The organism is Bifidobacterium sp. UBA4282 (assembly GCF_002394995.1).
Lineage (GTDB): Bacteria > Actinomycetota > Actinomycetes > Actinomycetales > Bifidobacteriaceae > Bifidobacterium > Bifidobacterium pullorum_B.
Map to the genome: position 1 here is coordinate 9,670 of NZ_DGVO01000011.1, position 47,394 is coordinate 57,063.

39 protein-coding genes and 1 tRNA gene are annotated in these 47,394 nt (G+C 65.8%); 13 read left to right on the forward strand and 27 right to left on the reverse strand.

Annotated elements, in window-relative coordinates; genetic code table 11:
• Together B4C31_RS01180 and purD are read left to right on the forward strand one after the other, a co-directional pair.
• Nucleotides 1-471: AIR synthase-related protein (locus B4C31_RS01180; RefSeq protein ID WP_291530999.1), on the forward strand; the 471-nt coding region annotated here is incomplete at its 5' end.
• Between the two features lie 15 nt (nt 472-486).
• The gene (gene purD / locus B4C31_RS01185; protein ID WP_291531000.1) at nt 487-1,758 is read left to right on the forward strand and encodes a phosphoribosylamine--glycine ligase; all 1,272 of its coding nucleotides are present in this window, start codon (nt 487-489) and stop codon (nt 1,756-1,758) included.
• A 101-nt stretch (nt 1,759-1,859) separates the two neighbouring features.
• Here purD and B4C31_RS01190 read toward each other — a convergent pair whose 3' ends face one another.
• The 8 genes from B4C31_RS01190 to B4C31_RS01225 form a co-directional block, all read right to left on the reverse strand.
• On the reverse strand, nt 1,860-3,260 hold the full coding sequence (locus tag B4C31_RS01190) for an aldehyde dehydrogenase family protein (protein WP_291531001.1): 1,401 nt from the start codon (nt 3,258-3,260) through the stop codon (nt 1,860-1,862).
• A 13-nt stretch (nt 3,261-3,273) separates the two neighbouring features.
• Entirely contained in the window at nt 3,274-4,113 is an 840-nt protein-coding gene (locus B4C31_RS01195; protein WP_291531002.1) for an SDR family oxidoreductase, read from the reverse strand.
• Between the two features lie 110 nt (nt 4,114-4,223).
• A complete protein-coding gene (locus tag B4C31_RS01200) occupies nt 4,224-6,290 on the reverse strand; it encodes an LTA synthase family protein (protein ID WP_414631820.1) in 2,067 nt (688 codons plus the stop codon).
• 231 nt (nt 6,291-6,521) lie between these two features.
• Complete coding sequence (locus tag B4C31_RS01205) at nt 6,522-7,439, reverse strand: metal ABC transporter solute-binding protein, Zn/Mn family (protein ID WP_291531003.1); 918 nt, start codon at nt 7,437-7,439, stop codon at nt 6,522-6,524.
• A gap of 328 nt (nt 7,440-7,767) precedes the next feature.
• Entirely contained in the window at nt 7,768-8,145 is a 378-nt protein-coding gene (locus tag B4C31_RS01210) for a Fur family transcriptional regulator (RefSeq protein ID WP_033506421.1), read from the reverse strand.
• Nucleotides 8,146-8,151: 6 nt separating this feature from the next.
• Nucleotides 8,152-9,321 (reverse strand): 5-(carboxyamino)imidazole ribonucleotide synthase, encoded by a 1,170-nt coding sequence (gene purK, locus B4C31_RS01215; RefSeq protein WP_291531004.1) that lies wholly within the window; start codon nt 9,319-9,321, stop codon nt 8,152-8,154.
• Nucleotides 9,305-9,802, reverse strand: coding sequence for a 5-(carboxyamino)imidazole ribonucleotide mutase (purE, locus tag B4C31_RS01220; RefSeq protein WP_033506417.1), 498 nt, complete (start codon nt 9,800-9,802; stop codon nt 9,305-9,307). The genes purK and purE overlap by 17 nt, the downstream gene beginning before the upstream one ends.
• An 82-nt stretch (nt 9,803-9,884) precedes the next feature.
• A complete protein-coding gene (locus B4C31_RS01225; RefSeq protein ID WP_291531005.1) occupies nt 9,885-10,874 on the reverse strand; it encodes a zinc-binding dehydrogenase in 990 nt (329 codons plus the stop codon).
• Between the two features lie 296 nt (nt 10,875-11,170).
• On the opposite strand from B4C31_RS01225, the gene B4C31_RS01230 reads away from it, so the two are divergent.
• Nucleotides 11,171-13,102, forward strand: coding sequence for a 1-deoxy-D-xylulose-5-phosphate synthase (locus B4C31_RS01230; RefSeq protein WP_291531006.1), 1,932 nt, complete (start codon nt 11,171-11,173; stop codon nt 13,100-13,102).
• A 6-nt stretch (nt 13,103-13,108) separates the two neighbouring features.
• On the opposite strand, the gene B4C31_RS01235 is transcribed toward B4C31_RS01230, so the two are convergent.
• Genes B4C31_RS01235 through B4C31_RS01245 form a run of 3 tightly spaced genes read right to left on the reverse strand, consistent with a single transcriptional unit; the run spans nt 13,109 to nt 16,427 of the window.
• On the reverse strand, nt 13,109-14,545 hold the full coding sequence (locus tag B4C31_RS01235) for an ABC transporter permease (protein WP_291531007.1): 1,437 nt from the start codon (nt 14,543-14,545) through the stop codon (nt 13,109-13,111).
• Entirely contained in the window at nt 14,542-15,717 is a 1,176-nt protein-coding gene (locus B4C31_RS01240) for an ABC transporter permease (protein ID WP_291531008.1), read from the reverse strand. Before B4C31_RS01240 ends, B4C31_RS01235 begins: the two co-directional genes overlap by 4 nt.
• Before the next feature lie 26 nt (nt 15,718-15,743).
• Nucleotides 15,744-16,427, reverse strand: a complete 684-nt coding sequence (locus B4C31_RS01245) for an ABC transporter ATP-binding protein (protein WP_291531009.1) — start codon at nt 16,425-16,427, stop codon at nt 15,744-15,746.
• A 308-nt stretch (nt 16,428-16,735) separates the two neighbouring features.
• Between B4C31_RS01245 and B4C31_RS01250 the strand changes: the two genes are divergently transcribed.
• Nucleotides 16,736-16,808, forward strand: a tRNA-Arg gene (locus B4C31_RS01250).
• Nucleotides 16,809-16,854: 46 nt separating this feature from the next.
• Nucleotides 16,855-17,937 carry an ATP-binding protein gene (locus B4C31_RS01255; protein WP_291531010.1) on the forward strand — a complete coding sequence of 361 codons (1,083 nt, stop codon included), beginning with the start codon at nt 16,855-16,857 and terminating at the stop codon, nt 17,935-17,937.
• Nucleotides 17,938-18,059: 122 nt separating this feature from the next.
• Here the strand turns inward: B4C31_RS01255 and B4C31_RS01260 are convergent, their stop codons facing one another.
• A complete protein-coding gene (locus tag B4C31_RS01260; RefSeq protein WP_291531011.1) occupies nt 18,060-20,339 on the reverse strand; it encodes an alpha-L-arabinofuranosidase C-terminal domain-containing protein in 2,280 nt (759 codons plus the stop codon).
• A gap of 238 nt (nt 20,340-20,577) precedes the next feature.
• Here B4C31_RS01260 and B4C31_RS01265 point away from each other — a divergent pair, with 238 nt between their 5' ends.
• The 3 genes from B4C31_RS01265 (at nt 20,578) to B4C31_RS01275 (ending at nt 22,517) form a co-directional block, all read left to right on the forward strand.
• Nucleotides 20,578-21,447, forward strand: coding sequence for a MurR/RpiR family transcriptional regulator (locus B4C31_RS01265; RefSeq protein ID WP_291531012.1), 870 nt, complete (start codon nt 20,578-20,580; stop codon nt 21,445-21,447).
• A gap of 95 nt (nt 21,448-21,542) precedes the next feature.
• On the forward strand, nt 21,543-22,196 hold the full coding sequence (locus tag B4C31_RS01270; protein WP_291531013.1) for an ABC transporter substrate-binding protein: 654 nt from the start codon (nt 21,543-21,545) through the stop codon (nt 22,194-22,196).
• Nucleotides 22,197-22,229: 33 nt separating this feature from the next.
• Nucleotides 22,230-22,517 (forward strand): hypothetical protein, encoded by a 288-nt coding sequence (locus tag B4C31_RS01275; protein WP_291531014.1) that lies wholly within the window; start codon nt 22,230-22,232, stop codon nt 22,515-22,517.
• 17 nt (nt 22,518-22,534) lie between these two features.
• On the opposite strand, the gene B4C31_RS01280 is transcribed toward B4C31_RS01275, so the two are convergent.
• Nucleotides 22,535-23,536, reverse strand: coding sequence for an alpha/beta hydrolase (locus B4C31_RS01280; RefSeq protein WP_291531015.1), 1,002 nt, complete (start codon nt 23,534-23,536; stop codon nt 22,535-22,537).
• Nucleotides 23,537-23,712: 176 nt separating this feature from the next.
• Here B4C31_RS01280 and B4C31_RS01285 point away from each other — a divergent pair, with 176 nt between their 5' ends.
• Nucleotides 23,713-24,144: a MerR family transcriptional regulator gene (locus B4C31_RS01285; RefSeq protein ID WP_291531016.1), complete on the forward strand. Its 432-nt coding sequence runs from the start codon at nt 23,713-23,715 to the stop codon at nt 24,142-24,144.
• Nucleotides 24,145-24,323: 179 nt separating this feature from the next.
• Here the strand turns inward: B4C31_RS01285 and B4C31_RS01290 are convergent, their stop codons facing one another.
• From B4C31_RS01290 to B4C31_RS01350, 13 genes are all read right to left on the reverse strand, one after another.
• Entirely contained in the window at nt 24,324-24,545 is a 222-nt protein-coding gene (locus B4C31_RS01290; protein ID WP_414631821.1) for a helix-turn-helix domain-containing protein, read from the reverse strand.
• A 38-nt stretch (nt 24,546-24,583) separates the two neighbouring features.
• The gene (locus B4C31_RS01295) at nt 24,584-25,198 is read right to left on the reverse strand and encodes a hypothetical protein (protein ID WP_291531017.1); all 615 of its coding nucleotides are present in this window, start codon (nt 25,196-25,198) and stop codon (nt 24,584-24,586) included.
• 419 nt (nt 25,199-25,617) lie between these two features.
• Entirely contained in the window at nt 25,618-27,717 is a 2,100-nt protein-coding gene (gene dnaG / locus B4C31_RS01300) for a DNA primase (protein ID WP_291531018.1), read from the reverse strand.
• Between the two features lie 71 nt (nt 27,718-27,788).
• A complete protein-coding gene (locus B4C31_RS01305) occupies nt 27,789-29,081 on the reverse strand; it encodes a deoxyguanosinetriphosphate triphosphohydrolase (protein WP_227411040.1) in 1,293 nt (430 codons plus the stop codon).
• A 16-nt stretch (nt 29,082-29,097) separates the two neighbouring features.
• Nucleotides 29,098-30,456 carry an alanine racemase gene (alr, locus tag B4C31_RS01310; protein WP_291531019.1) on the reverse strand — a complete coding sequence of 453 codons (1,359 nt, stop codon included), beginning with the start codon at nt 30,454-30,456 and terminating at the stop codon, nt 29,098-29,100.
• Between the two features lie 159 nt (nt 30,457-30,615).
• Nucleotides 30,616-31,131: an N-acetyltransferase gene (locus B4C31_RS01315; protein ID WP_291531032.1), complete on the reverse strand. Its 516-nt coding sequence runs from the start codon at nt 31,129-31,131 to the stop codon at nt 30,616-30,618.
• 219 nt (nt 31,132-31,350) lie between these two features.
• Nucleotides 31,351-31,839, reverse strand: a complete 489-nt coding sequence (locus B4C31_RS01320) for an S-ribosylhomocysteine lyase (RefSeq protein WP_291531020.1) — start codon at nt 31,837-31,839, stop codon at nt 31,351-31,353.
• Between the two features lie 57 nt (nt 31,840-31,896).
• Entirely contained in the window at nt 31,897-33,858 is a 1,962-nt protein-coding gene (gene recQ / locus B4C31_RS01325) for a DNA helicase RecQ (protein ID WP_291531033.1), read from the reverse strand.
• A gap of 126 nt (nt 33,859-33,984) precedes the next feature.
• Nucleotides 33,985-34,998 (reverse strand): pyridoxal-phosphate dependent enzyme, encoded by a 1,014-nt coding sequence (locus B4C31_RS01330; protein ID WP_291531021.1) that lies wholly within the window; start codon nt 34,996-34,998, stop codon nt 33,985-33,987.
• A 189-nt stretch (nt 34,999-35,187) separates the two neighbouring features.
• Nucleotides 35,188-35,970, reverse strand: a complete 783-nt coding sequence (locus B4C31_RS01335; RefSeq protein ID WP_291531022.1) for a hypothetical protein — start codon at nt 35,968-35,970, stop codon at nt 35,188-35,190.
• Nucleotides 35,971-36,073: 103 nt separating this feature from the next.
• Nucleotides 36,074-37,075, reverse strand: a complete 1,002-nt coding sequence (locus B4C31_RS01340) for an ABC transporter ATP-binding protein (RefSeq protein ID WP_291531023.1) — start codon at nt 37,073-37,075, stop codon at nt 36,074-36,076.
• A complete protein-coding gene (locus tag B4C31_RS01345) occupies nt 36,985-37,353 on the reverse strand; it encodes a GntR family transcriptional regulator (protein ID WP_033506383.1) in 369 nt (122 codons plus the stop codon). The genes B4C31_RS01340 and B4C31_RS01345 overlap by 91 nt, the downstream gene beginning before the upstream one ends.
• Nucleotides 37,354-37,671: 318 nt before the next feature.
• Entirely contained in the window at nt 37,672-40,458 is a 2,787-nt protein-coding gene (locus B4C31_RS01350; RefSeq protein WP_291531024.1) for an excinuclease ABC subunit UvrA, read from the reverse strand.
• 249 nt (nt 40,459-40,707) lie between these two features.
• Between B4C31_RS01350 and B4C31_RS01355 the strand changes: the two genes are divergently transcribed.
• Nucleotides 40,708-41,961: a putative ABC transporter permease gene (locus B4C31_RS01355; protein ID WP_291531025.1), complete on the forward strand. Its 1,254-nt coding sequence runs from the start codon at nt 40,708-40,710 to the stop codon at nt 41,959-41,961.
• A gap of 87 nt (nt 41,962-42,048) precedes the next feature.
• On the opposite strand, the gene B4C31_RS01360 is transcribed toward B4C31_RS01355, so the two are convergent.
• The gene (locus tag B4C31_RS01360) at nt 42,049-44,037 is read right to left on the reverse strand and encodes a right-handed parallel beta-helix repeat-containing protein (protein ID WP_291531026.1); all 1,989 of its coding nucleotides are present in this window, start codon (nt 44,035-44,037) and stop codon (nt 42,049-42,051) included.
• 424 nt (nt 44,038-44,461) lie between these two features.
• Between B4C31_RS01360 and B4C31_RS01365 the strand changes: the two genes are divergently transcribed.
• The 3 genes from B4C31_RS01365 to B4C31_RS01375 all read left to right on the forward strand — a co-directional run.
• Nucleotides 44,462-45,103: an MptD family putative ECF transporter S component gene (locus B4C31_RS01365; RefSeq protein ID WP_291531027.1), complete on the forward strand. Its 642-nt coding sequence runs from the start codon at nt 44,462-44,464 to the stop codon at nt 45,101-45,103.
• Nucleotides 45,104-45,198: 95 nt separating this feature from the next.
• On the forward strand, nt 45,199-45,882 hold the full coding sequence (locus B4C31_RS01370) for an energy-coupling factor transporter transmembrane component T (RefSeq protein WP_291531028.1): 684 nt from the start codon (nt 45,199-45,201) through the stop codon (nt 45,880-45,882).
• Nucleotides 45,879-47,394 (forward strand): ABC transporter ATP-binding protein (locus B4C31_RS01375; RefSeq protein WP_291531029.1); only part of this gene is annotated, 1,516 nt, incomplete at its 3' end. The genes B4C31_RS01370 and B4C31_RS01375, both read left to right, overlap by 4 nt.

Below are 47,394 nucleotides of genomic sequence, written 5' to 3' on the forward strand. Positions count from 1 at the left end.
AACGGTTTCTCGCTGGTGCGCAAGGCCCTGTTCGAGCAGGCCGGCTACACGGTGGACACCACGCTGGACGAGCTGGATGGCAAAACGCTCGGCGAGGTGCTGCTGGAGCCGACCCGCATCTACGTCAAGGCCTTGAAGCCGCTGTTCCAGGCCGGTGTGGTCAAGGGCGTGGCGCATATCACCGGCGGCGGGTTCATCGAGAACATCCCGCGCATGATCCCCGATGGCCTGGCCACCCGCATCGAGCTGGGCTCCTGGCCCGTGCCGCCGATCTTCGATGTGATCGAGCGTGCGGGGAACGTGGAGCACACGGAGATGTTCAATATCTTCAACATGGGCGTGGGCATGGTACTGGCCGTGGCCGCCGACCGCGCCGACGAGGCGATGGCGCTGCTCTCCGGCAACGACGAACCCGCCTACCGCATCGGCGCCGTGGTGCGCAAAACCGTGGACGACGTGGAACTGGCCTAGGTTTTTTGAGGAGGTATGACTATGAAGGTTCTGGTTATCGGCTCGGGTGCCCGTGAGCATGCCATCGCCCATGCGCTGCTGCGTGGCGGCAGCGTCGACGAGGTGACCGTGGCCCCCGGCAATCCGGGCATGGAGCTCGACGGCATCCGCACCCAGCGGATCAACCCGTCGAACCACGCGGCCATGATCGACTTCGTCAAGGACAACGGATACGACTGGGTGTTCGTCGGCCCCGAGGTGCCGCTGATCGAGGGCATCGTCGACGATTTCGAGGAAGCCGGCATCAAGGCGTTCGGCCCGACCAAGGCCGCCGCGCAGATCGAGGGCTCCAAGGACTTCGCCAAGCGTCTGATGGCGCGTCACAATATCCCCACCGCCCAGTACCGCACCTTCGACGAGCTCGAACCGGCGGAGGCGTACGTGCGCGAGCATGGCGCGCCGATTGTGATCAAGGCGGACGGCCTGGCGGCGGGCAAGGGCGTGACGGTGGCGATGGACGAGGCCACCGCGCTGCACGCGTTGGAGGACATCTTCGTCGATCACCGTTTCGGTTCGGCCGGCGCCAAGGTGGTGATCGAGGACTTCCTGGAGGGTCAGGAGTTCTCGCTGATGAGCTTCGTGCACGGCACCGACTTCTGGCCGATGCCGATCTCCCAGGACCACAAGCGCGCCTATGACAACGACGAGGGTCCGAACACCGGCGGCATGGGCGCCTACAGCCCGGTGCCGCAGATCGGCCAGGATGTGGTCGACGCCGCCATCGAGACGATCGTGCGCCCGACCGTGGAGGCCATGGCCGCCGAGGGCACGCCGTTCACCGGCATCCTGTACGCGGGCCTGATCGCCACCGCCGACGGCCCGAAGGTCATCGAGTTCAACGCCCGCTTCGGCGACCCGGAGACCGAGGTCGTGCTGCCGAAGCTGACCAGCGACCTGGCCGCCGGCGTCGACGCGATCCTCAACGGCGGCGTGCCCGAGTTCACGTGGGATGAGGACCATGCCACCCTGGGCGTGGTGCTGGCCGCCGACGGCTACCCGAACAACGTGATCAAGGGCGCCGCGATCCCGCAGATCCCGGTGGACGAGTCCAGCCATGTGTACTACGCCGGCGTATCCTCCACCGAGCATGGCGGCCTGATGGCCTCCTCCGGCCGCGTGCTGCTCGTCGAGACCACCGCCAACGACCTCAAGGCCGCGCAGGACAAGGTGTATGCCATCATCGACAAGCTCGACACCTCGGGCATGTTCTACCGTCACGACATCGGCGCCAAGGCGCTGAACGCCTAACCCGCCCTCGTGCCTATCTTTTGATTGAGCCCTTAGAAGACACGTCCCGAATCGGGAATATCTTCTAAGGGCTCAAATGTTACAGAAGAGCCGTACGCCGTCTACACCAGCTTGCCGATGATCGCGATCAGCTTCTGGCGCAGATCGTTGAACGGCGGGTAGATGAACTGGAGCGTGTCCGGGAACAGCGGCTTGGAGATCACGGTCTTCTTGTGGCTGAAGACGCGGAAACCCTCCTTGCCGTGATAGGCGCCCATGCCCGATTCGCCGGTGCCGCCGAACGGCAGTCGGCTGGAGATCAGATGCCCCAGCGGCAGCGAGTAGCCGATCGCGCCGGCGTTCACGTCGCGCTCGAACACGCCGCGCGTCTTCAGATTGCGCGAGAACACGTAGGCTGCCAGCGGACGGCTGCGCGCGTTGATGAACTCGATCGCCTCGCGGGCGTCCTGCACCACGATCACCGGCAGGATGGGGCCGAAGATCTCCTCCCCCATCACCGGGGCGTCCGGCGAGGTGCCGAACAGCACGGTCGGTGCGATGTACCGGTCGGCGCGGTCGGTCTGCCCGCCGCAGACGATCTGGCCGGCGGGATCGTCCGCGTCGCCCTCCTGCGGCAGCAGCCGGGACAGCCGGTCGAAATGACGCTCGTTGATGATGCGGGCGAAGCTGTGCGAGGCCTGCGGATCCTCGCCGTAGAACTCGGTGACAGCCAGGGCGATGCGCTCGGCCAGCACCTGGGCCACATCCGGCGTGGCCAGCACGTAGTCCGGAGCCACGCAGGTCTGGCCGGCGTTGGTGAACTTGCCCCAGGCGATGCGTCGGGCCGCGGCGGCCAGGCTCACGGTGCCGTCGACGAAGCACGGCGATTTGCCGCCCAGTTCCAGCGTAACCGGGGTCAGGTGCTCGGAGGCGGCCTTCATGACGATGCGGCCGACGCGTCCGCCGCCGGTATAGAAGATATGGTCGAACGGCTCGGCCAGCAGGTTCGTGGTCTCCTCCGGGCCGCCTTCGACGACGGCGATGGCGCTGGTGTCCATGTACCGTTCGATCAGTTCGGCGGTCAGATGGGAGATATGCGGCGAGAGTTCCGACGGTTTCAGGCAGACCGCGTTGCCGGCGGCGATGGCGTCGACCATCGGTTCCAGCGACAGCAGCAGCGGGTAGTTCCACGGCGAGATGACCAGGACCACGCCCTTGGGCTCGTTGATGGTCCAGCCGACGGCGGGCTGTAGTAGCCAGTGCATCGGCTTGGGGTGCCGTGCCGACCACCAGCGCATGCGGCGGCGGACGAAGTTCGCCTCGCTCAGTACCAGGTCGATCTCCATCAGCAGCGTCTCCGAGGCGGGCTTGCCCAGATCCGCGGCGACCGCGTCGATGATGGCCTGCTTGTTCTCGGCGATCATGCGGCGCAGCGCATTGAGCTGGCCGCGGCGCCACGCCAGCGGCTTGGTGACGCCGGTGGTGTAGGCGTCACGCAGTCGGTTGAATACCTCATGGGTCATGGTGAACGACTCCTTATTCCTTGCGGCCGGTGAAATGGTCCATGCCTTCGTTCAGCCCGAAGATGCCGTAGATCGGGTCGGCGATCTTGGGCGGCAGCGCGGCCACGAATCCGGCCACGGCGGCGAACGGCGGCATGATCAGGCGTTCACGCCCCTTGGCCACGGCCTCCACGATCCTGTCCGCCACGGCCTGCTCCTTGAGGATCGGCAGCAGCAGCGGGAACTTGGTGGTCACGCCCTCGAACATGCCGGTGTCGATGTAGTACGGGCAGACGGTGAGCGTGCGGATGTGCGAGCCGGCCTTCTTCAGTTCGCTGCGCAGCGAGTTCGTGAAGCCGACGGCCGCGAACTTGCTGGCCGCATAATCGGTCTGACGGGCCACGGCCACGATGCCGGCCGCCGAGGCCACGGTGACGATCGCCGCGCGCTGCTGTTTCTTGAGCGCCGGCATGAACGCCTTGGTGGTCCAGAACAGGCTCAGCACGTTCACGGCGAAAGTGCGGCGGATCTGCTGTTCGGTCAGGTCCTCGAACGGTGCACCGGAGACGACGCCGGCGTTGTTGATCAGCACGTTGACGCGGCCCAATGCCTCGATGGTTTCGGCCGCGGCCCGCTGCACGGCCGCGTTGTCGGTCACGTCCACGGTGAACGCGATGGCCTTCGGGTCGGCCGGATCGGCGCCCATCTGCGCGTTGGCCATGTCGGCCGTGGTCCGGGCGGCTTCGCCGTTGATGTCCCAGATCGCCACGCGCCCGCCTTCCTCGACGATGCGTAGCGCCATCAGCCGTCCGATGCCCGAGCCCGCGCCGGTGATCACCACGCAGGCGCCCGCATAATACTGGTTCGCTTTCATGACCGCTCCTCCTTTGCAACAGTGCCGAAACTATGCATGATGCCGACCGGAACGGCCGGTCGGCATCATCCTTACTATGTATCGTAACGCGTCACGTCACGGGACAGCGTCTAACGTTGGGGCGCGTCCATGAATCCGAGGTCCTTCAGGTAGCCATCACCGGCGGTGACGTCGTACTGGATGAGTTTGTAGTCCTCCAGCAGCTGCCGGGTCGCGACGTCCATCTCGTCCTCGACCATCGGGTTGCCGTCGGCGTCCAGGTAGATCAGCTGGCCTTCCGGGATGCGGGACCAGCCCTGGATGTTGTTCACCACCGGCGGTTCCATGGCACTGACATGCTCGTGCATCTGCGTCAGGAATGCCAGGAACGGCGAGACCTTGGCGTTCATATGTTCGGCGGCCTGCGCGATGAAGTAGTTCGGCGAGGTGTAGTCGCTGTTCTCGTTCTTCGTGCCCTGGCTGCTTGAGGCCTTGTTGGACCAGATGAAGTAGTCGGTCAGGTGCAGGGCCAGCGAGTTGTTCTGGTCCTCGCCGGCGGTCGAATAGATGCCGGGCAGGTGGTCGCCATAGAACACCACGGTGATCGGCTTGTCTATGGCGTCGAGTTCGTCCAGGAATTCCGCCGTAGCCTTGTCGGAAAGCGAGACGCCCTTGGCGTAGGTCTCGATCTCCCGGGTCTCGTCTTCGGTCAGCGGTTCGGTGCCGTCCGTGTTGGTCACCGTGAACTCGTTATCGGTGTACCAGTCGTTGTACGGCATGTGGTTCTGCATCGTGACGACGGAGATGAACTGGTTCGTGTCGGTCGAAGAGACCTCGTCCAGCACGCTTTGGTACGTCGCCTCGTCGGACACGTACGGCGAGGTGCCGATCTTGTCCTGATGCGCGATGACGTCGTCGCCCTCCAGCGTGTAGAAGTGCGAGAACCCGAACTTCCGGTAGTTGGTGGCGCGAGAGTACATCGACGGCTCGTACGGGTGGAACCCCAGCGAGTTCTCCGAATCGCCCCACATCTGGTTGACGCTGGTGGTCCACCGCTGGTTGGGCACCAACTGCTGGTACGGGCTGGTCAGCGACGAGTTGAAGTTCGCCATGCTCATGCCGGTCAGGCTCATGTATTCCAGGTTGGCGGTGCCGCCGCCGTAGCCGGAGGAGAGCATCAGGCCGCCGGTGGTTCCCTCGCGGATCGCGTCGACCTCCGGGATCGCCTCCTGGTTCAGTTCGATGCCGGGCACGCGCGAGGGGTCGGAGAACGATTCGTTGAGCACGAAGATCACGGTGCTCTCGTCCAGGTATTCGGTGCGGGTCTTGTTCATCGCGTCCGCCGCGTCGGCGTATCGGGCGGCGACCTCGCGCATCGTCTCCTCGCTGTAGCCTTCCGGCTCGTCCATGACCTTCGGATTGAGCTGGCGAACGAACGCCACGACCGGACCGTTGCGCTGCGCGTCATACACGGAATCCCACATCGAGGGGATGTCGCCCAGCGCCGAGGAGAACACGTTCGCCCAGGAGCCGACGGTACCCACGTGCATGGTGTACACGCCGAGGAACAGGGCCGGGCACAGGATCAGCAGCAGTCGGGCCGCCGCGGCCATACCCGGGTTGGCGGCGCGGATCATGCGTCCGTGACGGGCGTCGATGCGGTTGAGCCCCACGCACAGCGCCACGATCGCCGCGAACACCGCCACGGCGCCCAGCACCACCCATTGCCATCCGGCCGGCACGAAACTCATCAGGTTGCCGGTGTTCGACCCTAGGAATCCCAGGTCCGACGGCAGGATCGCCTCATACCGGATGCCGATCTTGAAATGCTCGATGACCGCGATGACGATCGCCACCGCCAACAGCACCGGCGTGGCGATCCAGAAGCGGTTGATCAGCATCAGCAGCACCATGTAGATGACGCCGACCAGGATCATGTTGAGCACCAGCACGAAGTTGGCCTTGGCGAACATCTTCACAATCAGGTCGCCCAGCCCCACCAGCGGGCTGGAAAGCTCCACGCGCGTGCTGGACATCGTCACGCCCCATTGCAGGATGGCGACCGCCGCGAAGTCGAACACCAAGAACAACACCGCGTACAGCCACCCGGGGAATGGCCTGTGCTGACGTTTCGTCCGCGGCTGCGCGCGTTTGATGTCCAGTTCCTCGATGTCGGCCATGTCTGTAGCCTCACTCATATCCTGCACCATGGGGTTCGTGCCCGCTCCTTCCTTGACGCATACAGCCACCATTGTGGACACGGCACGCGTGTCTTCCAAGTCGGCGGACGGTTTCTTTACGATTGTTTCCAAACCATACGATAGTAGACGCCGCCGCGGTCATCGCACCGGGTTCACCCTGAAGATTCCCTGATTCTTCCCCGATTGTTCGGGGGTCTCCGCAGCCGCCCCGCTCCGGGTTCCGCCGTGTCAGTCCAGCAGATCACGGATCCGATCGACCAGCGTTCCCATCCACGCCACCACATCGTCGCATCCGTCGGGCAGCTGCTCCCCCACCTCCAGCACGGGCACATCCGCGGCCCGGGCCGCGTCGGACAGCTGACCGCCAGCGGCGTCGCCATGCTGGCTGTTGACCACCAGCAACCGGGCGTCGCCTTCCGCCAGCAGGTCAGTGAACGCCTTGAGGTCGGCGGGTCCGGGCTCGCTCTCGTTCGACACCGCCTGCAGGTACCCCTGCGGCGTGACGTCCTCCATCCCCAGATCCTCGAACAGGTATGCGGCAACCGACTCGGTGGCCGCATACGGCGCGGACGCCGAAGACTCGCGGATGGCGGCGATGTCGTCGTCCAGCTGCCGCTCGCGCTCCTGCCACTGGGCATTCAGCCGCCGGTAGTCGTCCGCGTGTTCGGGGTCGGCGGCGACGTAGGCGTCGGTGATCGCATCGGCGGCGACCGTTCTGGCTTGCGCGGAGAACCACAGGTGCGGGTTGTCGCCTTCCTCGACCCCCGCCAACGCGCCGACGTCGATCGTTTCGACGTCGGCGCTCCGTGCCGCGGTGCACGCCCAGGTGTCGTATCCCGCGCCGTTGACGACGGCGATGTCCGCCGACGAGATGCCCGCGATGTCGGCGGTCGTCGGTTCGTAGTCGTGGGGATCGGCCGCGGCGTTGGCGATCGCCGACGTCACCACGACATGTTCGCCGCCGAGCGCCTGGGCCATCGTGCCCCATTGGCTGACCGACGCGGCGACGTCCAGCGTGCCGCCATCGGCGGATCGGGACGCCGGGGTGCAGGCGGTGAACGCGACGGCCGACAGTGCGGCGGCCAGCACCGCGCCGATGCGGCGGGCATGGCGGCGGAGGGTGCGGGAGTGGCGGAACGATGACATGCTGTGGTCCTTTCTGCGGTTCCTGTCTGGATTCATGCCCATACCCTATCACATATTGATAATCATTTTCAATAAGAGTGTCGCAAGACACCCCGCAACCATCGCTTCGACCCACACTTCATCGGAACTTCGCCGATTCGCGGCATTCCCCGCAGCCATCGGCCCATCGTCGAGCATGCGAGCCGTCATCGGCGCGGCCGCCCTCCCATGGCCGCATCAGGCCCCATCTCGACATATGCGAAACCGGCGGAACTGACGCGTAACGTCCATCCCGCCGGCGGAGACGATCAGTTATACAGACCGGCCACATTCGGCCAGCTATACACGGTCAGCGGCAATCGGGGCACAGGCCGAACACCTCAAGCGTGTGCGATTCGACCGTGAACCCGTGGGCGTCGGCGATGCCGCGCAACCACGATTCGCTGGGTGGCTCGATCTCCACGGTTCTGCCGCATCTGACGCACACCAGATGGTGATGATGCCCGTCGTCTCCGCACAGCCGGAACAGCTGCTGGCCGTCCAGCCGGATCGTATCGGCCAGGCCGGCGTCGGCGAGCGCGTTGAGCTGCCGGTACACCGTGGCCAGCCCGATATGCGTGCCGTGCTCCTCCAGCCAGCGGTGCAGGTCCTGCGCGGAGATGAATTCGTCGTTCTCGCGCAGGGCCTCGCGGATGGCGTCCTTCTGCCGGGTCTGCCGCTGCACCATGACCGGTTACCTCAGATCATCCCAGCAGCCGGTGGATTCCAGAGCGTCCACACAGGCGGCCGTGTCATCGGTCAGCACGGTGATGTGACCCATCTTGCGGTCCTGCTTGACCTGGGCCTTGCCGTAGTCGTGCACGTTCCATTCGGGATGCTCGCCGATCAGCGCGCGGGTCGGTGCCACATGCTGGCCGAGTACGTTGACCATCACCGCCGGGCTGAGCAGCTTGGGCTGCGGCAGCGGCCAGCCGGCGATGCCGCGGATGTGCGCGTCGAACTGGTCGATCGAGCAGGCCTCGATGGTGTAATGCCCGGAGTTGTGCGGACGCGGGGCCAGCTCGTTGACCAGCACCCGGCCGCCCCGGGTCACGAACAGTTCGATGGCCAGCGTGCCGGCGAGCTTGAAGCCGTCGGCCAGCGTCCGGGCGAGTTCATGTGCCCTGGCGGCCACCTCGTCGGGCACCTCGGCCGGCGCGATGGTCATGTGCAGGATGTTGTTCCGGTGCACGTTGCGTACGATCGGGAAGGTGACATACCGCTCGCCGTCGCCGGAGACGAGGATCGAGGCCTCGAACGCGAAGTCCACGAAGCCTTCCAGGATCGCCGGCGGGAAGCCGTCGTCAGCCCAGACGCGTTCCAGGTCGGCGGCGGAGCGCAGCACGATCTGGCCGTGGCCGTCATAGCCACCCTCGCAGGTCTTGAGGACCGCCGGGTATCCGATCTCGTCCAATGCCGCCTGCAGGTCGGCGCGGGAGTTCACCGCCCGCCACGGCGCGGTGGCGATGCCGTGGTCGTTGATGAAGCTCTTCTCGGCGATGCGGTTCTGCGTCACGCGCAGCAGGTCCGTGCCCTGCGGCACCGCGCACTGCCCCTCGCCGGAGCCGCGCACCTCGTCGAGCGCATCGGCGTCCACGTTCTCGAACTCGTAGGTGAGCACGTCGCTCTTGGCGGCGAGTTCGCGGATGGCGGTCTTGTCGTCATACGCGGCGACGATCTGGAAATCGCCGACCTGCGCGGTCGGGCAGTTCGGGGTTGGGTCGAGTACGCCGACGCGGAAGCCCATGTACTTGGCGGACAGGGCCATCATGCGGCCCAGCTGGCCGCCGCCGACGATGCCGATGGTGGCACCGGGCATCAGACGCGTGACCGCGCCGCGGGTTTCCTCAGACAAGCTGGGCATTGGATTCGGCCACCTTCTCCTTGAGTCCGTCACGGTACGACTGCAGCTTGCCGGCCAACTCCTCGTCGGTGGTCGACAGGATGCTCACGGCCAGCAGACCGGCGTTGGTGGCGCCGGACTTGCCGATGGCGGTGGTGGCCACCGGGATGCCGCCGGGCATCTGCACGATCGACAGCAGGGAATCCCAGCCGGACAGGGCGTGGGACTGCACCGGCACGCCGATGACCGGCAACGTGGTCTGCGCGGCGACCATGCCGGGCAGATGGGCGGCGCCGCCGGCACCGGCGATGATGACCTTCAGGCCGTTGGCGCGGGCGTTGTGCGCAAACTCGGCCATAAGCTCGGGCGTGCGATGCGCGGAGATCACCTGCTTCATGTACGGCACGCCAAACTGGTCGAGCATCGCGCACGCATGCTTCATGGTCTCCCAGTCGCTTGACGATCCCATAATGACCGCAACCTGCGGTGTCACATCTGCCATATCAGCCTCCCGAAATCAGTGGCAAAGAATACGACCCACTCTAGCGGCGGGCGGGGTCAAGCTTGAGCGGCCGCGGCCGACATCACATGCGCAGTACCAGTTTGCCGAAGACGTCGCCGGCGGTCATGCGGGCGAACGCCGCGGGCGCCTCGGCCATCGGGTAGGCCGCGTCAATCACCGGATGCAGGTCGGCGTGCTCGACGAAGCGCAGCAGTCGGGCGAAATCCTCACGGCTGCCCATCGTGTTGCCCTGCACGCGGATGTCCTGGAAGAACACGCGGGTCAGTTCGGCGCCGGGCTGATCACCAGTGGTCGCCCCGCAGATCGCGATTGTGCCGCCGGGCCGCACCGACTTGACCGAATGGCTCCAGGTGGCCGCCCCCACCGATTCGATGACGGCGTCGACCTTGCGCGGCAGGCGGGCTCCGGACTCGAATGCGGCGTCGGCGCCAAGCTCCAGTGCCTTGGCACGCTTGGCTTCGCAACGCGAGGTGACGAACACCTCCAGCCCCGCCGCGTGGGCCAGCTGGATCGCCGCGGTGGACACACCACCGCCCGCGCCCTGGACGAGGATCGTGTCGCCGGGCTTGACGTTCGCGGCCGTGAACACCAGCGAGTAGGCGGTCAGCCAGCTCGTACCGAGGGCGGCTGCCTCGTCCATCGTCAGGTTCGCGGGCTTGGCGAACACGTTCGCGCTGGGCACCGCGGTCTTCTCGGCCATCGTGCCCGGATAGTACTCGGACAGGATCGTGCGGCGCTCCCCCGGCATGACGCCGTAGCCATCATTGCCCACAAACGTGTACAGCACCACCTCGCTGCCGGCCTTGAGCCCGTGCCGGCCGGGGATGTCCTCGTCGAGGATGCCGGCGGCGTCGGTGCCGAGGATCATCGGGGTCTGGGATTCCGCCAGTCCCACGCCCTGGAGGCTCCACAGGTCGTGATGGTTGACGGTCGCCGCCTTCACGGACACCGTGGACCAGTACGGGCGCGGCTCCGGCTCCGGCATGTCGCGGACGTCCAGCACGGACAGCGGATTATCATAGTTGATTCCTGCGGCGATTACGGCCCTCATCGGCACTCCTTGCAACGGCGGACGGTTCCATCTGCCATTGTGCGCGGACGACGGGACTGCCAGGCCGCGGCGAACGACCGACGGACACGGCCGCAGCCCGCAGCTTGGATGGACGGCGGCAGATGTGAATCACGGCCGGGCGTCGGGCCATGCGGGCACGGGGCACGCCCATGCGGCACGACACGCCAGACACCCCCTGATACGGAGAACTCGGGGACATTTCCGGACGCGACGCGTGTGTTCCCTCACCGTCGTCTACAATTTCGCCGGTACTCATCGGGAGAAGGAGTGTGTGCATGAATGGCGAACTGTTGGGACGAATCGGATCCCCGGCCGATGTGAAAGCCCTGGATCCCGACGAACTCCCGCAGCTGTGCGCCGACATCCGCTCCACGCTCGTCGCCTACGGCAAGGCCCATGGGGGGCATATCGGATCCAACCTGGGGGTGGTCGAACTCACCGTGGCGCTCCACCGCGTCTTCGACTCGCCCCGCGACCGCATCGTCTTCGATGTCTCGCACCAGAGCTACGTGCACAAGATGCTCACCGGCCGTGCCCAGGCCTACCTGGATCCCGCGCGTTACGACGAGGTGACCGGTTTCACGAACCCCGAGGAGAGCGAGCACGACCAGTTCGTGCTCGGCCACACCGGTACCTCGATCTCGCTGGCCTGCGGCCTAGCCAAGACCCGCGACATGATGGGCGGCCTCAACGGCGGCAGCGGCATCAGCAACGTGATCGCCGTCATCGGCGACGGCTCGCTCAGCTCGGCCATCGCGTTCGAGGGACTGAACAACGCCGCCGAGCAGGGCGGCAACCTCATCATCATCGTCAACGACAACGAGATGTCGATCGCCGAGGACTTCGGCGGCATGTACGGGCCGCTGGCCCGGCTGCGCGAATCGGGCGGCACCGCCGAGCCCAATCTGTTCCACGCCTTCGGACTGGACTACCGCTACGTCGAGGACGGCAACGACGTGGCCGCGCTCGTGGAGGCACTCGAACAGGTCAGGGACATCGACCATCCGATCGTCCTGCATGTGCACACGCTCAAGGGGTTGGGGTTGGACGCCGAGGACGCGGCCGCCGGGCTCGTTGAGGGCCGCTGCGAGGCGAACCATTGGCAGGACCCCGTCTCCGCCGCCGACAAGTTGCCCGGGGCCCGTAAGTATTACGGCGAGATGGCGATGCGGGCGTTGGAGGAGCGGTTCGCCACGGAGCCGGGCTTGGTCGTCATCTCCCCCGCCACCCCTGGGTCGAACGGCATCACCCGGGCGTTCCGAGAGCGTGCCGGCGCGCACTACGTGGACACCGGCATCGCGGAGGAGCATGCGGTAGCCTTCGCCTCCGGCATCGCCAAGGCCGGTGGGCGTCCGGTGCTGGCCACGTCGGCCACGTTCTTCCAGCGCACCTACGACCAGCTGCAGCAGGAGCTGGCCTTGAACCATACGCCGGCCACGCTGCTCGTGTTCGGCGCCGGCATCTCCGACGCCGACAACACGCATTCGGGCGCGTTCGACATCGCGATGATGGCCAACATCCCGAACCTGGTATGTCTGGCACCCACCAGCGGCGAGGAGTTCCTGCGGATGCTTGCCTGGTCGACCAGCGCGGAGAACCACGATCCGGTCGTCATCCGCGTGCCGGGCGACATGATCCTGGACGGGGAGCGCGAAGGCCATTACCCGGCGTTCCGGGCCGACGAACGCCCCGAATCGTTCACCTTCATCGGGCAACGCAGCGACCTGTCCACGCCCCCGGCGCCGGATTGCCCGTGGAACCGGTACCGGATCAGCCATCTGGGATCAGAGGTCGCCCTGATCGGCCTCGGCGATGCCTATCGGATCGCCGAACAGGTCGCGGCCGAGCTGACCTGGGACCCGAAGAATCCGATCGACGCCACACTCATCGACCCGCGGCGGTATGACGCGTTGGACTACCGGACGTTGGACGCGATCGCCGCCGGGCACCGCATCGTCGCCACCATCGAGGACGGTCAGCTGGACGGCGGTTGGGGCGAGAAGATCACTGCATACTACGCCTCGCTGCCGTCGCTGTCCCGGGACCGGCAGACCCACTATCGTGCGACCGTCACGCCGCAGCATGTGCTCAACTTCGGCGCGGACAAGGAGTTCACCGACCGGGTCCCCGTGCTGCAGCTGCGCGGTCGGTACGATCTGACCTCCTGGCACATCGTGGACCGCATCCGCACCGCGCTGACGTCATGACGCTGATCACGTCGTGTTCCTAATCGCGTCCAGCGCGGGAATCCGCACGGCGCGGTTCGCGGGCTGGAAGCCCGACAGCAGGCCGATCGCGGTGGAGAATGCGAGCGCGAACAGATACAGCCACCACGGGATCACTGATACGCGCGCCGCCTCCCCGCCGCCGACCAGGGCCGTGACGATGCCCTGCACGTCTATGCCGCCGAACGCTATCAGGTTGATGGCCACCGACGCGACCGCGCTGATGACGCACCCAATCGCGCCGCCGATGCACCCGATCGCGCCGGCCTCGCCCAGAAACATGATGCGGATGTCGCGCACCGTGCAGCCCAGCGATTTCATGATGCCGATTTCGCGGGTGCGTTCGGTGACGGACATGACCATGGTGTTGGCGATGCCGATGGCTGCGACGAGCAGCGACACCGCGCCGATGCCGCCGAGGATCAGTTGGATGGCGCGCGACTGCTCCTCCAGGCTCTCGCGCATCTGGCGCACCGACGAGGTGCCGAACCCCAAAGCGCGAATCTGATCCTCCACCTCGCCCACCTGCGCCATGTCCGTGACCTTGACCAGTACCTGGTCGTAGGTGGAGGCGCGCGCGGACGAGGGGTCGGCGTCGCGGATGAGCTGTTTCAAGTCGTCGAGCGGCAGGATCAGGCCGCTGGACGTGGCGTCGCCCTTGTTGTAGTCCTCCTTAAGGATGCCCACCGGCGTCAGCGCGGTCTCCAGCGGAGACTCCGCCGCCGCGTCGCCCGCCATCATGCCCTCGGCCGACAGCAGGCCGTTGAACGAGGGGCCGGTGACCAAGGTGAGCGGCGTGGTCAGCGGGTCGAAGAACGGATCGGGGTCGTCGGCGACCTCACGGCACGTCCCGGTGGACTCGTCGGCCACGCACATGCCGCCGGAGCCGCGCGAATGATAGCGCATGCTGTCCTCGCCGGCACGGAACCGGTCCGTGAAATCGTAGGCGGTATATTCGCCGAGCAGCGCCTCGCCGGAGCGCAGCGGGGCGCGGCCCTCCAGAAGCATGTACCCCATGGCGTCGAGCTGGGTAGTATCGATGCCCATGACCTGCACATAGTCGACCACGTAACGATCTCCGCCTCCCGCCTTCAACGAGACGGTGTACGGCATTGAAGCCATCGGGGTGACGCCCGCCACCTGCGGGATCGAACGGAATTCCTCGATGGCCTGGTCATCAAGCGCAGTCGGCTTGTCGTCGGTTCCACCGCCGGCGCCCGAACCGCCCTTGTACACGGTGATGATGCTCAGATCACCCATCGATTCCAACATGCGCTCGTTCTGCTCGTTGATGCCGGCGCCCAGGGACACCATCAGCACGATGGAGCAGCAACCTACCACGACGCCAAGCACGGTCAGCACGGTACGCGACTTGCGGCGTAGCAGATTCTGCCGGCACAGCCGCAGGATGTCGGCGAATCTCATCGCCGCGCCCCATCGGAGTCGTCGATGATGACCTGCGTCCGATCGCCATCGGCAGACGTCCCGCCGCCGAGGCGGGTCCCGTCGCCGGATGCGACGCCATCCAGGGCGCCGGCCTCAGGCTCCTCGCCATCCCAGTCGGCCCAGTCTCCATCATCCGTCTGGCGGGCCGCATGCCGCGCGCGGCGCCGGCGCGCCAGCACCACGCCCAACACCACGACCAGCACGACCAACACCGCTCCCCCGGCGATCCACGCCCACAGCGGTGCCGCCGGCTCGGGCTCAGGTTCCAGGTCCATACCCTCGCCAGTGTCGGGGATGCTCTCGCCGACGTTGAGCGTGATCGGGAAGTCTCGGGTCTTCGCCTCGCCGTTGGGATCCTCATAGCTGATATGCAGCGTCGCGTTCACCTCGCCGGCGGCCAGCGGGGTGAACGCGAAGCCGACGGACCCGGTGCCGCCCGAGGACACATTGCCCAGGTACTGGCTGGGCACGGCGCTTTCGATGCCCTCGCCCTCGATGCTCGCCTCGACGTTGGCGACATCGCCCTTGCCCTTGTTCACGTAGGCCATCGTCACGGTGGCCTCCTCGCCGGCATACGCCGATTCGGGGAGTACGGGGTCGTTGATCTGGAAGCGGTCGGGCTGGACCACCGGCACCGCGATTCTGATGTCGCTTGAGCCGGTGCTGCGCACGCCGGCATCCACGTATTCGTACCGGAATCCGACCGTCACGCCGTGCGCGCCGCTGGTGGCGCTGCCCAACGCCTGCATCGGCACGCTCTGGGTGAGCGAATACCCGGCGTCGAGCCAATCGACGTAGAACGTGTTGGTGCCCCCGGCGATCGAGAAGCTGTCGCCGCCGTCGACCGTGACCACCATGTTCTGCACCGCAACGCGGCCCATGTTCTGGAACGTGTACCCCAGCGTGAAATCGCCGCCGACTGTGGCGGGGGCGTCGCCGTAGGTGAAGTTGGTGATGATGACGTTCGGGACAGGCCCCGCCGCCGACGCGACGGGGGCGGTCGTGGCGGTGTCCGCCGCCGGGTCGTCGTCCGCGTGGGCGAGCGGTACCGGCAGCAACGCCACGATCAGCGCGAGCACCGACGCGATCAGCGCGATCCATGCGGCGGCCGCGACCGGCGGGACCGCGCGGTGGGATGCGGATTGCTTCATGATAGTGGTCCTTCCTCGGGTCCTGTTCAATGGGTGTTCAGGGTGTCGTCGACGATGCGGCCGTCGAGCAGCGTCACGATACGATCCGCGTAGCGCGCCATGTGGTCGTCATGCGTGACCAGCACGATGGTCTGGCGGCGCGCATGCGCGAAGGTGCAGATCATCTCCATCACCTCGACCTTGGTTTTCGAATCGAGGTTGCCGGTAGGCTCGTCGGCGAACACGACCTGCGGGCCGGCGATGAAGGCACGTGCGATGCCCACGCGCTGCTGCTGTCCACCCGACATCTGCGCGGGGTAATGGGTCACGCGCCCCTTGAGGCCCACGCGCTCCAGCATGGCGCGTGCAGCCCGCTCACGCCGTTCCCGAGGCACGCCGCGAAACATCAGCGGCATCGCCACGTTCTCGATGGCGTTCAGTGTGGGCAGTAGGTTGTACGACTGGAATACGAAGCCCAGATGCCGTTGCCGGAACACCGCGAGCTCACGCTCGTCCAACGACGAGACGGGAACTCCGCCGATGCGCACCACGCCGCGCGTCGGCTTCTCCAGACCGGCCAACTGGTTCAGCAACGTCGATTTGCCCGACCCGGACTCGCCGAAAATGCAGCAGATCTGGCCGCGGGGCACGGCCAGGTCGACGCGGTCGAGCGCGACCACCGTCTCATCGCCCACCGGGTATACCTTCCGCAGACCGCGCACATCGATCATCGGCCCATGTCGTCGCGCCCGTACCGAGTCGGGAACCGAAGCGACCCGCGCGCGCTCATTGCCGGATGGTGAGGTCATCCGCTCCCCCTGTCTACGCCGCCGCTGGCGCGGCGCCGTGCGTTTGAACGGCCCGACTGGGCCCGCATCCGGAACATCACAACAATGTTTCCCCGGAGTATACCAATATCGCTCGGGTTACACCACCCCAAAGGGGGGTACTGCGATCCTGGAGGTCTCGGGAATCGCTCCACGAACGGGCCGGCGGCCCGCGGCGCAAATCCACGTGATATAGTGGTGCGTTGGTTTCAGCCTCCGTAGCTCAGTGGATAGAGCGACATCCTTCTAAGTTGGCGGTCGCCGGTTCGAATCCGGCCGGAGGCACCGGACGCCGTTGCGATGTGTCGCATCGCAACGGTAGACTGCAGTCATGGGGACCACGCAGGAATCCCGGCCACAGGAGACCGGAGACGCCAATCAGGCACAGCACGATCCGAATCATGCCGGTACCGCTTCCGATACGCAATCCAGCACCGAGCCAACGCTGTCGTTCAACGAGCTCCAATCCGCATGCGAACAATCAGGTCTCGCCCTGGATGACGTCCTGACGGAACGCCTCAGACGGTGCACATCCGAGGCAGACCCCGCGAACGCCGCGCTGCTGCTGTCCGACCAATGCCCGTTCTCCACGACCTGTGTCAGGTTCGCCAACGATTCCAAGGACACGATCATCGGCAAATCCGTGATTACAGGCTCCCTGCCCCGCCAGATCCGCGAGGCCGAAGCGTTCCTGGAAGCCGACGGCACCGATACCGCCTGGCCGCCGAACGCCGTGCACGAGGCGTTGGCCAACGCCATGCTCCATCGCGATTATCAGTATTCCGGGCCGACGATCGTCAACCGGTTCCCCTCGCGCATCGAGATCATCTCCCTAGGCGGCCTGGTTTCCGGATTGAGTAGCGACGACCTGCTCAACGGAATCTGCCAGTCGCGCAACCCGGAACTTGCAAACGCATTCGCTCTGCTGGGCTGGAGCCAGAACTGCGGCGCGGGCATCCAACGCATCATGGACGCCTATGCGGACGCGTCGGACTACCCCCAGCTGCGCGTCGGCCCGGGATCGGTCGCGGTCGTCCTGCCGATCACCTCACGTCTGCATCTGTCCACCGACGACGACGCCCAGACCGCGGCACAGCCGGCGCCGGCTCCCACCGCCAAACGCTACACATTTCCCGCTGTGTCCGGCGAGACGGCGGGCCCGACGAACACAGCCGGGCCGAATATCGTCTGGCTGGTGGCGCCGGCCCCTGCGTCCGCAAGCCCTGCGGCCTCATTGGAGGCCATGACGCTGCGGCTGCTGGCCACAGCGGGATTGCCGCTCTCCCGCACCGAGATCGAGACCACACTGCAACTGGACAAGAACCGCAGCACCCGCGTACTGCGCAACCTGGAACAGCAGGGCAAGGTCGTCCGGCAGGGGCGTTCCCGCGCCACGCGATATCGCCTCGCCTGATCCGGCACGGCAGCCCCGCCACGCTCCTGACGCCGACTTCACCCGCGCAGCGTCGGACCGGTCTTTCCTCGACCGGCGAGGTCTGGGTGACACGGGGCGCCGCCCGTCCGGCGTCGGACCGGTCATCCCACCGTGACAAGCGTGATGCTGTATGGTTTGACGGCTATGGCCACATGCACCTGGGCCGAGGACAGCCGGTATTCGCTCACCTCATGCCGGATATCGCCCCGGACGGTCCCCGTGTATTCCAGCGACCGCTTGTCCTGCGGCCGGCCGTGCAGGGTCTCGACGCGCAACGTCGGCATCCGCCGCGCCGAACCGCCCAACGCCCGCAGCCCCGATGACACGTCGAGCGTGACCTGCACCGGATCCTCGCCAACGTTCACCAGCTTGATATATCGCCGCGACCCCTGATCGCCCGTGGCCGACACGAACAGCCGTTTGGGCGCCTCCGGGCTGACCGAGCACGCGTAGGCCAACGACCCCACGTTGGCGGAGAACAGCCGCTGCACCTCATAGTTCACGGTCGGGTTGACGTGCGCGGGGTTGAATTCGATGAGGTTCTGCTCCCACCCCTTGCCGGGGATATGCGCCAGCAGCGGGGCGTATGAGGTCATGCGCACCACGTCGCTGTTGCGCTCGCAGCCGGTGAGGAACGCGGCCTCGGCGAGCGCCGACCGCCATTGGCAGGCCGTGGCGTAGCGTTGCGGCTGTCCGGCGAAGTAGCCGTTGGCCGAGTATTCGCCGAAGCAGACGCCCGCCCCGCAGCGCGGGTAGTCGTCGAAGCGATGGGCCTGTGCGATGAACCAGTCGGGTGAATGGTAGGAGTGTTCGTCCACGATGATGGCGTCGCCGGTGGCAGATCCGACGGCCGCGACGATGGTCTCCGGCTTGTCCTCGACGCCTGTGTCCCCATCCGTTTGCCCGGATGCGGTGTCCCCGGCACCGGCGGCGTCGCCGATGGCGGCGGCCACGCGGGCGACGCTGCGCGCGTGCTCCCAGCTGCGGCGCATCGGCAGCGCGAACGGGAACAGCCCCGCGCTCATCACGCACAGCATGGAGGGGTCCTTGGCGTGGATGGCGCGTGCGATGGCGTCGTATTTGGCCACGTAGTCGGCGCCGTAGTTCTCGTTGCCGATGCCGATCATATCCAATCCGAACGGTTCGGGATGCCCCATATCCGCCCGGATGCGGGCCCACTCGCTCGTCTCGGGGTCGCCGTTGGCGAAATCGATGAGGTCTAGGTAATCCTGCACGACCACATCGCGGAAGTATGGCGAATCGATATCGATATGCCGCGGATCGCGGTACGGCGACTGGCAGGTGATGCCGGCGAACAGCGTCGGCAACGGTTTGGCGTCAAGGTCCTCGCACAGGCAGAAGTACTCGTAGAATCCGATCTGGTAGCTCTGCGCGTAGCTGGACCCGTCCGGCGTGCGGAACCCCCACATGCTGTACTGCTGGCGGCGGGCCGGCAGCGCGCCCACCGTGTCCTTCCACCGGTATTCGTTGCCCGGGGTCACCCCCTCCACGATGCAGCCGCCGGGGAACCGGATGAAGGAGGGCTTCAACGCGGCGATCGCCTCCACCAGGTCGCGCCGCAGCCTGCCGAACCACCACTTGGGGTCGCCCTTGCCCCAGTACTCGGCATCCATCAGCGTCACGCAGTCCATATCGCAGACCACGGGCTCGACGTCGCGGCGGATCAGGTCGATACGCAGCTTGCCGTACTCGGTTCCCCGCCCTTGCAGGGAGGCGGTCAGCAGATGCCAGTCGTCCGCTTCCCGGCGGACCGAGGCCCGCGGATCACGTGCCGACACCGTGGCGGCCGATGCCGACGCATTGCACCGGAACGTCGCGGCATCCGTGAGCGGCAGCCCGTACCGGTCCACCACCGACACGCGGATATCGCAGTCGCCGGCGACGGGGCGCAGGACCATCGAGAACTCATACCCATGTCCCTTTACGATCGACATCGCGCAGGCATGGGCGTTCGCGCCGCCGCCGTTGTACCCCAGGTTCTCCGCCCGGGCGGACGCCGATTCGATGCCATGCCCGCCGTGCACGGACAGGCGCGCATACCGGCTGTGCGGATGCACCGGGGGCGCCGGACAATCGGTGGATACGGGACGTCCGTGTTCGTCGGGCCGTTGCGTGCCGCAGCTGACGGCCGACAGCCCCTCGAACTGCCAGAACCGCAGCGGATCGGATTGGGCGCGCCACCGCTGCGATCCCTGCACGCGAAGGCTGTGATGGTCGAGGTACACGCCGTCGAAACTGTAGTTGTTCACCATATTGGCGTTCAGGCCGCCGTCGGCCCCCAGATTGATGTCCTCGAAGAACACCCCGTACAGCCGATCGCTTACCGCATGCGTCGGCTCGCCCACCGTCACCGTCACCATATTCCTATTATCCCTCCGGACACTCCCGGCCCCCGCGGCACACCGCATCCGACACGATACGTCGTATCGGGGCCCATGCCCCTGCGGGGTACGTAGGCCCGGACGGCGGGCACCGCCGAACACCGCGAATTCACCCGATGTTCATCCGGGGTTCGGTTCACCGCCCCCGCATGCTCACCCGAGGGCGATACGCTGGCCCCGTCCGCCGAACCGCAGCGGCTTGACCTAGGAGAACGACGTGCAGACTTCCACGGGAATCAGGGAACGCATCGATCATGTGTATCCCTCGTTGCGTCCGGCGGAACGTGCCGTCGCGCAGTATGTACGCGATCATCTCGCCGAGGCGTCGGAGCTGACCGTGGGCCAGTTGGCCGAGGTCGCCCGCGTCAGCGAGCCGACGGTGATCAGGTTCTCCCGCAAGCTCGGGTTCGGCGGCTACCGTGAACTGCGGTACGTGCTGCGTCACCCGCAGGCGGAACGGCAAGCCACGTTCGACCCGCTGGAGGGATTCGACCTCAACCCGTGGGACAAGCTCGACGACGTGCCCGAGAAAACCGTGAACGCCGCCAAAACCCTGCTGGATGACATGCTCGCCTCGCTGGACCGCAAGGAGCTTCGCAAGGCCGTCTCACTGATCACCCGGACCAGGCTCATCGACATCATCGGCGTGGAGAATTCGATGGTCCCCGCCACCGACCTGTTCACCAAGCTCAACTATCTCGGGTTGACCTGCCGGCTCAACGCCGACGCCTACATGCAGCAGATCGGCGCCGGGCATCTCGAACCGGACGATGTGGTGGTGGCCTTCTCCCATTCGGGCCGATCAGCCGACACCATCAAGGCGCTGCGCCTGGCCAAGTCCTGCGACGCGCACACCATCGTCATCACCAACACCCCGGACGCGTACATCGGCAACTGGGCCGATGTACGGCTGCTGGCCGGCCGCGGGGACCGGAAGATCTACGGCAACGCCATCTTCTCCCGCACCGCGCACATCGCCATGGTCGACATCCTCTACATGGCCGTGATCCTGAGCGACTACGGCCGTTTCTCCACCGAGCTCGACCGCTCGGGGCGCTACATCCAGGACCGCGGATTCGGGGCCTGAACCTACAGAACTACGCGCGATCCGTGTAGTTTCACCCGGAGTTCACGTTCCTTTCCCCCACCTTTCTTCCGCGATGGCCGATCGGCCGCGGCGCCGTGATCGCCGTGTTCATGCTGATCCCCTCGATCCTGTCGGTCATCCTGATGACGGTCCTCGAACGCTACTCGATCCGCTACTCCAAGGTCTCGCAGGTCGAGCTGCCCAAGTCGCTGGCCGACCTGGCCGATCCGGTCTACGCAGGCCAGATCTCGGTGACCGACATGGAGGGCTCCTCCACCGGCTGGCTGATGGTCCAGGCCATCGCCGACGCCTACGGCACCGGCGAGGAAGGACGCGAGATCCTGACCGGCATCTACCGCAACGCCGGCCCGCACCTGCAGATGTCCGGCTCCGATCCGCTCAACTCGGTGCGCTCCGGCGAGGTGGCGATCGGCTTCGGCACGTTCCTCAAGGACCATCAGGGTCCGATCATCACCACCTTCACCTACCCGGAGGGCGTGAGCTTCGACTTCGCCGACATGTACGCGTTCATCAAGGAGCGCGGCTACGCCATCTACCCGGGCAAGCTGACCGACGAGGAGACGTTCCGCCTGGGCAACATCGGCGAGATCTACCCCGACGACATCCGTCGCGTGACCGAGCTGTTCGCCATGTACATGGCCGAGCGCGGACTGCTCGAACCCTGCGCCGGCACCACCGACATCGCCACCGCCATCGAGGCGATGGACGAGGCCGCGGCCACCCTGTGACAACCCGATAACCGCATAGCAAAGGATGTACTGATGACCAACCGTTTCGACGCCGTGATCTTCGACTGGGCCGGCACCACCGTGGACTATGGCTGCTTCGCCCCCGTGCAGGCGTTCGTGGAGGCGTTCCGCGAGTTCGGCGTGGAGCCGACGATGGATGAGACCCGCCTGCCGATGGGCATGCTCAAGCATGACCACATCGAGACGATGCTGGGGATGGACCGCATCGCCCGCGCATGGGAGGACGCGCATGGCGCCGCGCCAACCGATGCGGATGTGGACGCCGTCTACAGCCACTTCGAGCCCAAGCTGCTGGGCTGAACGCGCCCATCGTCCCGTCACTGGAGGTGTTCGTTGAAGAACGCCTCCAGTTTGTCGAAGGGGATCGCGTCCTTGCCGCCGCCGTCATACAGGTCGGTGTGCACGGCGTCGGGGATGATCAGCAGCTCCTTGTTGTCCGTGTACGGGTTGTCCTTGACCATGGCGGCGTAGGCGTCGCGACTGAAGTAGCAGGAATGGGCCTTCTCGCCGTGCATCACCAGCACCGCGCTACGGATCTCGTTGACATACTGCAGGATCGGCTGATTCAGGAAGGACATGCAGCCGATGACGTTCCAGCCGTTGTTGGAGTTCAGGGAACGGGGATGGTAGCCGCGCGGGGTCTTGTAGTAGTCGTAGTAGTCCTTGACGAAGAACGGCGCGTCGTCCGGAAGCGGGTCCACCACGCCGCCGGCCAGCGCATATGCGCCGCTGCGGTAGTCCGCGGTCCGCTGCGCGTTCAGCGCCCGCTTCTTCTCATACCGCGCGTCGGCGGAATCCTCCGCGTCGAAGTAGCCTTTGGCGTTGACGCGGGTCATATCGTACATCGTGGATGCCACGGTCGCCTTGATGCGGGTGTCCAGTGCGGCGGCGTTCAGCGCCATGCCGCCCCAACCGCAGATGCCGATGACGCCGATGCGTTCAGGATCCACGTTCTCCTGCACGGACAGGAAGTCGACGGCCGCCTGGAAGTCCTCGGTGTTGATGTCCGGTGAGGCCATGTAACGCGGTTCGCCGCCGCTCTCGCCGGTGAAGGACGGGTCGAAGGCGAGGGTCAGGAAACCGCGTTCCGCCATCGTCTGCGCGTACAGGCCCGCGGCCTGTTCCTTGACCGCGCCGAACGGGCCGCACACCGCGATTGCGGCCAGGCGTCCGGCGGCGTTCTTCGGCTCGTACAGGTCGGCTGCCAACGTGATGCCGTACCGGTTGCGGAAGGTGACCTTGCGATGGTTCACCTGCTCGCTTTTCGGGAACGTCTTGTCCCATTCCTCGGTGAGGGTCAGGGTTGTGGTATCCGCCATGATTCGCTGTCCTTTCCTTGCGATGGCCGCTGCGACCTGATCCGTCCGACCTCTTCCGGCTCTTCCGGACTGTGGGAGGCCGCTGTTCCGGCTCGCCGCGAACTGCAGTATGATCGTAGAAGTTGAAGTTAACTTAAGGTCAAGCATCGTGTCGTGTCGCCACAAAGGAGGACACCATGCACTATTCGATCGGTGAGGTATCGGACATCACCGGCATTGCGGCATCCACGCTCCGCTATTACGATCGTGAGGGCATGTTCCCCGCGATGGAACGCTCCTCCGGCGGCATCCGCGTGTTCTCCGACACGGAACTGGCCACGCTCAAGGTGATCGAATGCCTGAAATCCTCGGGCATGTCGATCAGGGACATCAAGGAGTTCCTGGGCTGGTGCCAGGAGGGCGACCCGTCAATCGGCAAGCGTCGCGAAATGTTCCAGCGCAGGCTCACCGAGGTCGAGTCACAGATCGCCGAACTCGAACGCACCCGCAACATGCTGCGCTACAAGTGCTGGTACTACGACACCGCCGCCGCAGCCGGCACCGAGGACGCCGTGCGGGACCTCCCCGACGATGCCATTCCGGCGGACCTGCGCGATTACCGCATCTGAACCGGGCCACACCGGTGGATTCGGCTCCCCGCCCACTTACAAGGCCCAATCGCATGCCCCATTCCGACACCCCGGCCTCTCCGGACTCTGATGCATCATAACCGTGATACATGTCGCAAACCGTTGGAATTCCAACGGTTTTGAAGTTAGTTCAGAGTCACGTTGCATCAGAGTCCGAATCATTCGGGAGTGTCGTCGTCCACGTAGTCGAGGATGTCGCCGGGCCGGCAATCCAAGGCCTCGCAAATCGCGGCGAGCGTGGAGAAACGGATCGCGGTGACGTGGTTGTTCTTGATCTTCGACAGGTTCACGTTGGTGATGCCGACGCGGTCGGCCAGCCAGTTCAGACTCCGACCGCGTTCGACCATCATCCGGTCCAATCGCAGGACAATCCGACCCACGCCGCATCACCTCCATTTATCGCTGCCATTCAAGACCGCTACACCAGTCCATCCATCTCATGCTGCATGGCCGCACCGTTCTCGAAGACGTGCGCCAACGACCAGCAGAGCAACCCGAGCATGACGAACACCGTCGAACCCAGCCCCGCGGAGACCGAAGCCCCCATCAGACCGCATATCGCCACCATCAGCCAAGACACGACCGGCAACGCGACCAGACACGTTCCCATGAAACGGAACGACCGCACTATGTGTTCGCTGAATGGCCCTTGCAACCTGTCGCGGGACTCCTCCCAATCTCTCAGCCGTCGGCACACGTCGGCAACCTCGTGAAAGATCAACGCGAGACATACCAGTATGGCAAGCTGAGCCGCCGACACCAACGCCACCAGCGGATAATACACCGTGTCACGCATACGTCCACGCCCCAGATACACGCTCATGTCCAAGAACGAGCCTGATACCGAGATCGAGTCCGCGTATACGCGATTCGCGTCGGAATCCACCACGATTGCCGAACGATTCACGTACAGCAATGCGATGCCCACGACTCCCCACGCCACGCCGAGCCAGAGTATGATCTCGATGATCCTGGCAATCACCGATGCGACGCCGCTGCCCCTGGCCCACTTTACGTCAACCTTCTGCTTCATGATGCAACCTCCTTGTCGCATCCTTTGCCTTTGCCTACATATCCATATTACACCCCAAATTAATGTTTGTCGATAAATTCATATCGTTTTACGATATACTCCGCCTTCCCTTTGGGATGTTTCATCCATCATCCCCATCCGCCTCCCCGATCCTCCGCCATCCCGGGTTTCGATCGTTCCGGACTGTGCTGCATCGTGACTGTGACGCAGGATGCAAACCGTTGGAATTCCAACGGTTGTGGAATGGTGCCAGAGCCACGATGCATCACAGTCACGATGCAGCGCAGTCACGATGGGTCAGGGTCCGGGAACGGGGCACCGAAGCGGCACATCGGGACATCGAAGCGGAACATCGAAGCCGGGAACAGGAAGCAAGGAAGCAAGGCAGGGGAGACGGGGACACTAGACGACAAAGGCGGTCAGCCGACGTTGTTGCCGTAGACCTGGGCCTGCAGGTCCTTGCGGGCGGTCTCCATCTGCGTAATCTGGCCCAGGAGAGCGATCTTCTCCTCGCCATCCGGCAGCATGGCCATCCTGCGCTTGGCCGCGCCGATACGCCGCATGAACCCCATATCCAGCAGACGCGCCAGCAGTTCGGAGGCGTACTGCCGCTCCGCCTGGGTCGCCGGACGCAACTGCACCGCGGCCGCCCCGCCACCGCCGACACCGCCTACCGGCGCGGGCCCTTCCGCCCCGTCGTCGCCGTGTTCCGGCGCGGGCAGCGGCAACGGCATCACCGCCAGCTCGTTGATTACCGGTTCCAGCAGCGGGCCGCCGGCCTTGGTCAGGTTGTGCATCCACAGCCCCTGCGGCGTGTCGTCGCTCGGCAGCCCGCCGGCGGCGGCGATGGCCTGGAACAGGGAGCGGAACACCGGCGTCATGAAGTTCGACAGCGTCAGCTGCCCGAACCAGCCGCGGTCGATCGCCCGCGGCACCTGGATCAGCGTGGCCATGAACTGCTGTTCGCAGATGAACACGGCGTCGTCGATCCGGTAATATGTCTGTTCGTTCGCGTCGCGACGTTCGAGCGCCTTGCGTGCCGCCGGATTCGCATACGGATTGCGCCCCGACTCCCCCCGCGGCTCGCGGGAGGCGGCACCGTACCTCCGTTTGGACGCGTAGGCGTCCTCGTCGCGCACGTTGAGGCGTCGGCGTTCGTTGGCGACCTCGCGCTGCAGGACGTCCAAGTCCACGCCGACGCGCCGTGCGGCCTTGCGGGTGTACAGGTCGTGCAGCGACCGGTCGCGGATCTGGGCGATCAGTGGGGCCACGGCCTTGACCGCGCCCATCTGCCCGGTGGTGAAGGTGGTGTCGAACCGCCCGATCGCCGCGTCGATGACGAAGTCGTACAGCGGTTTGGCCCGCTCGATCAGCGAGCGCACCGCCTCGTTGCCGCGTTCGATGCGCAGGTCGCAGGGGTCGAGGTTGTCGTCGGCCACGGCCACGAAGGTCTGGCTCAGGAACGCCGAGTCCAGGCCGAAGGCGTGCAGCGCGGCCTTCTGCCCGGCCGCGTCGCCGTCGAAGGTGAAGACGATGCGCGAGCTCAGCGCCTGCCCCTCGACCTTCAGCGGTCCGATGAGCTGGATGGCGCCGAGGGAGTCGTCGGCGATGAGACGGCGGACGATCTTGGCGTGCTCCGCGCCGAACGCCGTGCCGCAGGTGGCGATGGCCGTGTCCACGCCGGCCAGGTGGCAGGCCATCACGTCGGTGTACCCCTCCACGATGACCACCTGACGCTTCTTGACGATGGCGGCCTTGGCCAGGTCGATGCCGTACAGCACCTGGGTTTTGCGGTACAGCTGCGTATCCGGTGTGTTGATGTATTTGGCCGCGATCGCGTCATCCTCGTACAGTTTGCGCGCGCCGAACCCGAGCGTGCGTCCGGTCGAATCGCGGATCGGCCAGGTCACGCGGCCGCGGAAGTAGTCGTAGACGCCGCGTTGGCCGCGCCGCGCCAGCCCGGCGTCGAGCATCTCCTGCTGGGTGAATCCCTTGCTCGCCAGGTGGCGGACCAGGTTATCCCACCCCTGCGGAGCATAGCCGCAGCCGAAGCGTTCGCAGTCGGCCTGACTGAAGTTGCGCCCGCCCAGCAGCTTGCGCGCGGCCAGCGCCTCCTTGCTCATGATCTGGGAGACGAAGAAGCGTTGCGCCTCCTCGTTCGCCTCCAGCAGGCGCGCCCTCTTCGAGCCGGTGTGCTCGTTGCGTCCGGAACCGGATTCGTAGTGCAGTTCGATGTGGTAGCGGTCAGCCAGCACCTCGACCGCCTCGCGGAAGTCGATGTTCTCCTGCTGTTCGACGTATCCGAACACGTCGCCGCCCAGACCGCAGCCGAAGCAGTGCCAGACGCCGAGCGAGGGGCGGACCGAGAAGCTCGGGGTCTTCTCGTCGTGGAACGGGCAGAGGCCGACGTAGGTGCCGGTGCCGGAAGGCTTCAGGGTTACGGAGGCGGATACGATGTCGTACAGGTCCGCGGCGGCGCGCACCTTCTCCACGTCTTCCTTCTTGATCATTCCGGCCATGGTTTCCAGAGTACCGCGTGGGAGCGGATTACGCCGCGCTCCCTACGGACACGCGGGATACGCCGACCGGGTCAGCACAGGATGGAATGCAGGGCGAGCGCGGAGTTGTCGGTCAGGCTGGCCACCTGGTCGATGACCACGCGCAGCCGTTCGTCGTCGTTGGTGGCCTCGTTCCAGTCCTGCAGGAACACCGATTCGAGCGCGTCGCTCGGACGCGGCGAGTCGGCCATCAGCACGTCCACCAGATCCTCCACGATGCCGAGCTCCTCCTGATGGAACGGTTCGCGTTCGCGCGGCGCCATGACGAAGTACACGGCGATGCCCTTGAGCGCCAGGATCTCGTAGCTGGTCTGTTCGGGGATCGCCAGGTTGGCCGAGTATCGGGTCAGCGGGCCGCCGCCGTAGGTGGCGCGGGTCTCGCGCTCCACCGACCAGGCGAATCGGCCGATCAGCGTGCTGGTGATGTTCTTCAGCTGCGCCAGCGCCTGCCTGGAGCCGTTGAAATGCGCCGGGAACATGTGCTCTCGCCGCAGCCGCTCCAGGGCGGCGACCAGCAGGTCGGGGTCCCACCGCTCGCCGTACCACTCGCGCGTGATCTCCACGATGCGGTCCACGATGCGGGAGTCGGCCAGGACAATCGGATTGAACGCCCCGGTGGCGATAGCATCCTCCACGTCATGCACCGAGTAGGCGATGTCGTCAGACAGGTCCATCACCTGGCACTCCATCGGCTTGGCGCCGGCCGGAGCGCCCTGCTTGAGCCAGCGGAACACGTCCACGTCGTCCGGGTACACGCAGAATTTCACGCTGCGGCCATTGCCGCCACGCGCCACGGCCTCGGCGTAGGTCCACGGGTACTTGACCGCCGCATCGAGCGAGGCGCGGGTCAGGTTCACACCTGCCGAGCGGCCGTCGTCATGGAATATCTTGGGTTCCAGCCGGGTCAGCAGGCGCAGCGTCTGCGCGTTGCCCTCGAACCCGCCGATGCCGGCGGCGATGGTCGCCAACGCCTTCTCGCCGTTGTGTCCGAAGGGCGGATGGCCCAGGTCGTGCGCCAGGCAGGCGCAGTCGACCACGTCGGGATCGCAGCCGAGCATCGCGGCGATCTGCCGTCCGATCTGGGCGACCTCCAGCGTGTGCGTCAACCGCGTGCGCGCGAAATCGTCGGTGCCGGCGACCAGCACCTGACTCTTCGCACCGAGCCGACGCAGCGCCGAGGAATGGATGAGCCGGGCGCGGTCGCGTTCGAAGGCGGTGCGGTTGCGCGATTTCGGAGGTTCCGCCGCCCAACGCTCCTCGTCGAATGCGGTGTAGCCTTCGCTGTCGGGCAGTCGCTCCCCCGAACCGACCATCGGCTCCATCATCGTCTCCTCGCCGGTCCTACAGGATGCTGGCGGGGTCGAGCAGCCTGAGGTCGTCCTCGGAGAGCACCTCGCGCGCGTTGAGGTACAGGCGCGGGATGCGCCCGCGCAGGCAGGTGAACACCTCATAGCTGATCGTGCCGGCGGCCCGCGCCCAGTCGTCCGCGGTCGGCTCGCCGTAGGCCTCGCCGCGGCCCGGGCCGAACAGCATCACCGTATCCCCCTCGTGTACGCCGAGCTCGGCGGCGGAACCGCACAGGTCGAGCACGAACTGGTCCATGCACACGCGGCCGGACACATGCAGCATGCGCGGGCCGTCCACGGTCATCACGCGCACCGGGCCGCCGGGCTTGTCCACGTGCTGCGCGCCCTCCACATCGAAGCCGGAGGCGGAGCGGTGGATGCCGTCCGCGTAGCCGATCGGCACGATTGCGGTGCTGGTGCGCTCGCCTGTCAGGTAGGTGCGGCCGTAGGAGATGCCATGCCCGGCCTCGACGTCCTTGACCGTGCCAAGCTGCGCCTGCAGGGTCATGGCCGGCCTGAGCCGATACTTGGACGGCGTGCCCATGGCCGGGTCGGGCTCGTAGCCGTACAGGCCGATGCCGGGGCGGGTCAGCTCGAAGCGGATCTCCGGCCGGTCGAGCGTGGCGGCGGTGTTGGCCAGATGCCGGATCTCCGGCGCGATGTCAGCCTTTCTCATCAGCTCGGTGAACGCGTTGAAGTTCTCGATCTGCTGGTCGGTGGCGGCCACGAACTCCGGCACATCGGGGGCGTCGGCCACGGCCAGATGGCTCCACTGGCCCACCACGCGCACCAGTCCCTCCTTGGCCAACGGCACGAGCCGCGCCACCGCATCGGGGAAGTTCATCTCGGTGAAGCCGTTGCGCCCGAATCCGGAATCGACCTTGACGTGGATGAACGCGGTGCGCCCGGTGGCGCGCGCCGCGGCGGCGACCAGTTCGATGCCGTCGAGGGAGCCGACCGAGACGTCGATATCGTTGGCGATCAGCTCGTCGAGCGGCGCGGTGGGACCGCTGTACATCCAGGTCAGGATCCGGCAGCGGTCCAGTCCGATGCCGGCCTTGCGCAGCAGCAGCGCCTCGCGGGCCTGCGCGGTGCCCAGCCAGGTGGCGCCGCCGGCGAGCGCGGCGAGCGCGGACGGAATCAGGCCGTGGCCGTAGGCATCGGCCTTGACCACGCCCATGACGGCGGTGCCGGATCCCGGCCCACCGCACACCTCGACCAGATGCCGCATGTTGTCGCGCAATGCGGCGAGGTCCACGATCGCCTGCGCCGGGTATTCCCGAAGCGCGCGCTCATAGTTCGCCTTGCCCTGTTCGCCGGAAAACCGCCACTGCGGTGCTGCATTCAACGTCATGGTCTCCATTGTGTCCCCTTGCGGTGACGAATACGGTGCCGTTCCGTCACATATTCCGGGTTTTGTCACTTTTCGGCGCATGCCGTGCCGCCCGCCCGTGAGGCGTGTCCCATGCAGGCACGACCGGCGTCGGCGCGAAACGCGCCACGCGGACGCCGATCACCATTCGTGGCGCTGGTAGGCGATGCGCGTGGTGTCGGTGGGACGGTCGAGCAGCTGGATCAGGCCGCAGCGGGCGAATCCACAGGTCTCCAGCACATGCTGCATGGCCTTGTTGTTCGGATGGGTGTCAGCGCGCACGTTGCCGTAATGCTTGAGCGCCCAGACGATACAGTCGCGTGCGGCATGCCTGACCAGCCCCGCCGAGGCGATGCGGTGAATGGTCACATAGGCGTCGTTGTCGAGCCAGGCGCCGTCGATATGCTTGTAGGTCGGATCCTCCCCCGGGCAGAGCGCGAACTGGGCCAGGATGCGTTCCCTGCCGTCCACGCGGTCCACGAGCAACATCGTGCGATGGTTGGCGATGTCGTCGAGGACGACTTCTTCCTTGGGGAATGTGGTACCCCATTGTGTGGGGTTGCCGTTGCGCGCCATGAGTTCGCGGGCGTGCGCGTAGATCTTCTGCATCTGCGGGAAATCCCGCATTGTGGCGTGACGGAACCGCCGTGCGGGCATGGTGTCGGTCAATTGGTCCTCATCTTCCTCGTCGTCAACTGACCGATAAAGCTAGCACGGCGTATCGTCTTACGCGCACGCCTGTCCACGTGGTGACGTCCCGCATCATCATGACCATGGCCGGACGATGTCGTAGAGCCGTCCTCATGACGGTTTCCCGCTTGCGATGCGGGACGTTCCACGCGCGCAGGGCTCGCGCTGCCCTTGTGCGGCGGCCGCTCAGACCACCTTGCGTTCGAACGGGTCGGAGCTGATGCCCTGGGCCAGGATGTCGCGACACCACTGCTTGGCCGTGAACAGGCTGTGGTCGCGGTAGTTGCCGCAGCTTTCCACGGTGGTGGCGGGCACGTCCTCCCAGGTGGCCTCGTTCGCGATGAATTCCAGGGATTCCTTGAGCGCGCGGGCCACGTCCTCGGTGGAGTGCTCGCCCCAGGTCAGCAGGTGGAATCCGGTGCGGCATCCGAACGGCGAGCAGTCGATGTATCCGGGGATGCGTTCACGCAGCAGGACCGCGATCGTGTGTTCGATGGTGTGCAGGCCGCCGGTCGGGATGGCGTTCTCGTTGGGCTGGACCAGACGCAGGTCGTAGTTGGAGATTACGTCGCCGTTCGGCCCGGTCTGCGTGTCGATGTAGCGCACGTACGGTGCCTTGACCTTGGTGTGGTCCAGCTGGAAGCTCTCCACCACCGGCTTGGTGTTGTCGTTCATTCCTGTCTCCTTACGGTATTGGCTGTATTCGGATACCACCCATTATCCGCCTGCACCCTAGGCGAACTCGGCGATGGCCGCGAGGAACCGTTCGCCGTAGAGGTTCAGCTTGTTCTCGCCCACGCCGTTGACCTCCAGGAACTCCTCGGGGCTGGCCGGCCGTTTGGCGCACATATCACGCAGGGTCTTGTCGGAGAACACGATGTACGGCGGCTTGCCGATCTCCTGCGCGATATCGCGGCGCAGCGCCCGCAACCGCGCGAACAGCGCCTCGTCGTCCTCGGTGCATTCGGCGGCGTCCTGCGCGCCCACGGCCGCGGAGCCGCCGACGCCATACGCGACTCCCCCGCGTCGAGCCGTGACCTGCGGCCCGAGGGCGGCACCGTGCCGCCTTTCCACGCGTTTGATCTCATAGTGGAACCCGTCGGCGGCGGTTTCCGCAGCCCGAGGCCCGAAGCACACGATCGGCAGCCGTCCCTCCGAGATGGATAGGAACCCGTCGGTGGCCATCTGGCTCAGCACATCCCGCACCCGGGCCTCGGGCACGTCGCGCAACATGCCGTAGCTCGGGCATCGGTCCAAGCCCCGGGAGACCACGTCCTGCGCCCGAGAGCCGCGCAGCACGGCCACGATCTTGCCGGAGCCGAACCCCTGGTTCACGTCGTGCACGCAGCGGCTGATCGCCCGTGCGATGTCGGTCACGTCGATGGTCTCGAACGTGCTCTGGCAGTTCGAGCAGTTGCCGCAATGCGTGTCGCGCCTGTCATCCGGCTCGCCGAAATACCGGGTCATGTACCGGTGCAAGCAGTCGGTGGTCCGGCAGTAGCCGATCATGCCGTCCAGCAGCCGACGTCGGCTCATCCGAACGACCTCACGCTCCTCGGGATTCAGCCGTTCGTTCTCGTTGTCGGTGTCGAGCAGACGCCGACGGGTCACAATGTCGCCCTCGTTCCACAGCAGCGTGCACCGGCTGGGTTCGCCGTCGCGGCCGGCGCGTCCCGCCTCCTGATAGTAAGCCTCGATGCTTTCCGGCATGTTGTGGTGGATGACGAAGCGCACGTTCGATTTGTCGATGCCCATGCCGAAGGCGTTGGTGGCCACCACCACCGGCACCCGATCGGTGACGAAGTCGCGTTGCGCCCGCCCGCGTCGGTCGGCCAGCATGCCGCCGTGGTAGGCGACCGCGATCGGCCCGGGTTCCGCACCGTCTCCCCCGGCCGCCGCGCGCAGCTGCGGCACGGTGCGGTTGATCGCGTCGGCGAGCGCTTCGGTCTCCTTGCGTGTGGAGCAGTACACGATGCCGGAATCCTGCGGATGCGCGGCGATGTATTGCGCCACCCATGCGGCCTTGTGTTTGTTCTCCATGCGGATGACGTCGAAGTACAGGTTCGGCCGGTCGAATCCGGTGACGGTCACCAGCGGATTATGCAGACCCAGCAGCGTGACGATGTCCCGCCGCACGCGTTCGGTGGCGGTGGCGGTGAAGGCGGCGACGGCGGGCCGCTGCGGCAGTGAGGCGATAAACTCGCCGATGCCCAGGTACGCGGAACGGAAATCCTGCCCCCATTGTGAGACGCAGTGCGCCTCGTCAACGGCGACGAGCGCAATCGGCACATGTGCGGCGAACCGGCGGAATCGTTCGGTTTCCAAACGCTCGGGGGCCACATACAGCAGCCTGACCTGTCCGGCGGCGGCCTGGGCCAGCACCATGCCCTGTTCGTCCGGGTCCTGCGTGGTGTTGATGTAGGCGGCGCTCAGGCCCGCGTCGTTCAGAGCGTCCACCTGGTCGCGCATCAACGAGATCAGCGGCGAGATGACGATGGTGATGCCCGGCAGCAATGCGGCGGGAATCTGATAGCACACGGATTTGCCGGCGCCGGTCGGCATGACGCCGAGCACATCCCTGCCGGACATAATCGTTTCGACCAGCCCCTCCTGCCCGGGGCGGAACGAATCGTAGCCGAAGTACCGTTTGAGCGCGGCCAACGCCCGCGCCGCAGCACCGCCCGCGCCGTTCATGACATCCGCGTTACCCGAGATGTCCGTATTGCCTACGGTCTCCACGTGGCCCGTGGTGCCCGCCATATCCGCATCGCCAGTCATACCGCCCAAGTCTAGACGCGCACCGCCGACGACGGTAGATATCTACCGATATTGCGCGGCCAACGCCGGCGCGGACGTGCGTTCGACCACATCGCCGAATCCCTGGGCGCGCATCCAGTCGTCGTTGAAGATCTTGGACATGTAGCCGCGGCCGGAATCCGGCAGCAGCACCACCATCAGCTGGTTCTCGTCCAGATCGTGCTCGCGCGCGTACCGGATCGCTGCCGCCACGGCCATGCCGGAGGATCCGCCGACCAGCAGCCCCTCCTCGCGGGCGAGCCGCCGCGTCATCTCGAACGATGCGTCGTCCGGCACCGCCACGATCCCGTCCACCACGGACGGGTCGTAGACCTCGGGCACCTCCTCCTTGCCGGCGCCCTCCACCAGGAACGGATGGATGTGCCCTTGTCCGGACGAGAACACCGACCCCTCCGGATCGGCGCCGATGACGGTGACCGCGCCGCCGGAGACCTCCTTCAGGTATCGCCCGGTGCCGGTGATCGTGCCACCGGTGCCGATACCGGCGACGAAATGGGTGACGCGCCCCTCGGCATCCCGCCAGATCTCGGGGCCGGTGGTCCGGTAGTGGCTCTCCGGGCCGTTCGGGTTCGCGTACTGGTTCGGCATGTAGCCGCCGGGAATCGCGTCGGCGAGCCGGCGGGCGACCGAATAATACGATTCCGGATCCTCGGGATCCAGGCCGCTGGGTGTGACGACGACCTCGGCGCCGTACGCGCTGAGCACGTCGCGTTTATCCTGCGAGATCTTGTCCTGCATGACGGCGATCATCCGGTAGCCGCGCTGCTGGGCGATCAGGGCCAGGCCGACGCCGGTGTTGCCGCTGGTCGGTTCCACGATGACGCCGCCGGGTTTGAGCTCGCCGGAGCGTTCCGCGGCGTCGATGATGCGTTCGGCGATGCGGTCCTTGGACGAGCCGCCGGGGTTCAGGTATTCGACCTTGACCGCGATGGTGGCGCGGACGCCGGCGGTGACGCTGTTGAGACGGATGAGCGGGGTGTTGCCGATCAGATCGGTGATACGGGTGTGGATGGTCATGGTGATGCTGCCTTCTGCGAGTTGTTGACGGTTGCGGAATCGAAGTCGGGGGGGAATGGACGATACGACCGCGGGTGCGGCCCGATTCAGCGACAACAACAGCAGCGAATAATCATGCTGCGAGCATAGCAAAGCCGGACACGGAACCATCATCCCGCGTCCGGTATGCAGACACCTAGGTCGTGATGGTCACGCCATCGCCTCGATGCCGGGACGAACCTCCCGTCGGCGAATGAGCAGCCATGATGCCGTGCCACACAACAACGAGACCACCACCATGCTGCCCAGCAGCGGCCACAGGCTATAGGTGGACTCCCGCCCCATGCCCACGCCGCGCTGGTACACGCCCATCATGAACGCCAGCAATCGGTCGACTGTATCCCGGATTCCCGACGGCGCCAACCGCCCGTACAGCAGTGCGACGACGAACGCCACCGCCAACGCCGCAAGCACGCCGCGCACTTGCAGACGCGCCGCCAATTCGCCGAGCGTCTGACCGATCATCGCGGCCATCATCAGGAACGCGAACACCGCCAGAGTCAACACCAGCCAATTGATGCGCGGCATCGGCACGGCGGTTCTGCCAAATTCATCAGACAGATAGCGCGGATTCCATGACAGCGTATACGGATACCGGGCGATCATCTCCGCCCGCCCGACGAATATCTGCCAGGTCGGCACGCGAATCACTACAATGTCCACCACCGCCACAACGGTCAGCACCGCACCCACCGCAGCGGCGATGCAGGCGTTGCCCGCGAACTGCGTGGTAACAATGGTCCGTCGCGACACGCCTTGGCAGATCAGGAACCGGAACATCGACCAGGAGGCTACGGCTGAGGTCGCCAGGGTGAACGAGCACAACCAATAGAGCATGTCATGATCCGGGGCCACGATACCTCCAAGCAGGTGTCCGACACCGGCCAGCAGCATGTCCAACACCAGCGCAACCACCGCGACGACCACACCCATTGCGATCCACCGGCGCTCCCGCATCCAGGCAATGCGTCGGGTCCGCCGCGCAGGCCCGTCCCCACGGATACCAACCCCTCTCAACAATCCACGATCACCCACGTCAATGCCTCCTTTGCACCAATCGGGTCATATACGTCTGCAGATCAGGGGTTCGCGCACGCACGCCATCCGGCAGTCCGCCTGTGATGAAACCGGATGAAGCGGCCACGGACGCGGATGCACCACCCTCCGGCTCGGATGCCGAGACCATGCCGACCAGTGCGCTGACCGAATCGCCCCGATGCTCCACGTCCAGCACTCGCAATCCGCGACCAGCCGCATACGCGCGGACGACGTCGGACGGGCCGACCAGCAACGCCGCATGACTGCAAAGGTCCTGCACCTCGAACGAGTCGATACGTCGACCTTGATCGATGATAACGGCCCGTTCCAGGATGTCGGCGAATTCCGCGATCTCGTGAGTGGCGATCACAATCGTGCGCGACCGACGACGGTACGCCTCCAACACCGCCTCCACCATCAGCCGCCGGTTCACTGGGTCAAGCCCGGTCGTTGGCTCGTCCAGAAACAGATAATCGACCGGCATGCATAATCCGATGAGCATGCGCGCCATCGTGCGCTGTCCAAGCGAAAGGCGGCCATAGACCGCATCCGGAGACAAGCCGAATCTTGCCACCAGCTCCCGCGCCAGCCCGAGGTCAAACCGTCCGTCCATATGCGCACAATCCGCAAGCATGGCGGACAAGGTGACGCCGTCCCACCAAGGCAACCGCTCATTGGCCAAGTAGACGCGCGCCATCAGCCGCTCGCACTCCGCCAACGGTTCCCCATCCAACACGATCCGGCCGGTATCGGGAATCAGCCGATTGCCGATGCATCCTAGCAACGTCGATTTGCCGGCACCGTTGCGTCCGAACAGACCATAGATAACGTTCGGTTCAAAGGTGACGCTCAACCGATTCAACGCGGTCGAGCCGCCATACTGTTTCGTCAATGCCGTCACTGACAAACTCATTGTCGGTATCCCTTCTCGATCAGCCCGATAAGCTCCTGGCAACCGATTCCCAGTCGCCGCGCCTCCGCCACCAGGTCGGTGACGCAATCGCGCTCAAATCGCTCCCGTTCCTCGCGGCGCAGCCGCTCCATGGCCCCGGGAACCACGAACATGCCAAGTCCCCTGCGTTTCTCCAGCAGCCCCTCATCCACCAACATCGTCATGCCTTTGAGCACGGTGGCCGGATTGATGGTGTACGTACGGGAGATTTCCGTGGTGCTGGGCACCTGTTCGCCTTCGGGGAGAGCACCCGAAGCGATGCCCGCACGCAACTGGTCGGCCACCTGCACGAACAGCGGCTGCGGACCGGAGAAATCAAAGTCCACGCCTTCACCTCCAACGATCGCGATTCCAGCGCCCAACTTAACTGGTTAGTTACTTAACCAACTAACCATATAACCATGATAACGCCGCGTCATCGTTCCTGTCAACGTCATGCAATCAACAAATGCCGGCAATATGCTCCGATTCACCGCCGCATCCCCGCCCGCTCACTTCACAGGAACCACCGACATAATGGACGCCGACGTGCAGCGCCAACGGCCAACGATGGTCGCAGCCCGCAGTCAACGTGCCGCCAAACCGTCACCGTGTAACATCTCACCATCCGGCAACGCCCCCCGGCACGGCCCGCCGGCGCTCCCCTACAGCACGGACTTGAGGTACCGACCGGTGAGCGAATCGGGGTTGTCCGCGACGTCCTCGGGAGTGCCGACCGCCACGATGCGGCCGCCGTCCTCACCGCCGCCGGGACCCATGTCGATGACGAAGTCGGCGTTGGCGATCATGTCCAGGTCATGCTCGATGACGACGATCGTCGCACCGCCGTCGAGCAGCCGCTGCAGCACGCCGATCAGCGTGCGCACGTCCAGCGGATGCAGGCCGGTGGTCGGTTCGTCGAGCACGAACATCGACGTACTCTGCTTCTTGCCCAGCTCGTTCGACAGCTTCAGCCGCTGCGCCTCGCCGCCGGACAGCGACGGCGTATCCTCGCCGAGCGTCAGGTACCCCAGACCCAACGACGACAGGGTCTCCAACGCCGCATGGATGCGCCGGCACAGCGTCGACGCGATGAGATCGCCGCGACCGTCCGGCACGGCGCCGGCGCCCCGCGCGCTCGACCCATCCCGCGCAACGTCGTCCTGCGAGACCGGTTCATCCGACGTGGACGACCCGGCTTCCCGCTCCGCGTCCTTCTTCGGGTCGAACACCGCCAGTGCCTCGTCCACACTCAACGCCAGCATCTGCGGCATCGTCAACCCGCGCGGGCGGCCCGGCGTCGCCAGGCGCACCGCATCGGCCTCCGGACGGTAACGCCGCCCCTCGCAGCTCGGGCAGGGGATCGTCACATCGGGCAGGAACTGGATGTCCAGGTCCACGCGCCCGGTGCCGTCGCACTGCGGGCAGCGCAGCGAACCGGTGTTGTACGAGAAGTCGGCGAGCTTGAACCCCCGCGCCTTCGCCGCATCCGTGGCGGCGAACGCACGACGCAGCATATCCATCACCCCCGAATACGTGGCGAGCGTGGAACGCACGTTGATGCCGATCGGCGTCGAGTCGACGATGCGGACACGCTCGACGCCCGCGGGGTCGATCGAGGTCACATGCGCCGGCAGCGGCCGGCCCTCCGTACACGCCTCGATCGCCGGCACCAGCGATTCCAGGATCATCGTGGTCTTGCCGGAGCCGGAGACGCCGGTGACGGCGGTGAGCCGCCCGCGCGGGATCGCGACGTCCAGGGCGTGCACAGTGTGGATCGGCGCGGTGGCCATGCGCAGCCATGTGCGATCGGTTGCGGATTCGCCACCAATCGCATATTGGCCCGCATCACCATCGGATACCGCCTCAATCGCAAGGTTCCGCCCACCGACCAAGTCCGGGACACTTCCCGTCCCGTCAAACTCACCGACGACGCCGGGCACCGGCCCCGTCCAATCCGACGGCAGCGGCGGGATCACGGCACGCTCGCGCACCACGGACGCTTCGCGACCGGTCAGGAATCCGGCGATGCGTGAATCGGGGTTCGCGGCGATCTCGTCCGGCGTGCCCTGGGCCACGACGCGGCCACCCTCGCGGCCGGCGCCCGGACCCATCTCGATGAACCGGTCGGCGGCACGCAGCACACGCACGTCGTGGTCGACGAACACCACCGAATTGCCAGCGTCGAGCAGATCATGCATCACGCCGATCAGGCCTTCGATATTCGCCGGATGCAGGCCGGTGCTCGGCTCATCCAGAACATACAGCACGCCGGTGGTCTCGTTGCGCACCGCGCGCGCCAGCTGCGCACGCTGGCGCTCGCCGGTCGACAACGACGCCGACGAGCGGTCCAACGTCAGATACCCCAACCCCAACTGCATCAGACGACCGCCCATCTCAAGCAGCGTGGCCGTCAACGTCTCCGCCATCTCCCGCATATCGGCGGGCAGCGCGGCAGGCACCCCCTTGCCCCAGTCCAATATGTCGCGCAACGCCCACGAGGTCACCTCGGCCAGACCGTATGAGCCGATGCGCGGGGCACGCGCCGCGTCGCTGAGCCGCGTGCCGCCGCAATCCGGACAGGTGCGCTCCGCCAGGAACTTCGCCACCTTGGCGAACCGCTTCTCATCAACGGCGCGATCCAGCTCCTTCAAGACGGTCAGACGCGCGTTGCGGAACGTGAAATCCAGATCATGCACTCCCTTCATCGAGGTGACGACGATATGCTTCTTCTCCTCCGGCCCGTTGAACACGATCTCGCGTTCGGCCTCGGTCAGCTCACGGAACGGCACGTTCGTGCGCACGCCGAACTCCCGGACGATGTCGGGCTGCACATTGAACCCGAACGTGCGCCATGGGACCACCGCCCCCTCGTCGATGCTCAGCGACTCGTCGGGGACCAGCGTGGCGTCGTCCACGTCGCGCACGATGCCGGTGCCCTGGCAGCGCGGGCATGCACCGGTGGAGTTGAACGCCAGGTCCTCCGCGCCTGGTCCCATGAACGCGGCACCGCACTCGGGGCAGACCGTATCGGCTCCGGTGGCCACGGCCAGCGACGGCGGACAGTAATGGCCATTCGGACAGCGGTGGCTGGCCAGGCGGGAGAACATCAGCCGCAGCACGTTCAACAGTTCGGTCATCGTGCCGAAGGTCGAGCGCATGCCGCCCGCACCCGGACGCTGGTGCAGCGCCAACGCCGGCGGCAGGTAGCTGATCTCATCCACCTGCGGGCGACGTGCCTGGGTCATGCGGCGGCGCGTGTAGGTGGACAGCGCATCCAGATACCGGCGCGACCCTTCCGCATACAGCACGTCCAACGCCAGCGAGGACTTGCCCGAACCGGAGACGCCGGCGATGCCGACCAGGGAGTCCAGAGGGATGTCCACGTCCACATTCCTCAGATTGTTCACGCGAGCGCCGCGCACCTTCACCGCGCCCGGACGTCCACCCATCGCATGCTCCTTTCGCCGTTCCCCACTCCCATCGTAACGGCGCCCGGTGCGCACGGGCTCAGACGCACCAGCTCCCGAAGCTGGCCGCGACCCGCCATTGTCGCGCAATTTGGCAACATGCGTGGGCAGGCCCTGCCTTACGTCGGCGTGTCGGCGCCACCCGTAGGAGGGTGGCCCGCACCGCCCGCGGCTAGGATAGAGGCATACGACCCGGCACCGAGTCACATGCCCGGCCATGAAGGAGATCCCATGTCATCCACTGCATCCATACCATCCGTCAATCCGCCCGCCGCGAATCCGCCGGCGAGCGCGCCCGGCCGGATCCCGCTGCTGATGAGAATCTACGGCGTCATCTGCCTGGTCAGCGGCGCGACCGTGCTCGCCGGCGGCGCGCTGATCATCTGGGCGCTGGCCACCGGCGGCACCGATGCGGTCAGTCACTCGCACCATGTCACGCTCACGGTGACATTGACCGTCATCCAACTCGTGCTGGTCTTCCTGCACAGCGTGGCCGACGTGGTCTTCGGCGTCTCGCTGCTGCGTAACCGGAGACGGCACGCGGCGCTTTACGCCTATCTGCTGGTGCTGCTGAACATCGTGATCGGCATCATCACCATCATGCTGTTGGGCTTCAAGGGGCATGTGGCCGATCCGCTGATCCGCATCGCCATCCTGCTGGTCATCGCCTCCACGGTGGATCCCTCGCTGCGCCGCGAGCGCGAACTGGCCAGGCAGCAACGCAACAAGGAGCTGGAGCGCGAGGCGGCCGCCGGCACGCTCGGACGGGCCAAGGACGGCCGCGGATTCATTGCGCTGAACTTCTTCAACCTGTTCTGGGTGTTCACGGTCTGCTGCGTGATCGGACTGATCATCGAGACGGTGTACCACATGGTGATTGTGGATCCGGGGCACTACCAGGATCGCGCGGGCATGCTGTTCGGCCCGTTCTCGCCGATCTACGGCTTCGGTGCCACGCTGATGACCATTGCGCTCAACCGGTTCTACAAGGCCAATCCGGCCATCATCTTCCTGGTGTCGGCGGTGATCGGCGGCGCGTTCGAGGCGGCGACCAGCTGGTTCATGGAGACCTCGTTCGGCGCGGTGGCATGGAATTACTCCGGGTTCACGATTCTCGGCCTGTTCCCCGATCCGATCGCCACGCTGACCGGCGGGCGCACCAGCACGCTGTTCATGTGCATGTGGGGCGCGCTGGGATTCGTGTGGATCAGGTTCTGCCTGCCGTGGCTGCTGCGGCTGATCAACCATATCCCCTGGCGCTGGCGGTATGCGGTCACCACGGTGTGCGCCCTGCTGATGCTGGTCGACGGCGTGATGACGCTGCAATCATTGGAGTGCTGGTACGACCGGGAGTCCGGGCTGCAGCCGAACTCGCCGGTCGAGGTGTTCTATGCCAAGCATTTCGACAACGACTACATGCAGCACCGCTTCCAGAGCATGACGATCACGCCGGAGAAGACGGCCCGCGTAGAGACCGCGAACTGAGGTGCACCCTACTTCGAGATATACGTTCGCACTGGCGAAAAATGGCCGTTCGAGGACCGTATCTCGAAGTAGGGCGCACCCTGTCTCTCACCACAACGGTCGCGTAGCCTCCTCAACACCCGCCAGAGGTCCGGGCGCCACGGCCACGCCGCGGTACGCACCGAAGTAATCACGGTCGAAGACGATGCGTGTGCCATCGGGGTTCTCGAAGCGCTGCTCCGGTTCGAACGCCCGGCCCAACACGTCGCTGTCGACCATGCCGGCACGGAAATCGTCCAGCACGTCATACAGGTTCGTCTCCAGACGCGGCCGGCCGTCCTCGCCGACCGTCACCTCCACGCTCACCGGATGCTCGGCGTCCACTAGGCAGTCGGTCTCATGCTCCCATGCCTTCGCGCCGTTGAAGTACACGTTGCCGCGGCACCAGACCGGCAGCGCATGGTTGTGCGCCGGATCGAGCTTGGCCATGTCGGGGGTGTCAGTGTCCATGTCGAACATGGCGATCCACTCCTCGTAGGTCGGGTATCCGTTCCACACATGGGTGCCGACCTCGCGGTTCTCCTCGTCCTTGCCGTCATCGCTGTCATGCAGCGTGACGAACGGCTCCGCCGGCCACTTCTGCACGAAGATGTTGTTGTAGAAGCGGTCGTCGCCGTGCAGGATGGTCATGAATCCCATGACCTCGGTGCGGTGCGGGATATGGTACGGGGTGTAGCGCGGGCCGGTGCCGCCGCCCACGCAGGTGAACGCGCCGCAGATCAGGTTGTGGACCATGGCCACGCCCTGGGTGGCGAATCGCAGCGTGGCGTCGGACAGCAGGATGTTGTTGTCGATCAGGGTGGGTCCGTGTCCCACTTCCACGAACAGGTCCTGGCTCATCATGCCGCCCTTAAGCTGCTTGGCGAATGTCGGACGCTGGTTGTCATGCAGCAGGTTCTGGCTGATGCGCGTGCCCTGTGCCTCCCAGTCGCACCAGATGCCCATCGTGCAGTGGTGGATCCAGTTGCGCCGGATCGTCACATCGATGGCCGCGTGCATCTTGATGCCGGCAATCTCGGCACCGCCCAGCTCCATCATGTTGTTGATGTGGTGGATGTGGTTGTCCTCGATCAGCGAGAACACGCCGCCCATGCGTCCGATGATGCCGCCCTGCTGGCAGTCGTGGATGTTGCAGCGGCGGATGATGTGCCCGCCGACCTTCTCCTTGAGCCAGCCGTGATACTGGCCGCGGCAGACGGCATCGCGCTCCATCTGGGTCGGGCTCTTGACATGCCGGGTGGTGAAGTAGTGGTCGTTGTCCGGATCGCAGTACTTGCCCAGCGAGATGCCCGCGCACTTGCTGTTGCTGATCTCGCAGTCCTCGATGATCCAGCCCTTGGACCAGTGCGGGCCGATCATGCCGTCCTGGTAGGCGGCGGGCGGCGCCCATGTGGTCGCGGCCTTGGTGACGGCGAAACCGCTGACCGTGATGTAGCCGATCCCGGTTTCGGATGGCATGAAGCATTCGCGGCGCACGTTGATCTCCACGTTCTCCTCGTTGGGGTTCCGCCCCTGGAAGTTCGCGTAGATCACGGTGCGGCCGCCGTCCTGTTCCGCGTACCACTGGTAGACGGAGGCCTCCGGTTCCCAGGAGGTTTCCGACGGCTCGGCCTTGAGGCAGGCCTGAACGCTTGCGGCCTCATACATCATCCTGTCGTTGAGGTAGACGGCGCCCGTGTGCTTGCTGCGGCCGGCGAAGTACCAGTCGCCGTACACGTAGGTGGTGTACGGGTTGTAGTCGCCGAACACCGTGTTGTCGATGCGGGCGACCCATACGCTGCCCTGGTACGGCTCCCAGTCCCGCACCCGTTCGGCGCCGGTGATCACCGCGCCCAGCGGTTCGACGCTGCGGTAGGTGATGCGCGCGTCCTCGGTGCCCGCGTGGCGCGGATTCACGTATTCGCGGTAGATGCCGGGGGCGACCAGTACCTCGTCGCCGGGCATGGCGATGCGCGCCGCATCGTCGATGTGTCGGAATGGACGCGCCTGGCTGCCGTCGCCGTCACGTTCCGCGTTGATGTCCACATAGATCCGCATCTTGGTTCCCTTCGCGTCGTTGCAGGATCCGGAGCGGCGTCGGCACCGCCCCGTTTTAGTTTGCTCGTTTTACATATTAGCGGTGCTCGCCGAGACAACCCATAGGACACGCGCATCCCTCTGAAATCAACCGATGCAACGATTACGTCCACGCCTGGGATCCGGGACGCCGCGATGCCCGCAGGCATAAGTCGCCGTGCTCGCGGACCGGTTCGTGAGACTCGGGAACGCCACAGCGAGGTGCAGAAGGGTTCGATACCAGACATCTGCCGCAAAATCGCCGCATTATCGCATACTTCCACCCAAAAGAACAGTCTTGTTTTTCCTGTGTTCGTTCGTTAGCTTGACAACCAGATGACCATCCGTCACCAATCCGGCACACCCGCCCCTCCCGGAGTGCGGGGAAGCCTACGAAGGAGCCGCCATGACCGACGCGCCATACACCGCCCACGTTCCCGCCAAGCCGCCCCGCGGTTTGGTCGCGCTCTCCATCCCCGACCTGATCACGATCGGCGTGTTCACCGCCATCTACTTCGCGCTTGTGGCCGCCTGCACCTTCGTTTCGGCCATCGTCTTCGCCGGCTTCGGTTCGATCCTGCTGCCGGCACTGTGTGCGCTGGTCTCCGGCTGCGTGTACATGCTGCTGATCGCCCGACTCGGCAAGTTCGGCGGCATCACCGTCATGGGCCTGGTCATGGGGTTGTTCTTCCTGATCTCCGGCCATTTCGTGCTGGCGTTCCTGGCGAACATCATCTGCGCCGCGGCCGCCGACCTCATTGCATCTGTGGGTAAGTACCGCAGCAGAATCGGTATCCTGGTCAGCTACGTGGTGTTCTCCTACGGCCTGACGGGCCCGATCCTGCCCCTGTGGTTCATGAAGGACGCCTATGTGACCTCCCTGGAGGCCAAGGGCAAGGACGCCGCCTACATCGATGGCGTGTTCGCCCAGGTGAACACCAGCTCGTTCTGGCTGGCCATGGCGGCCATCCCGGTATGCGCGCTGATCGGCGGATGGTTCGGTCAGCGTATGATGCGCAAGCACTTCGCCAAGGCGGGCATCGTTTGACCGGCGCTGTACGGCGAACCGCGGAAGCCGCTGCGCAGCCGCCCGGCCCCATCGCCGCCGCGTCACGCCCGGCGCGGCGCGCGTCTCGACTGCGTTTGGATCCCCGCACCAAACTGTTCCTTCTCCTGGAGGCGAATCTGCTGCTGTTCTGCCACGTGACCACGCAGACCGAGGCGCTGCTGACAGGCTGCTTCCTGCTGTTGCTGTTCCTGTCCGGCAGAACCCGTTCGGGCATACGATTCGCGCTGATCTACGCCGCGCTGCTGGCGCTCAGTCTGATCGAGCCACCCGCCGGAGGAGGCGGTGCATGGCTGTCCATCATACCGATGCTGGCCGTCGGCATCCGCATGCTGCTGCCCTGCCTGATCACCGGCGCGTTGGCGTTCACCACCACCAGCCCCGGTGAGTTCACTGCGGCGCTGCGCCGCATGCACGTTCCGGAGACGATCGTCATCCCCTGCATCGTGGTCATCCGGTTCTTCCCCACCCTGCGCGAGGACTACCGGCATATCCGCAACGCTATGGCGCTGCGCGGCATCCCCTCGGGCGACGGCTCGTTGCTGCGGCATCCGGCGCAGTCGCTGGAGTACATCATCGTGCCGCTGCTGATGAACGCCACCGTGGTGGCGCAGGACCTGGCCGCGGCCGCCATGACCAAGGGACTGGACGCCCCGGGTCGCCACACCAGCATGACCGAGCTCCGCGTCGGCCTACTCGATTGGACGACCATGGCGCTATGCGCCCTGCCGCTGATGCTCTTCCTGGCGGGAGTGCTATGAACAACACCCCGGATTCGCGAATCGGCACAGGCCGCATCGTCATCGACGCGCAACGCATCGGTTTCCACTACCGCACCGGACCATCAGCCGACATGACAGCACCCGAACGCGATGCGGACGGCACGCCGCCCGCGCCGCCCAACAGCATGCCAGCCGACATGTCCCCCGCACTGGACGACGTCACGCTCACGATCCGCAACGGCGAATTCGTGGTGCTCTGCGGCCAGAGCGGCTGCGGCAAGACCACATTCACCCATCTGTTCAACGGACTGATCCCCACGTTCCACACCGGTGACCTGACCGGCGCCTGCACGGTGTACGGACTGGCGGCCGGCCGGTCCGCCATCGAAACCTACGCGGCCGTGGTCGGCAGCGTCTTCCAGAACCCCAAAACCCAATACCTCAACGCGTTTGTGGCCGACGAACTGGCTTTCCCCTGCGAGAACGCCGGATGGGAGCCGGCCGCCATCCGCGAGCGCGTGCGGCAGGTCGCCGAATCGTTCGATATCACGCATCTGCTGGATCGGAGCATCTTTCAGCTGTCCGGCGGGCAGAAGCAACGCATCGCCGTGGCCGCGGCCTGCATGCCCCGCCCGCGGCTGCTGGTGCTGGACGAACCGACCAGCAATCTGGACCGGCAGGCCATGGCGGACCTGAACGCCATGCTCGCGCGGATCAAGGCGACCGGCGTCACGGTTGTGGTGGCCGAGCACCGTCTGGCGTGGTGCGCCGATCTGGCCGACCGCTACGTGCTCTTCGAATCCGGACGTATCATGCTCGACTGCCCCGCCGACCGGTTCCGGAACATGCCGGACCGGCAACGCGAGCAATGGGGACTACGCGCCTTGGACATGACACCGTTCCGCACCACGGTACAGCGTATGACCACGTCCCGTGACCAGCCACGCACCGATACCACGGTTTCGACGCCAGATGACGAATCCCTATGTCAGGGCAGCGAGGGGGCACCAGTCATCGCCACCCGCGGGCTGACCGTCGGATATCACGACGCCCGCCCGTTCGCTCGGTTGCGCCGATCCCGCACCAAACATGCGCGATTCAGTCGCACGATTCCCGACCTGACGCTGCGCACCGGGCGGATCGTGGGGTTGATGGGCCCCAACGGGGCGGGCAAGACCACACTCGTGCGAACCCTGGTCGGACTGGCCAGGCCACTGGCCGGCGGCATACTCCGGCATGGACGGACGGCAGGCCCCCGCGATCTGACGCGCCACGGGTTCCTGGTCATGCAGGATGTGAACTATCAGCTGTTCGCCGACTCGGCGCGAGGCGAGCTGCTGCTGTCCACACCATATCGTGACGTGGCCCACGCGCCGGCGGATGTTCTGCGGGCCGCCGACCGCATCCTGTCGCAGCTGAATCTGACGGAGCTGGCCGACCGGCATCCGATGAGTCTGTCCGGCGGGCAGAAGCAGCGCACGGCCATCGCATCGGCGTTGATGTGCAATAAGGAGCTCATCGTATTGGATGAGCCGACCAGCGGTCTGGACC

What these genes read in the sequence shown, in the direction of transcription:
- B4C31_RS01350 (WP_291531024.1), bottom strand. Translation starts at nt 40,458, where the DNA reads ATGGGTGGACGTCCGGGCGCGGTGAAGGTGCGCGGCGCTCGCGTGAAC.
- B4C31_RS01335 (WP_291531022.1), bottom strand. Translation starts at nt 35,970, where the DNA reads ATGGGTGTGGTCGTCGCGGTGGTTGCGCTGGTGTTGGACATGCTGCTG.
- B4C31_RS01285 (WP_291531016.1), top strand. Translation starts at nt 23,713, where the DNA reads ATGCACTATTCGATCGGTGAGGTATCGGACATCACCGGCATTGCGGCA.
- B4C31_RS01275 (WP_291531014.1), top strand. Translation starts at nt 22,230, where the DNA reads ATGACCAACCGTTTCGACGCCGTGATCTTCGACTGGGCCGGCACCACC.
- B4C31_RS01190 (WP_291531001.1), bottom strand. Translation starts at nt 3,260, where the DNA reads ATGACCCATGAGGTATTCAACCGACTGCGTGACGCCTACACCACCGGC.
- B4C31_RS01225 (WP_291531005.1), bottom strand. Translation starts at nt 10,874, where the DNA reads ATGAGGGCCGTAATCGCCGCAGGAATCAACTATGATAATCCGCTGTCC.
- B4C31_RS01235 (WP_291531007.1), bottom strand. Translation starts at nt 14,545, where the DNA reads ATGAGATTCGCCGACATCCTGCGGCTGTGCCGGCAGAATCTGCTACGC.
- B4C31_RS01355 (WP_291531025.1), top strand. Translation starts at nt 40,708, where the DNA reads ATGTCATCCACTGCATCCATACCATCCGTCAATCCGCCCGCCGCGAAT.
- B4C31_RS01245 (WP_291531009.1), bottom strand. Translation starts at nt 16,427, where the DNA reads ATGATCGATGTGCGCGGTCTGCGGAAGGTATACCCGGTGGGCGATGAG.
- B4C31_RS01255 (WP_291531010.1), top strand. Translation starts at nt 16,855, where the DNA reads ATGGGGACCACGCAGGAATCCCGGCCACAGGAGACCGGAGACGCCAAT.
- dnaG (WP_291531018.1), bottom strand. Translation starts at nt 27,717, where the DNA reads ATGGCCGGAATGATCAAGAAGGAAGACGTGGAGAAGGTGCGCGCCGCC.
- alr (WP_291531019.1), bottom strand. Translation starts at nt 30,456, where the DNA reads ATGACGTTGAATGCAGCACCGCAGTGGCGGTTTTCCGGCGAACAGGGC.
- B4C31_RS01260 (WP_291531011.1), bottom strand. Translation starts at nt 20,339, where the DNA reads ATGGTGACGGTGACGGTGGGCGAGCCGACGCATGCGGTAAGCGATCGG.
- purD (WP_291531000.1), top strand. Translation starts at nt 487, where the DNA reads ATGACTATGAAGGTTCTGGTTATCGGCTCGGGTGCCCGTGAGCATGCC.
- B4C31_RS01305 (WP_227411040.1), bottom strand. Translation starts at nt 29,081, where the DNA reads ATGATGGAGCCGATGGTCGGTTCGGGGGAGCGACTGCCCGACAGCGAA.
- B4C31_RS01240 (WP_291531008.1), bottom strand. Translation starts at nt 15,717, where the DNA reads ATGAAGCAATCCGCATCCCACCGCGCGGTCCCGCCGGTCGCGGCCGCC.
- B4C31_RS01360 (WP_291531026.1), bottom strand. Translation starts at nt 44,037, where the DNA reads ATGCGGATCTATGTGGACATCAACGCGGAACGTGACGGCGACGGCAGC.
- B4C31_RS01315 (WP_291531032.1), bottom strand. Translation starts at nt 31,131, where the DNA reads ATGCCCGCACGGCGGTTCCGTCACGCCACAATGCGGGATTTCCCGCAG.
- B4C31_RS01330 (WP_291531021.1), bottom strand. Translation starts at nt 34,998, where the DNA reads ATGACCATCCACACCCGTATCACCGATCTGATCGGCAACACCCCGCTC.
- purK (WP_291531004.1), bottom strand. Translation starts at nt 9,321, where the DNA reads ATGCCCAGCTTGTCTGAGGAAACCCGCGGCGCGGTCACGCGTCTGATG.
- B4C31_RS01230 (WP_291531006.1), top strand. Translation starts at nt 11,171, where the DNA reads ATGAATGGCGAACTGTTGGGACGAATCGGATCCCCGGCCGATGTGAAA.
- B4C31_RS01205 (WP_291531003.1), bottom strand. Translation starts at nt 7,439, where the DNA reads ATGTCATCGTTCCGCCACTCCCGCACCCTCCGCCGCCATGCCCGCCGC.
- B4C31_RS01280 (WP_291531015.1), bottom strand. Translation starts at nt 23,536, where the DNA reads ATGGCGGATACCACAACCCTGACCCTCACCGAGGAATGGGACAAGACG.
- B4C31_RS01200 (WP_414631820.1), bottom strand. Translation starts at nt 6,290, where the DNA reads ATGAGTGAGGCTACAGACATGGCCGACATCGAGGAACTGGACATCAAA.
- recQ (WP_291531033.1), bottom strand. Translation starts at nt 33,858, where the DNA reads ATGAACGGCGCGGGCGGTGCTGCGGCGCGGGCGTTGGCCGCGCTCAAA.
- B4C31_RS01320 (WP_291531020.1), bottom strand. Translation starts at nt 31,839, where the DNA reads ATGAACGACAACACCAAGCCGGTGGTGGAGAGCTTCCAGCTGGACCAC.
- purE (WP_033506417.1), bottom strand. Translation starts at nt 9,802, where the DNA reads ATGGCAGATGTGACACCGCAGGTTGCGGTCATTATGGGATCGTCAAGC.
- B4C31_RS01210 (WP_033506421.1), bottom strand. Translation starts at nt 8,145, where the DNA reads ATGGTGCAGCGGCAGACCCGGCAGAAGGACGCCATCCGCGAGGCCCTG.
- B4C31_RS01295 (WP_291531017.1), bottom strand. Translation starts at nt 25,198, where the DNA reads ATGAAGCAGAAGGTTGACGTAAAGTGGGCCAGGGGCAGCGGCGTCGCA.
- B4C31_RS01365 (WP_291531027.1), top strand. Translation starts at nt 44,462, where the DNA reads ATGACCGACGCGCCATACACCGCCCACGTTCCCGCCAAGCCGCCCCGC.
- B4C31_RS01195 (WP_291531002.1), bottom strand. Translation starts at nt 4,113, where the DNA reads ATGAAAGCGAACCAGTATTATGCGGGCGCCTGCGTGGTGATCACCGGC.